Genomic DNA, 57,671 nt, shown 5'->3' with positions numbered 1-57,671 from the left:
CAACCAGGCCCTGCTCAACCGTCCGCCCAGCCATGGCACGGGCTTCGTCACCCTCGTCTACGGCTACCTCACCCCCCTCGACGACGGCGGCCTGGACGTCACCCTCGTCCGGGCCGGACACACCTTCCCCCTGCACCTCGCCGACGGGCGTGCCGCACGCACCGTGGACTGCGAGGGCTCGCTGCTCGGCATCACGCCGGACCCGCACCTGGCCACCCACCGCCTCCGGCTCCGCCCGGCCGAGAGCCTCGTGCTCTACACCGACGGCCTCACCGAGGCCCGCGACCCGGCCGGCGACCAGTTCGGCGAGGACCGCCTCGCCCACGCCCTGACGGCGCGGCACGGCGGACGGCCCCAGCGCGTCATCGACACGCTCATCCAGGCGGTGCACGCCTTCACGGGCGGCAAGGGCGTCGACGACGACCAGGCCGCCCTGGTCGTGACCGCGACCGCTCCGGACGACCCGGAGCGGGCACCGGCCGTGGACCTCGGGCGGGGCCCGCGCGAGGACGCGCCGCGCACCGCTCGGTGAACCGGACGGTGCGGGGAGCCTCTCGGCCGGGGGATACTGACGGGCGCCGGGGCCGAGGGGTATCCATCACATACCCCCCGGCCCCGGTGCCGGGCGTCAGCGCCAGGTGTCGTTGACGGTCAACGTGCCGGTGGGCGGGGTGACGACGGAGCGGTTCTCACCGTTCTCCCAGGTGAGGGAGCCGTCGGGGTTCTTCTTGAAGTACTTGTACTGCACGGCGGTGTTCGGCGGCAGCGGGTGGGCGCCGGTCCACAGCGGGTAGGTGCCGGAGCCGGTGGTCAGGGGCACGGCCCGGGCCGGGTCCCAGCTGCCGAGGTCGGGCAGGTTGCCGGTGACGTAGAGGTTCTGGCCCCAGCTGGTGGTGGCGGTGGCGCGGAAGGTCGCGGAGACCGGGACGACGTTCCAGCTGTCGTTGGTGCCCGAGGTGTCCGCGGAGACGGTCAGGGTGCGGTTGGAGCTGCTCTCCCACGTGATCGTGCCGGTGGGGGAGCGCTTGAGGTACTTGTACTCCACGGTGGCCCCGACGGGCAGCCGGACGCCGGCGGACCAGTTCGGGTAGGCACTCGCGGTGGTGCCCAGCGGGACCGCCTTGGCCGGGTCCCAGCCGCCCAGCTGCGGGACGCTGCCGGTGACCAGGAGGGTCTCGCCCTGCGTCGTGGCGTTCACCCGGAAGGTGACGGAGGTGTCCTGCGCCGTGGCCGCCCGGGCGTGGGGGGCCGTGCTGGCGAGCAGTCCGGCGAGGAGCACCGCGAGCATGAGCACCGGCCGCAGGGCGGCGGGCACTCGGTGACGTATCGAGAACATGACATCCCTTCACATGGAAGAGGCGGCGGATCCACGCCCGCCGACCGCGCTCATCCCAACACAGCTTGAAGTCGCATGGTGACGCCATGCGCTTACTGCGTTCATCCATGCACGTGATCCGGCCGTCTCGCCCGTCTCGTCTCGCGACTTCCTTAAAGTTCTGAACGAACCAGCGGTGGTCGGGCCGGAAAGTTGATCAAGCTGGTGGGCGAGGGAGGGGCGCCGAGGATGGCATGCCGGCGTCACCCGCCGGTCATCTCGCGTCGGGCGATCGAGCCCTGGCTAAAGACGATCCGGCCTTGCGCAAGATGACGCAAAATCTTTCAGACCACGGCCCCGGCGCTACGCCGACGGGCCGGAAGGCAGGCGGCCGTCGGCGAGGGCCCGGGTGAAGGCGGCGTAGTCCTCGCGAGTCTGCCGGGCGTAGGCGAGGGCGAAGGCGGCGACGGCGCGGTCGAACGAGTCGTCGTCGCCCAGGTACGCGGCGATGGCGGCGCGGTGGCCCGAGCGGGCGTGGCCGCGGGCCAGGGCGCGGCCGCAGAGCCCGGCGTACTGGCGCATCAGGCTCTCCGACATGTCCTGGACGGACGCGGACCCCTTCATGTCGAGGAGCTGACGCCAGTAGAACTGACGTCCGGTGGGCCCGGTCGACCAGCCGAGGAAGATGTCGCCGAAGGCCTGGAGCAGCCGCTGGCCCTCGACCACGCGCCGCCCCTCGTGGGACACGGGCACCCGCACGTACGGGGCGAGGACGGAGGGCTCCGCCTCCTTGGCCTGCAGCAGCAGGAGGTCACCCGCCACGCGTCCCTCCAGCAGGAGGAGGTAGCAGCGGGTGCCCACGCTGCCGATCCCGACGACCTTGCGCGCCGCGTCCACGAACCGGAACCGGTCCAGCAGCCTGGCCTGCGCCGGGGCCAGGGTGGCGCGGTAGTCCTCGAAGACGTGCTCCACCGTGGCACGGTCGTCCTCCGCGGCCGGCTCCACCAGGGGCGGGTCGGGGACGAACCGGGGCCGGCCGTCCGCCCCGGGTGCGGTGAGCTTGGCGATGGCCTTGCCGCTGTCCGTCTCCCGTGCCCGGTCCAGGGTGCGGTGGAGCCGGGCCCGCTGCAGCGAGTCGCCGACCTCCTGGAGCAGGTCGTCGGCCGCGATGTGCTCGTACCAGACGGTGAGTTCAGTGGCGGAGGCCAGTTCGGTCATGTGGGTGCGGTAGCCCCGCGCGGCCTCGGTCGCGGCGGCCGAGGCCGCCTGCGGGGACGCGCCGTTGTCGTCGGCGGCCACCGCGATGCTGGCCGCGAGCCGCTTGACGTCCCACTCGAAGGGGCCGGGCAGGGTCTCGTCGAAGTCGTCCAGGTCGAAGACCAGGCGGCGCTCCGGTGACGCGAACAGCCCGAAGTTGGACAGGTGAGCGTCCCCCGACAGCTGGACCGTCAGACCGGAGTCCGGCAGGGCGGCCAGGTCGGCGGCCATCACGGCGGGTGTGCCGCGGTAGAAGGCGGACAGGGACCCGGTCATCCGGCCGTAGCGGATCGGCATCAGCTCGGGGATCCGCGGCTCGGCCTCCTCCTGGAGGATCTCCACGAGGTCGCGCCGTCGGGGGGAGGCGGCCCACTCGCCGTGGTGGGCCGGCGGGAGGCGTTCGCGGGCCGCGCGTCCCGCCCCGGGGGAGTCGTCGGACGCCAGGGATCCTGCGGGGGGCTCGCCGGGGGCTGCGGAGGTCGTGGACACGGGTGGCTCCTGTGGGGGTGGGCCTCGGGCGGGGCGCGGTGCCGCGGCCGGCGCTCGCCCCCGTGCCGGGCCTCGGCGGCCAGGGGCCTGTCGCCGACCACGTGCCGGTGCACGGGCGTCGCCTCCAGCGTCCCACGCCTCGCCACAGCCGCCACTCCGAACGGCGCCGGGCGGCTGGGGCGGGTGCCGGGTCGCTCCGGCGGGCCGGTGCTAGGGGGTGTCTTGTCGGTCAGGCCGGATCAGGGAGCGGCGTCTGGTGCCGTGCATCGCAAGGCGGAGGAGGGAGTCGATGCGGAGCGGTGGGGGCCCCTCCCGCTCGAGCGGAGCCGAGAGCGGGGGAGAGTGACGACAACGCGGCGAGGTGCGGTGCCAGGCGCCGCGAGCCCGGCCTGATCGGCAAGACACCCCCTAGGAAGCGGGGTCACAATGGGACACGCCCGCTGTTCCCGACCGACGGTCCCGGGAGGCTGCCGTGAGCGATCTCGAATTCGAACAGAAGCGGACCCTGTCCCGCGCCGAAGCGGCTGACCAACTCGAGGCGCTGGCAGCCGCGGTCAGGCGAGGCGGCCAGGCCGAACTGGAACTCGGCCCCGGCCGGCTGACCGTGCGCATCCCGGACGAGCTGCACACCGAGATCGAGGTCGAGCTGGAGGACGGCAAGATCGACCTGGAGGTCGAATTGTCCTGGCGGACGCCCCAGGCGCAGGCGCAGGAGGAGGAAGAGGGCGACGACTGACGGCGGTCGGGCCGACGGAGGTGCGCGGTCGTGCCGGGAGGTCCCGGCCGGCCGCGCACGCCGTCCGCCGACCCGACCGCGCCGTCAGATGCCGCAGTTGGGGGCGGACCAGTACGGAGAGGGGTCGAGGGCGACGTGGGTGTGGTCGTTGTGGTCGGGGTAGCCCGGGCCGAGGATCTCCGAGAAGCCGTGCGTGCGGGCCTGCTGGGCGAGGCGGCAGAGGGACGGTGAGCCGGTCAGGTCGGCCGCGTCGCCGTACAGGTGACGGCTACCGGACGCACCGCCCACGGCGCTGTTGCAGGCGTAGGAGCGGAAGCCGCTGGAGATGGTGAGCGGGACGTCGCCGAGCGCGTGCCGCATCGCCTCCAGCTTCCACATGGTCTTCAGCGCGTTCGCCTTGGCGGTGGCCGCCGATACGGCGCCGCCCGACCAGTCGGAGTTGCAGCGGTTGAGCTCGGCGTAGGAGAAGTGGACGGGCGTGCAGTCCGCGTCCTGGAGGGCGTAGAGCTTGCTGAAGGTCGCCGGGCCCGCGATGCCGTCTGCGGTGAGCCCGTACGCCGACTGGAACTTGCGCACGGCGGCGGTCGTACGGGCGCCGTACTGGCCGTCGTAGGAGAGGCGCTCGCCGGACGTGACCCAGCCCGCGACGCGGATCTGCAACTGGGTGACGTCGTTGCCGGAGGCGCCCTGGGACAGGGTGCGGCTCCAGGTGTAGCACTCGTCGGCGTGTGCGGCGCCCGCCGTGGCGCCCACGCCGACCACCACGCCTGACGCGATCATGACAAATGTGGCGAGGAGGCGTGCGATCCGTCTGAACATCCAGACCTCCGGTCCGTCGGTGTGATCCCGCTCCCACGGCGGCGATCGGCCCCAGCTTGGGGCCCAGCGCTACGCGCGTCAACGGCGCGGCCGTGGCGGGGCGGTGAACGACCGCCGCCTCCCCCCGGCGCCCGGCGCCACCGTAGCGTCGACGGCGCCGGGGCGGGCGCGTGCAGGAGCCGCCCGGGGCAGGCGTCAGCCCACGGGCTCCAGCCCCGGGGACCCGGCCCGCGTGACGAAGGACGCCGCGGTCGTCACGGGGGCCCCCGGCCGGGTGACGTACGGGACGGTCCGGAAGTCGGCGCGGGCCTCGTGCTGCCCCAGCGTGACGTTCACGTAGCCGCGCCGGCCGTCGTAGAACTTCAGGTGCGGGTTGGCGGCGCGGTAGGTGGCCCAGTTGGCGGGCCGCTCCGCGCCGTCGCGTCCGCTCGTGACCGACGTGGTGACGATCTCCGTGCCCACGGTCCGGGAACCGGGGTCGGCGAAGTCGCGCTTGATGTCGAACGCGTAGTGCACGTGCACGTCGCCCGTGAGCACCATGAGGTTCTCCACGCCGGCCGCCTCGGCCCCCGCCAGGATCCGTTCGCGGGAGGCCGGGTAGCCGTCCCAGGAGTCCATGGAGACCTTGGACGGCGTCGCGGTGGTGTTGTACCGCCGGGAGAAGGTGACCTGCTGCGGTACGACGTTCCACAGTGCCCGCGAACGGCGCCAGCCGTCGATGAGCCACCGCTCCTGCGCGGCGCCGGTGAGGGTGCGTGCGGGGTCCTCGGACTCGGGGCCGGGGTACTGCCAGCCGTCGCCGTAGGCCTGGTCCGAGCGGTACTGACGGGTGTCCAGGATGTCGAACTGGGCGAGCCGGCCCCAGTGCAGGCGGCGGTAGAGCCGCATGTCGGAGCCGGTGGGCAGCTGGGGCCGGCGCAGCGGCTGGTTCTCCCAGTAGGCGCGGTAGGCCGAGGCGCGGCGCAGCAGGAACTCCTCGGAGGAGCCGTTGTCCTCGGGGACGTCGTCGGCGTAGTTGTTCTCCGTCTCGTGGTTGTCCCAGGTGACCACGAAGGGGTGCGCGGCGTGGGCGGCCATCAGGTCCGGGTCGGACTTGAACAGGGCGTAGCGCAGCCGGTAGTCCTCCAGCGTCACCGTCTCGCGGGCGAAGTGCGCCGGGAGCGTGCGGTCGGTGTACCGGCGGTGGTTGCCGGTGGCGTCGACCGCGTACTCGTACAGGTAGTCGCCCAGGTGGAAGACGACGTCCACGTCCTCCTCGGCGAGGTGGCGGTAGGCCGTGTAGTAGCCGTCGGTGTAGGCCTGGCAGGAGACGGCGCCCAGGGTGAGGGAGGCGGGGCGGGCGCCGGGCTGCGGGGCGGTGCGGGTGCGGCCGGTGGGGCTCAGCCAGGCACCGGCCCGGAAGCGGTAGAAGTAGACCCGGTCCGCCGGCAGGTGGGACACCTCGACGTGGACGGTGTGGCTGAACTCGGGGTGGGCGGGGGCGGTGCCGCGCCTGACGATCCGGCGGAAGGCCGCGTCGTGGGCCAGCTCCCAGTGCACGGTGACGCGCTGTGCGGGCAGGCCGCCGTCGGGCTGGTACGGCTCGGGGGCCAGCCGCGTCCACAGCAGGACCGAGTCGGGCAGCGGGTCGCCGGAGGCCACGCCCAGCGTGAAGGGGTCGTCGGAGATCTTCCGGGCGTCGTACTCGGCGGCGGCGGCCGTGCCGGCGGCGGGCAGGTCGACGGCGAACGCGAGCGCGGCGGCGGCGCCGGTGACCGTGAGGAAGCGGCGGCGGCCGAAGTGCCGGGCGGCGGCGCGCAGTTCGGGAGCTTGCTGGGACGGGCGTGCTGCGGGTGTCATCCGGTCTCCCCTGTCGTGGTGGACGCAGGGGCAGTTGACCGGGCCGCGGCTACCGCGGAGGGGCCTGAACTTGGCAGGGCCATGACTTTCCCGTGGCGGAATGATGTCCTCCGTCGGGGAACGGGCCGCCCGGACGCGGACGCGGACGCGGAGGCGGAGGCGGAGGCGCGGGTGCCTCCGCCGATGCCCGCCGGACCGGGCCCGCGGTCCCTCCGCCGCGTCCCTCCGCCGTGGGCCGCCACCGTTTGCGGACCCCCGGGGTCACTGCTCGAATGTCCGAGGAAGGGGAGCGGCAGGTCGCGTCCCGTGCCGGCCAGGTCCGAAGGAGCCCAGACGTGAGCACCGACCCGGCGGCACCACCCGGCAGCGGCGGCACCCCGCCGGGCCCGCAGCAACGCGACGACGGTGCCTGGGAGCGGTTCCGGAACTCACCCTTCTGGCCCGCGTGCGTCCTGGTGCTGATCCTGGCCGCGGCGGCCGGACTGTTCGCCGGCTCCTACACGTACGCCATGGCCAACCCGACGCCGCGCAACCTCCCGACGGCCGTGGTCGGGGGGTACGACCAGGCCCGCGGCAGGGCGTTCCTCGACGAGCTCGGCAGGAGCCTCGGCTCCTCGGTACGGGCGCGCACCTACCCCTCCCGCGCCGCCGCCCTGGACGCGGTCGAGAACCAGACCGTCTTCGCCGTCTTCGAACTGCGCGACGCGGGCCGGAACGTGGTCCTGGACGTGTCCTCCGCCTCCGGCGCGTCCGTGGCCGAGCTGCTGGAGCAGGCGGCACCGCAGGTGGGCGCCCAGGTCGGCGTGCGGGTGACGGTCCGCGACGTCAACCCGCTGCAGACCGGCGACCCCCGCGGCCTGGCCATCTTCTACATCTCGCTCGCCGCGGTCATCATCGGCTTCGTCGGCGCCATCCAGCTCAGCGTCCACGCGCGGTCCCTCACGCCCCTGGAGAGGATCGCCTTCACCCTCGCGTACGCCGTGCTCGGCGGCTTCGCCATCGCCGCGACCGTGGACTGGCTGCTGGGCGCGCTCGACCTGCCCTTCGCGGAGTCCTGGGCCATCCTGGCGCTCACCATGTTCGCCAGCGGCATGACCTTCACCATGTTCAACACCCTGGTCGGGCGGTGGGCCATGCTCCCGACCTGGGGGGTGATGGTCCTGCTGGGCAACCCCTCCTCCGGCGGCGCCGTCTCGTGGCCCCTGCTGCCGTCCGCGCTCGGGATCATCGGACGCTGGCTCCCGCCCGGCGCCTCCGTCAACGCCCAGCACACCGCGGTGTACTTCGCCGGGCACCAGCACGCCTTCCCCTTCCTCGTACTGGCCGGCTGGGCGCTGGTCTCGTGCGCGGTGTTCTGGACCTGGCGCCACCGCCACCCGGGAGGGCGGGACAAGGAGGAATCCCCTCAGGACGCGCCGGACACCGGCACGACGGCGGAAGCCTGAAGCGCGGCGGAAGCCGGAGCGGCGGCCGCAGTCGGAGCGGTGGCGGGGAGAGCCGGAGCGGTGGCGGGGAGAGCCGGAGCGAGGGTGTGCCCGGCCGGCCCGGACACGCCGCCAATGTCACCGCGTCAGTCGCGCCGTCCCGCGAGCACCCGGAACGCGTTGCCGTCGGGGTCGGCCAGCAGTACCGCGCCGTCCCGGCCGTGGGCGGCGTCCAGGCGCTTCGCCCCGAGGGTGAGCAGGCGCTCCACCTCCGCCTCCTGCCCGCCGTCCGGCGCGAGGTCGAGGTGCAGGTCCCGGCCCGGGTCCGGCATGAGCGGCGGACCACCCCAGGTGATCTTCGTGCCGCCGTCCGGTGACTGGACGGCGGTCTCCTCGTCCTGGTCCCAGACCAGCGGCCAGCCCAGCGCCTCGCTCCAGAAGTACCCCACGGCCTGCGAACCGTCGCAGGCGAGCGCCCCGAGGCGGCCGCAGCCCGCGAGGAACCCGTTGCCCGGCTCGATGACGCAGAACTCGTTGCCCTCGGGGTCGGCGAGCACCACGTGGGACGCGTCCGGCCCCTGACCGACGTCGCAGTGCCGCGCGCCGAGGCCGAGCGCCCTGGCCACCGTCTCCCGCTGGTCGTCCGCGGAGGAACTGGTGAGGTCGAAGTGCAGCCGGTTCTGGTCCGTCTTCCGCGCCGGGGAGGAACGGAAGCCCAGGCGGTAGCCGGCGTCGTTCCCGGACCGCAGGAGGACGCCGTCGTACGGCTCGTCGGCTCCCTCCAGGTCCAGCAGGCCCGCCCAGAACCGCGCCAGGCGCTCGGGCTCCCGCGCGTCGAAGGAGATGGCGAAGAGTCGGCTGCTCATGGCGTCTCGCATCCTGGTCCGTCGGGTGCCCGCGGTCGGCCGGGCGCCGGGCCGGCGCCGCGCACGGGAAGTGTCAGACAGACCCTAGGGGCGGGCCGGCCGTGGTCGCAGCCCAATATCGAGCGCCGTAAGGAACCCGTCAAAGCCGAGGTCGTCGCCGTAAGGGAGCCGTCAACGGACGGCCGGACCGGCTGCGGGACGAGGTTTGCTTCCCTCGTCCGAGCTTCACCGCAACCGATTCCAGGAGTTAGCGATGGCCGATCTGGCCTTCGTCGTCACCGTGCTCGCGGCGTTCGCGCTGGTGGCCCTCGTCGCCCGGGGGGTGACGAAGCTGTGACCGCCGAGAACCTTGTCGGCCTGGTCGTGGCCGTCGCCCTGCTGGGTTACCTCGTCCTCGCCCTGTTCTTCCCGGAGAGGTTCTGAGAACAGCCATGGGTCCCGTCACGGCCGGCGTGCTCCAACTGCTCGCCCTCGTGGGCGCGCTGGCGCTCGTCCACATCCCCCTCGGCTCCTGCATGGCCCGGGTCTACTCCTCGAAGCGGCACCTGCGCGTCGAGAAGTGGATCTACCGGGGCACAGGAGTCGACCCCGACACCGAGATGACCTGGACCGCCTACCTGCGTGGGGTCCTCGCCTTCTCCGCCGCGGGCGTCCTCTTCCTCTACTTGCTCCAGCGCCTGCAGGGCGTCCTGCCCGGCTCGCTGCACTTCGCCTCCGTCGGCCCGGCGCAGTCGTTCAACACGGCCGTCTCCTTCGTGACCAACACCAACTGGCAGTCGTACTACGGCGAACAGACCATGGGCCACGTCGTGCAGACAGCCGGGCTCGCCGTGCAGAACTTCGTCTCCGCGGCGGTCGGCATGGCCGTCGCGATCGCCCTGGTACGGGGATTCGCCTTCTCCCCCGCCCGGTTCGGTTCGCGCGGTGGCACCGCCGTGCGCACCGGTGAGCTCGGCAACTTCTGGTCCGACCTGGTGCGCGGCACCGTGCGGATCCTGCTGCCCCTCGCGGCCGTCGCGGCGGTCGTCCTGGTCGCCCGCGGCGCCCTGCAGAACTTCTCCGGCATCCACGGGGTCGGCCAGTTCACGGGCGGCTCCCAGCAGTTCAACGGCGGCGCGGTCGCCTCGCAGGAGGCCATCAAGGAACTGGGCACGAACGGCGGCGGCTACTTCAACGCCAACTCCGCCCACCCCTTCGAGAACCCCACCCCGTTCACCAACCTCCTCGAGATCTTCCTGATCCTCGTCATCCCGTTCTCCCTGACCCGCACCTTCGGCGTCATGGTCGGCTCGGTCCGGCAGGGCTACACCGTCCTCGCCACCATGGCCACCATCTGGCTCGGCTTCGTCGCCCTGATGATGTGGACCGAGTTCGCCCACCACGGCCCCGCGCTCCAGGCGGCCGGCGCCGCGATGGAGGGCAAGGAGGTCCGCTTCGGCGTCGGGGGCTCCTCGATCTTCGCGGTCAGCACCACCCTGACGTCGACCGGCGCGGTGGACTCCTTCCACTCCTCCTTCACCGGCCTGGGCGGGGGCATCACCCTGCTCGGCATGATGCTGGGCGAGATCGCGCCCGGCGGCGTCGGCTCCGGCCTGTACGGCATGCTCGTGATGGCCGTCATCGCCGTGTTCATCGCCGGCCTCATGGTCGGCCGGACGCCCGAGTACCTGGGCAAGAAGATCGGCGCCCGGGAGATGAAGCTGGCCGCCGCCTACCTCCTGGTCACCCCGGCGCTGGTCCTGGTGTTCACCGCGGCCTCGATGGCGCTGCCCACCCCCGGGCACTCGGTGCTCAACCCCGGCGCGCACGGGTTCTCCGAGGTGCTGTACGCCTTCACCTCGGCGTCCAACAACAACGGCTCCGCCTTCGCCGGCCTGAACGCGAACACCGACTGGTACAACACCACGACCGGGCTCGCCATGCTGCTCGGCCGCTTCCTGCCGATGGTGTTCGTGCTGGCCCTGGCCGGCTCGCTCGCCGTGCAGCGGCCGGTCCCGGTGTCCGCGGGCACCCTGCGCACCGAGAAGCCGCTGTTCACCGGTCTGCTGGTGGGCGCCGTCCTGATCATCACCGGTCTGACGTACTTCCCGGCCCTCGCGCTGGGCCCGCTGGCCGAAGGGCTGGCGTGATGACCACCCGCACACAGAAGCCAGAGGACTCCATGTCCACAGCCACTCCGACCCGGGCGCCCCGCAGCGACGTGGCCGCCCCGGCCGAGCCCGCCGAACGACGCGTCGGCGCGGGCCTGTTCGACCCCCGGCAACTGGTGCGGTCGCTGCCGGAGGCCTGCCGCAAGCTCGACCCGCGGGTGATGGTCACCTCGCCCGTGATGTTCGTGGTGTGGATCGGCTCCGTCCTGACCACCGTCTTCGCCGTCACGGACCCGGGGGACTGGTTCGGCTGGGCGATCAGCGCCTGGCTGTGGCTGACCGTCCTCTTCGCCAACCTGGCGGAAGCCGTCGCCGAGGGCCGCGGCAAGGCCCAGGCGGACACCCTGCGCCGCGCCAAGACCGACACCGTGGCACGCCGGCTGCGCGCGGACGGCACCCGCGAGGAACACGTGCCCGGCACCGAGCTGACGATCGGTGACCTGGTCGTCTGCGAGGCCGGCGACGTCATCCCCGGTGACGGCGACGTCGTCGAGGGGGTCGCCTCCGTCGACGAGTCGGCCATCACCGGCGAGTCCGCCCCCGTCATCCGCGAGTCCGGGGGCGACCGCAGCGCCGTCACGGGCGGCACCAAGGTGCTGTCCGACCGGATCGTCGTCAGGATCACCACCAAGCCGGGCGAGACCTTCATCGACCGGATGATCAGCCTGGTCGAGGGCGCGGCCCGGCAGAAGACACCCAACGAGATCGCGCTCAACATCCTGCTGGCCTCGCTGACGATCGTCTTCCTCCTGGCGTGCGCCACGCTCCCGCCGCTCGCGGACTACGCGGGCACCCACCTGACGATGGTCGTGCTGGTGGCCCTGCTGGTGTGCCTCATCCCGACGACGATCGGCGCGCTGCTCTCCGCGATCGGCATCGCGGGCATGGACCGGCTGGTCCAGCGCAACGTCCTCGCGATGTCCGGCCGTGCCGTCGAAGCCGCCGGAGACGTCTCCACCCTGCTGCTCGACAAGACCGGGACCATCACCCTGGGCAACCGCCAGGCGGCCGCGTTCCTGCCGGTCCAGGGCACTTCCGAGGCCGAGGTGGCCGACGCCGCGCACCTGTCGTCGCTGGCCGACGAGACGCCCGAGGGCCGCTCCGTGGTCGTCCTCGCCACGCAGCGCCACGGACTGCGGGAGCGCCACCCGGGCGAGTTGGCGCACGCCGAGTGGGTCCCCTTCACCGCGCAGAGCCGCATGTCGGGCGTGGACGTCGACGGGCGCAGCATTCGCAAGGGCGCGACCGGCGCGGTCGTCGCCTGGGTCGAGCAGGAGGGCGGCACCGTCACGGACGAGGCGCACACGCTCTCCGACGCCATCGCGCAGGCGGGCGGCACCCCGCTGCTGATCGCCGTCAAGGACGACCGGGGCGCCCGCGTGCTCGGGGTCATCCACCTCAAGGACATCGTCAAGGAGGGCATACGGGAGCGGTTCGCGGAGCTGCGCCGCATGGGCATCAGGACCGTCATGATCACGGGCGACAACCCGCTGACGGCCAAGGCGATCGCCGAGGAGGCCGGCGTCGACGACTTCCTCGCCGAGGCCACCCCCGAGGACAAGATGGCGCTGATCAAGCGGGAGCAGGCGGGCGGCAAGCTGGTCGCGATGACCGGCGACGGCACCAACGACGCCCCGGCCCTCGCCCAGGCGGACGTCGGCGTGGCCATGAACACCGGGACGTCGGCCGCCAAGGAGGCCGGCAACATGGTCGACCTCGACTCCGACCCCACCAAGCTGATCGAGATCGTCGAGATAGGCAAGCAACTGCTCATCACGCGCGGTGCGTTGACGACGTTCTCCATCGCCAACGACGTCGCCAAATACTTCGCGATCATTCCGGCGCTGTTCGCGGCCGTCCACCCGGGCCTGGACAAGCTCAACATCATGGGCCTGTCCTCACCGGACTCCGCGATCCTCTCCGCGGTGGTCTTCAACGCGCTGGTCATCGTCGCGCTGGTCCCGCTCTCCCTCAGGGGCGTGCGCTACAAGCCCCTGAGCGCCGACCGGCTGCTGCGGCGCAACCTCACCGTCTACGGCCTCGGCGGGCTGATCGCCCCCTTCATCGGCATCAAGATCATCGACCTGCTCCTCTCCCTCGTCCCCGGGATCGGCTGAACGCCATGAACAACTCCATGACCCACACCGCCCGGCTGCTCGGAGCGGGCCTGCGCGCCCTGCTCGTGCTGACCCTGGTGACCGGCGTCCTCTACCCGCTCGCCGTCACCGGCGTCGCCCAGGCGCTCTTCCCCGGCCGGGCCAACGGCTCCGAGATCAGGGCGGACGGCAGGGTCGTCGGCTCCTCGCTGATCGGCCAGCGGTACGACCTGCCGCCGGAGAAGGGACAGCAGGGCCCCCGCCCTGACCCGAAGTGGTTCCAGGGCCGCCCGGCCAACGGACTCGGCGTCAACAGCATCAACACCCGGTACACGCTGCTGCTGTCCGGCGCGACCAACCTCGCCGCCGACAACACGGTCCTCGTGCGGCAGGTGGAGGACGCCAAGGCGGCCGTCATCAAGGACAACTCGGTGCCCGGCTACCGGGTCCGGGCGTCCGAGGTCCCGGCCGACGCCGTCACCTCCTCCGGCTCCGGCCTGGACCCGGACATCTCCCCGCAGTACGCGAGGATCCAGGTCCACCGGGTCGCCGCCGAGAACGGCCTGCCGGTCACCCGGGTGGCGAAGCTGGTCGCGGACCACACCGAGGGCCGCACCCTCGGCTTCATGGGCGAGCCGCGGGTGAATGTGCTGGAGCTCAACATCGCCTTGAAGGCGCTGGTGGACCAACACTGACGACGGACGTGACACGATAGGTGCAGCGCGCGGTGTGCCCGCCCGCGGGCGGGCAGCGGGCCGACTCGACCTGGGCCATGTCCTCGGCGGTGGGTTCCTCCTTCGTCAGCGACGAGGCGGCCGGCCAGGCCAGCACCCAACTCATGCGTGAGTAACGGACCTTGATCGCTCACGCCTCGTCGAAGGCCGCTAGCAACCGCTCGTACGCCGGCTTCGGCCGCAGGGCCGCGTCCCACGGCAGGGAATCGGCCGTGCGTGGTGGATAGACCTCGGTGTCGGCGGTGGAGCCGTACCGGTCGGTGAATCCCCAGGTGGAGAACGACGTGCAGTTCGGCTCCTCCAGGCAGACCCGCAGCTTGCCCGCCATCTCCTCGGCCTGGGTCTGCCGCCCGTTCTCCTCGTCCTCACCCACGGGGACGTCCATCTCCGACACCCGCGCTTGAACGCCGAGCTCCGCCAGGTCCCGCACATGGCTGCGGAAGGTCTCCGGGTCGATGCGGTCGCCCGGTGCGTACTCATGGGTCTGGAAACCCACGCCGTCGATCGGTACGCCGCGTTCCTTGAGCCGCTCGACCAAGGCGTAGAGGGCGTCCCACCGCTCGCCGTCCTCCTCGACCCCGTACTCGTTGAGGAACAGCCGTGCCTTCGGATCGGCCCGGTGGGCGGCCCTGAACGCCTCGTCGATGTACTCCTCGCCCATGGCCTCGAACCACGGGCTCTGCTCGGAGCGCAGACTGAGGTCGCCGTTGTTGTAGCTCTCCTCGTCGTCGGACATGGGCTCGTTGACCACGTCCCACTCCGCGACCTGTCCCTTGAAGTGCCCGGCGACCGTGGCGACGTGCCGGAGCATGGTCCGCCGCACCTCCTCGGGGTCGTCGTCCTCCCGCATCCAGTGCGGCAGGGCCTCGTGCCAGACGAGGGTGTGCGCGTGCACCTTCATGCCGTTCGCGCGGGCGAAGCGTACGAGCAGGTCAGCGTCGCGGAAGTCGTAGACGTCGCGGCGTGGGTGGAGGAACTGTGGCTTGAAGGCGTTCTCCGGAGTGAGCATGGAGAACTGGCTCCCCGCGAGCGCCCGGTAGCGCGAGTCGGTGAGCAGCGGGTTCTCGGCCAGGGCGGTGCCGATGTCGAACGGCCGCCCCACGTCCGCGGCCCGCGTGCGCAGCGAGTCGTCGGACTGCTCCTGGCGCAGTCGCGGCGCCTTGATCACGCGGAGCGAGTCACCGCTCTCCGCCCGCGCGGTCAGCTGCGTCAGGCGCCATCCCTCGCGGCGCTCCTCCTCGCCCGGGTCCGCCTCCAGACCGAACCAGACCGTGCCCTCGGCGAACACCCCCGGGTCCCGCACGGTTCCCAGCCGCCGTCCGTCGGCTTCCACGCGGAAGGTGTCACCGATGCTCGACACGGCGAGCGTCACCGTCCCGGAGCAGTCGCAGTCGAACTCCTTGGACGTGGCGGGCTCGTCGCCCTCGCCGTCCCACACCTGTACCGTCGCGTGTCCGTCAGCGGTCACGCCGACGCGGAGCGAGGGCCGCTCCTGCCGCCACTCGTCGTAGATGACCGGTACCCGTCCGTACAGCCGCAGCCATGAGTCGCCGCCGTCGTCCCCCACACCGGACATGCGCGCGGTGACGGTGAAGTCGCCATCGGATGCGAGATGCGGACCGGCCAGGTTCAGCGGGGGGTTGGGCCGACCGCCGGAGGCGTCCTGCTCCACGATGCGCCGGTCCAGGGCGCTGACCCGCAGGACGTCGTTCCGCGCGGTGGTGCCCGGCATCTGCGTCCAGTCCTGGTTCCGCAGCAGGTCCTCGTCGTTCCCGCCGCCCGCGCCGTCGCCCTGCCCCGTACAGCCGGCCGCCACCGCCATGACGAGCGCCACGGCGGTCAGTCGCTGCCACGTCCCCCCACCGAGGTCCACGGTCTCTCCCACTCCCTCGTTCGAGACGAGGTCAACGTCTCGAAACCGGGCCACAGTTCATCACACATGCGGTACGGCGGCCTTGTCGCCGTGGGCCCGGAGGGGGCGGGGGCGGGCGCTTGCGGGCACCCGCCCCCGGACGGGTGGGGTCAGCTCGTGCCGAGCAGCTTGTTCATCCGCGTGATCTCGGCGGACTGCGTGGTGATGACGGCGTCGGCCAGGGCCCTGGCGTCGGGGGAGGCGCCCTCGGCCTTCTCCGTCCTGGCCATCGCCACCGCACCGGCGTGATGCTCGATCATCATCTCCATGAAGGCGGTGTCGAACGCCGTGCCGGAGGCCTTCTCCAGCTGGTCCATCTCCTGCATGGGCATCATGCCGCCGGACGCACCGCCGTGGAGGGAGTGGTCCATGGCTCCCGTCGCGGGCACGTCCTCGCCCCAGGAGGTCAGCCAGCCCGACAGCGTCTTGATCTCGGGGTCCTGGGCCTTCTTGATGGCGGCGGCGAGCGCCTTCACCTCGGCGGACCGGGCGCGCCCGGGGGCGAGTCCGGCCATCTCCACCGCCTGGCGGTGGTGGGGGATCATGCCCTGGGCGAAGGCGACGTCGGCTGCGTTGTGCTGTCCCGGGGACGCCGCCGCAGAGGCAGCGGGGGAAGCGGTGTCGCCGTGGTGGCCGCCGTGCCGGGCCGGGTCGTCGCCGTTGCCGCCGCAGGCGGCCAGGACGAGCGCTGCCGCACCTGCGGCGGCGAGGACGGCGGTACGGCGGAACGGGGAACGCGTGCGGATCATGGTGGTGCAGCTCCTTGGTGCGCGCCGCCGACGGCGCGCGGTGGATCGGATGCGGGGCGTACGGGAGCACGGCACCCGCGCCACGAAGCGCGAAGGGGTACCGGGCGGGCCGCTCTAGATCCGCAGGAGCTGCAGCTCGGACAGGTCGGGCGGGGCGCGTCCGTCGTGCGGCGAGCCGGGGAGGAACGTGGCGGAGGCAGTGGCGGCAGGTGCGTGCAGCACCGGACCGGCGGCCGGCGCCGGCGGTGTGTACGGCGAACCGATACCGCCCGCCGCGCACGTGGCGTCGGCGTGATCGAGGTGCCCGGATCCGCCGTCCGTGTGCCAGCATCCCCCGTCCGCGTGCGGTACGCCGTCGGCGTCGGGCATGACCATCGCATGGCCGGCGCCCGCGTGCGCCGCCACGGCACCGCCCGGCGCCAGGCCGTGCATGCCCAGCACCCCGGCCAGCACCGCGAGCACCAGCAGCACGAACAGCCGCCCGACGGGGCGGCTGTTGCTGCGGGTGCGCGTGGTCACGGAACGCATCGTACGGGGCAGCCCGCGCGGGGCGTGGCCCACCGGTCCGTTTGCCGCGCCCGTTCACCCCCGCCGAGCATCGACCGGGGCATCACTGCGGGGTCGGGTCGCCGTAGTCGTCGAGAAGAGGGCTGTGACGTTCACCCATCAGATCCTCGCTGCCGCAACCCGTGTCGACGCATCGGCGTCCCACTCCACGACGACGGCTGCCGACAACCCGGGAGAGCGCGTGACGCAGAAGGACCAGAGGACGGACGCGGCGAGCGAGAAGGACCGCGAGAAGTGGATGGCGCGTTTCCAGGTGCGGCTGGCCATGCAGCCGGGCGTGGACCGGGCAGTGGTGCTCCAGGCGGTCAAGGACGTCACGGTCCACTGCGCGGAGACGGGGGAGCACCCGCGGAGCGCCTTCGGCGACCCGGACGCCCACGCCGTACGCACCGCCGAGCGGCTGGTGCCGGCGGACCGGGCGGCGCGCGCGCGGCAACGCAACGCCGTGGCGGACGCGTTCGACTCCGTGTTCAAGAAGGCCGGGGACATCGCCGGTCTGTGACCGGGCCCGGCGCAGGACCTTGCTCAACAGCTAGCGCAAGCAGGCTAAGTGTGGCGGCGGGGCACCGAACCCGACGACCTCCGCAGCCGTGACGTGGGCCTCCAGGCGGAGCTGGTCGAGTCGCCGAAGCCTCCCGGCCCTCGCTGCATCCGCTCGCCCAGGTGCGGGGGAAGGGTGAGGTAGGGCTTCCGCTCCGAGACCCCCCGAGCCGGGGCGGGAGCCCGCCCGCGTGCGGCCGTCTCTGTCCCGACGGACCCACGCAGGGGGGCCGGGCTCCCGCCCCGGAGCCCGGCCCCATTTGTCCAAGCGGCGTGAGCCGCCTAGACGTCCGGGACCGGCGCCGGCCCGGTCAGGCCGCCGCAGCCGCCTCGTGCCGCCAGAAGCCCGAAAAGAAGATGCGCTCCTTCGGGAGGCCCAGCCGGCGCAGGTGCCGGCGGCCCCCCGTGGCCAGCGTCGACTCCCCGACGACGAAGGCGTAGCCGGTCTCGTCCACGGCGGTGTGGCGCAGCAGTTCCCCGAGCGCGCCGGTGCCGGGCACGGCGGTGCTGCCCTCGCGGACGACCCAGGTGACGGACATCCCGGGCGGGGCGTCCAGCGCGCGCCGGTCGCCGGCCGTGGGCACCTCCTGGATGAGGCGGCCGACGGTGGTGCGCGGCAGCGAGCGCAAGATGTTGGTGCTGGCGGGCAGCCCGGTCTCGTCCGCGACGACGAGCACCTCGGCGGCGTCCGCCGGGCAGTCGAACAGGACGCCCTGGTCCAGCAGGGCGAGCGCGTCGCCGGGCCGGGCGGCGCAGGCCCAGATGGCGGCCCGCCCCTCCAACCGGCCCGAGGGGCCACGGTGCACGACGAAGTCGATGTCCATCTCGGCCGCTTCGGGACGGAAGTCGGCCACCGTGTAGTTCGCGCAGTGCGGGCGCTCCCGCTCGGGGATGGCGAGGTAGGGCTGCCACCACCTCGTCCCGGTGACCTCGGGGAGCCGCAGGGCCTGCTGGTGCGGCAGTCGGAGGAAGAGCCGGAACCAGTGGTCGTAGCGCATCCACGGGAACCCGCCCAGGTCGTCGCCCGTGACGGTGACGCGGTGGAGGGAGGGGGAGACCCGCTCGGTGCGGACGACCTCCGCGCGGAACATCCGCGGATTCTGCGGCATCAGCCGATGGACCCTCGCCATGCAGGCACTTCCCCTCAGTGATTCGACCCCGGGAAACCGAGTTAGCAAGGTTAGGCTAACCTAAGCTCGTGAGTCCTGGTGAAGAGACGACCGAGCCCTGCCGTTCCCGTGGTCACGCGCTGACCGCCCGGAACGTGACCGTGTCCTACGACGGGACCGACGTCGTGCACGACGCGGCCCTCGCCCTACGGCCCGGCCAGGTGACCGCACTCGTCGGGCCCAACGGCAGCGGCAAGTCCTCGCTGCTGCGCACCCTGGCCCGGTTGCAGCGCGCCCGCACCGCCACCCTCACCCTCGGCGACGGGACGGCCGACACCGACGGACTCGCCCTGACGGCCCGGGCGTTCTCGCGCCGGGTGGCGCTGCTGACGCAGGGGCGCCCCACTCCGAGCGGTCTGACCGTACGGGACGTCGTCGAGTTCGGCCGCTTCCCCCACCGGGGGCGCTGGGGCCGCACCGACCCCGACGCCGCGGCGGCCGTACGGCGGGCCCTGGCCCTCACCGACCTCGAGGCCCTCGCCGACCGCGGGGCGGACCACCTCTCGGGCGGCCAGCTCCAGCGCGTGTGGCTCGCCGGCTGCCTCGCCCAGGACACCGGAGTGCTCCTCCTCGACGAACCCACCACCTACCTCGACCTCCGCTACCAGGTCGAACTGCTCGACCTGATCAGGGACTTGGCGGACGACCACGGCATCGCCGTCGGCGTCGTCCTGCACGACCTCGACCAGGCGGCCGCCGTCGCCGACCGGATCGCCCTGCTGCACGCGGGCCGCGTCGTCGCCGACGGACCCCCCGGGGACGTACTGACCGCCGAACGCCTCACCGCCACCTATGGCATCCGCATCGACGTCGACACCGACCCCCTCACCGGCCGGCTGCGCACCCGCGCGATCGGCCGCCACCACGCACGGACCGAAAGGCTCAGCACCACCTCATGAGACGTTCCCTGATCGCCCTGACCGCGACCGTGTCGGCCGCCCTCGCCCTGGCCGGCTGCGGTACGACCCAGCCCGCCGCCGACAACACCACGCCGAGCGCGCAGCGCATCACCCTCACCGACGCGAGCGGCGCTAAGGTCACGCTCGACGGGCCCGCCGAGAAGGTGGTCGGCACCGAATGGAACGTGGTGGGGAGCCTCCTGACCCTCGGCGTCGAACCGGTCGGCGTGGCCGACGTCAAGGGCTACCGGACCTGGGACACCGCCGCCCCGCTGACCGGCTCGCCCCAGGACATCGGCACCCGCGGCGAACCCAGCACGGACACCGTCGCCTCGCTCGCCCCGGACCTCGTCGTCGCCACCACCGACCTGCCGGCCGCCGCCGTCAAGCAGCTGCGGAGCATCGCCCCCGTCCTCCAGGTCCGCTCCGCCGACGCCTCCGACCAGATCGGGCAGATGCGCGAGAACCTCGACCTCATCGCCCGGGCCACCGGCACCACGGCCGAGGCGCAGAAGGCCGAGAAGGCCTTCGACGCCAAGGTCGCCGAGGGCAGGAAGGCGCTCGCCGACGCCGGGCTCGACGGCCGGAAGCTCGCCTTCGCCGACGGCTACGTCGCCTCCCACCAGGTCACCGTCCGCCCCTACACCAGCGGCTCGCTCGTCGGTGCCGTCAACGAGGCGATCGGACTGGAGAACGCCTGGACGGTCGAGGGCGACGCGAGCTACGGCCTCGCCACCACCGACGTCGAGGGCCTGTCCACCCTCGGCGACGTGCAGTTCGCCTACATCGACAACAACAGCCAGTCCGACCCCTTCGCCGAGGACCTCGCGAAGAACGCCGTCTGGAAGGGCCTGCCGTTCGTCGAGAAGGGCAACGTCCACCGACTGCCCGACGGCATCTGGATGTTCGGCGGCCACCGGTCGATGGAGGCGTACATCGACGCCGTCGTCGACGCCCTCACGAAGTAGCGTCATGGCCGTCACCGCACCCGCTCCCGCCACCCACTCGCCGGCCGTCACCACCAGGACGGGCGCGGCGGCGGTGACGGCCCTGCTCGTGCTCCTGGTCGCCGTCCTCGCGGTCGTCGACATCACCCAGGGCACCGCGGCCGTCGGCGCCACCGACGTCTGGCACGCCCTCACCGGCCGTGCCGCACCCGGCGACGCGTCGATCGTGATCGCCTCCCGCCTGCCCCGCATGACGGCCGGCCTGCTGGTCGGCGCCGCGCTCGGCGCGGCCGGCGCGGCCCTGCAGGCCGTCACCCGCAACCCGCTCGCCGCCCCCGACACCCTCGCCGTGAACGCCGGTTCCTACCTGGCGCTGGCCGTGCTCGGTGTCACGGGCGCCTCCCTGCCACTGCTCGCCTCCTCCGGCGTCGCCTTCGTCGGCGCGCTCACTGCCGCGGCGGTCGTGCTGTCCCTGTCCGGCCTGGGCACCGGCACCGTCCGTCTCGTCCTCGCGGGCAGCGCCCTCACGCTCGGACTGACCTCCCTCACCCAGGGGCTGCTCCTGCTGCACCCCGAGCGGACGAACGGGCTCTACCAGTGGAGCCAGGGCAGCATCAGCCAGAACGGCTTCGACGGCGACGTCCAGATGGCGCCCGTCGCCGCCGTCGCCGTCGTAGGACTGCTCCTGGTGGCCCGGCGCGTGGACGCCCTCGCCCTCGGGGACGACGCCGCGCGCGGACTCGGCGTCCCGGTCCGTACCACCCGCGTCACGGTCGTCGTGCTGGCCTCCCTGCTCGCCGCCACGGCGGTCACCCTCGCCGGCCCCCTCGGCTTCGTCGGGCTGTGCGCCCCGGCGCTGGTCCGTCTGCTCGCCCGCCGCGTCCGGCCCCTGGTGCGGATGAGGGCGAGCCTGCTCGTGACCGCGCTGGCCGGCGCCGGGCTGGTGCTCGGCGCGGACGTCCTGCTGCGGGCGACCGTCCCGCCCGAGTCGGCCGTCGCCGTGCCCACCGGTGTCGTGACCGGCATCGTCGGCGCGGTCTTCCTCGTGGCGATGGCCCTGCGGGTCCACGACTCGGCGGCGGCGAGCGCCCCGGAACGCCTGCGCATCCCGACCCGGACGGTGTACCTCGCGACGGTCGCCGTGCTCATCGGCGTCCTGATCGCGGTGCTCCTCGCCGGAGTCCTCCTCGGCGACACGAAACTGCTGCTGGGCGACGTCGTGAACTGGGCGCGCGGCACCGCCGTGCAACCCGTCTCCTACGTCCTCGACACCCGCGTCCCCCGGGTCCTCGCGGCACTCCTCGCGGGAGCCGCGCTCGCCCTGTCCGGCACCCTGGTCCAGGCCGTCACCCGCAACCCCCTCGCCGAACCGGGCGTCCTCGGCGTGTCCGGCGGAGGGGCCCTGGGCGCGGTCCTGCTCGTCACGACGGTCCCGTCCGCCGGTTCCTGGGGCGTGGCCGGTGCCGCCTTCGCGGGTGCTGCGCTCACCGCGCTGGTCGTGTTCGGCCTCGCCGCACGCGGCGGCTTCGGGCAGAACCGGCTCGTCCTGGTGGGCGTCGGCGTGTCCGCCGCGACGAGCGCCTTCATCGGCCTCTTCATCGTGCTGACCGACCCCTTCAACGCGACGAAGGCCCTCACCTGGCTCTCCGGTTCGACCTACGGCCGCACCCTGCCGGACACCGTCCCGGTCGCGGCCGCCCTCGTCCTGGGCATCGTGCTCGCACTGGTACGGCGCACCGAACTGGACCTGGTCTCCCTCGACGACGACACCCCCGCGCTGCTCGGCCTCCGTCTGGCGCCGGCCCGCCTGGGCTTCCTGGTCGCCGCCGTCCTGCTGAGCGCCACCGCGGTCGCCGCGGCGGGCACCATCGGCTTCGTCGGCCTGGTCGCCCCGCACGCGGCGCGCGCCCTGGTGGGCCGCCGCCACGTACGGGTGGTCCCGGTGACCTTGTTGCTGGGCGCGGCCCTGGTCGGCACCGCCGACATCCTCGGCCGCACGGTGATCGCCCCTGCCCAGCTGGGAGCGGGACTGATGACGGCGGTGATCGGCACGCCGTACTTCCTCTACTTGCTGATGAGGGCCCGCCGCTGAGTGCTCTCAAAACTCTTCCGGCTTCTCCTCCCTCGGTCCGGCGGCATGGGTCAGCGGGGGTGCGATGGCCTGGGCATCGGCTCCCTCGCCGACCCACAGCCCGATGAAGAGTGCCGCGGTCGCCTCCAGGAGTCCCGCTCGCTCGAGGGGGCCGCCGGCCAGGGGCTCGCAGCCGACCTGCCGCACCAACCGGTGGACGAGAGCGAGAGCCGTCCCGTCGTCCCCGCAGACCGGAACGGCCAGCCGGCGCCCGTCGAAGACGGGTGCCGGCATGCGCCACACGTCCTCGTGGCACAGGTTGAACGCCTTGACCACATGGGCTCCGGGTGCCGCCGCGGCCAATTGCTCAGCGGCGGAGGGGCCGTTGCGGGTCAGCAGCCGGAAGCCCGGCCCGACCGGATTGCAGCAGTCGATCAACACCTTGCCGTCCAGGACCGCTCGCAGTTCCCGCACCACGCCCGTACCCGCGCCGAAGGGCAGCGCGGCCAGCACCACCTGCCCGAACTCTGCCGCCGCACGCAGGGTGACGGGCTTGGTGCCGCCCCCGAGGCGCGTCGCGAGTCGCTCGGCCTTGGCCAGGTCCCGCCCTCCGACGGCCACCTCGTGCCCGGCCCGGACCCAGTGGGTGGCGAGCGCGTCCGCCATGTTGCCCGTGCCCAGTACGCCGATCCTCATCACGCATGTCCTCCCACGACCCGCTCGGACGATTCGCTACGACGCTAGAGGGCCCGTCGGGCACCATCTGGTACGTGACGACCGACGCCTTCCTCGCCGACTGCCGTGCCCGCCTGGCCTTCGACCTCCTGTCCCACACCTGGAACGCCGTGGTGCTCTGGGCCTTGCGCGACGGCCCCAGACGTCCGGTCGAACTGCGCGAGCGGATCGGGGGGATCAGCTCCAAGGTCCTCACCGAGACCCTGCGGCGCCTGCAGTCCAACGGACTGGTGGAGCGCCGGGCGCACCCCGGATCGCCACCCCGCGTCGATTACCGACTCACCCCTTTGGGGCGGACGTTGCTCGCGCCCATCGACGCGGTCGGGGCCTGGGCCTTCGAGCACGGCGATGAGGTCATGGAGGCCCGGGAAGCGGCCGAGTGCCCCTCGGAGTGAGCGCGGCCGTCGCCGGCGGACGACCTGGCGGGACGACCTAGCGGGAGGTCCTGAGGTCGGCATCAGGTCGCCGTCCTTGAACGGCCTGGAACGTACCTGCCGCGGTGAACGCGTCGGTGATCGGCGCGATGATCGAGGCGAAGCGGCGGGCACCGGCGGTGCCGATCGGCGCCCACAGCGCGGCGCAGTGCTCGTCCGTCTCCCCTTCGATGCGCTCGCGAGCCGCGGTGCCGGCGTCGGTGACCACGGCGTCGGAGTCGAGCCAGCCACGTGCGACCAGGCGTGCCGTGGCCGCGTTCCACTCCTCGTCGTCCCACTGGCGGGTCGCGCGCGCGAGTGCTGTGGGGAGGCGGCCGGTCGCGGTGTGCAGGACGAGGCAGTCGCACGGCCCGAGGCCGTTGTCCGCGAGTACGACGAGGTGGGCGTCGCCGCGCCACTCGCGCACCACCGTGATCTGCTGCCAGAGCGCGACGAGAGGATCAGGGGGGGAGTTCCAGCGAGGCGTTCGCGGCGGCCAGCACCTTGCCGGCGAAGTCGGCACCGGCGACGACCGGGTCGATCAGCGAGCGCGCCTCGGCCAAGTGGCCCTCGGTGAGCTGTACGTCGACGCGCCGCATCGCCCGTCCGGCGGCGAGGAAGCGGGCGGCCTGCCATCGCTCGGGCGGCGCGGCGTCCCAAACGCCCGCCATGGCCCGCACCGCCCGCGGGCTGAAGTTGTAGAAGGCCGCGAGCGTGACCTGCCAGGGGACGGCGCCCATCGCGGCGGACCGGAAGGCCAGATACGCCGGCCCGCGGTCGGTCACGCCGAGCCCGGCCGCCTCCTCGGCGGACTCGGGGACGAAGTAGATGAACTGGTGGGCGGCGCTGACGGCGCGGCTGACGTGGCGGACGGCGTCCAGGTCCACCGGGCCGTCGCCGCTGCGGGAGGAGCCGGAAAGAGCGTCGAGGTGCATGGCGGCGTCTCCAGGTGTGGGGCGGGGCTATCAGGCGGGTGTTTCGGCGGTGGCGGTCAGCACCGCGCGTCCGAGGGTGTGGCCGGCCATGGTGAAGCCGAGGACGGCCGGTGTGGCATCGGCCGGGACGCCGATCGACTCGACGTCGAGGGCGTGCACGACGACGAAGTAGCGGTGCGGGCCGTGCCCGGCCGGCGGTGCGGCACCGATGTATCGGGCCGCGCGGGCGTCGTTGGGCAGCTGATAGGCACCCTCGGGCAGGTGTGACCCGTCGTAGTCGCCGGCGCCCTCGGGGAGTCCCGTGACAGTGGCGGGGATGTCGGCGACCGCCCAGTGCCAGAACCCGGACCCGGTGGGGGCGTCGGGGTCGTAGACGGTGACGGCGTAGCTCCTGGTGCCGTGCGGCGCGCTGCTCCAGGACAGCTGTGGGGAGAGGTCCTTCCCGCCGGGCAGACCGGAGGAGTGCTGCGCGGGCGGCCAGGCGGCGCCGTCGGCGACGGTGGTGCTGGTGACGGTGAAGGAGGCCGCCTCGGGGAGGCGGGCGAAGGGGTCGTTGGCAGACACGGCGGTCATTCCTTTCCGGAGGCGGACGAGGAGACCCTCGGCTCAGAATCGACTGTAGCACCGATAATCGATTATCTTTGAGATCATCTAGAGTGGGGCCCATGACGCACACGGCGCACTCCTCGACCCCGCCGGGGAAGCAGATGCTCTCCGAGCAGGTCTACGCATACCTGCGGGACGCGATCATGCGCGGGGACCACGCCCCCGGCGCCCCCCTCAAACCGCAGGACCTCGCCAAGGAGCAGGGGGTGAGCCTGGCCGTCGTGCGCGAGGCGCTCGTGCGGGTGGTCGGCGAAGGGCTCGCCGACCGGCTGCCCAACCGCGGCTTCGCCGTCCCGTCCTTCTCCGACCGCCGCTGGCAGGAGATCACGGAAGCGCGCCGGACGATCGAACCCGTCGTGTTGCGCCTGTCCGTCGAGCGCGGCGACGTCGACTGGGAGGCCCGCGTCCGTGCCGCCCACCACCGGCTCGCCCGCACCCCGGCGTACGCGCCGGAAGAGGGCGAGTACTACACCGACGCGTGGGCCGAGGCCCACAGGGCCTTCCACCGCACGCTGTTGGAGGGGTGCGGCAACCGCGCTCTGCTGGAGACCTTCGATCGGTTGTGGACCGCGAGCGAGCTGGCCCGCCGCTGGTCGGCACACCGCAACCCCGACCGGGACGGCGCCGAGGAACACCGCAGGCTGGAGGAGGTGGTACTGGCCCGCGACGCCGACACCGCAGCCGCGGTCCTGGTCCAGCACCTCACCCTGACCGCGGCTGCTCTGACCGACGATTCAGGTCGGGCCACCTAGGGGGTGTCTTGGGGCACGGCCGCAGCTATCAGTCGTCGTCGTGAGCGTGCGGCGCGGGTGCCCGCAGCTGGGTCATGATCTGTTGCAGGGACCCGCGGACCTCGCCGTCGCGCGTCCGGTGGAGCTCGCGCTCCAGGGTGATGACGAGCTGGTGGGCGGCGCCCGGCACCCCTTCCTCGTCGAGCAGGCGCACGGTGTGCACGGCGCCTTCGGCGAATCCCGTCGCACGGACCGCGGTCAGGACCCGCCTGCAGACCGTGGCGACCACACGCGAGTCGCGGCTGTACCGGGCGATGTAGCGGGCGGCGAGGTACTGGCCGAAGGGGTCCCGCACCAGGGTCCAGCGGGGCTCGTCGCCGGAGGCGGTGGCCGGCGCCGGACGGACGGGGAAGTCCGACTCGGAGAACAGGCGCAGGAGTTCGTCGGTGAGCTCGAGACCGCGGGCCTCGGGGACGGTGAGGCGCAGGGCCCGGTCGAGAGCGGCGACGAACTCGTCACCGGTCATGCCGGGGGAGCCGCCGGGCCGGATGACGAACCGGTAGGCCAGGCGGCACACGACCTGACCGAGCTGTTCGGGCCCCACAGCGGATCGGGAGATGCCCCGGTACAGCTCACGGCCGCCGAAGAGCAGGGCGTACGTGCTGTCGTACAGGTCGACCAGCCCGTGCGGGAAGCGGCCGTGACGCCGGTAGACGGCGGCCAGTTGGGAGAGCAGCAGCGGGGTGGTGAGCCAGTCGGCCATCTCCGCCGAGGAGGCCACGTCGCTGAGCATCCGTTCGGCGTCCCACGGGGGCATCCGGGTCGTCCGGGCCCACCGGGTGAGGTAGGTCCGGACGTCGTCCGGTGTGAACGTGTCGATCACGTGCGGGACGAAGCCGTTCGCCAGCAGACCCGAGACGGACGCGCCGGGGCGGCTGAGGACGAGGACCTCGGTGCGCGGGTACCTCGCGCAGAAGCCGGCCACGTCGGCCTGGGCGCGCTCGCGGTCGCGCACGGACAGTTCGTCGAGGCCGTCGAAGACGACCAGCGTCCGGCGCTCGGTGAGGAGGAGTTCGAGCGTCTCGTACGACAACTCCAGGCCGTGGCGCAGCCCGACCGAGTCGGCGATCAGCCGCTCCAGGGCCCGCTGCCGGCCGGAGCGTTGGCGCAGGGGGACGGTGAGCGCGACGTCGAGCCGGCCGCCGTCGCGCCTGCGGGCGATGTCGTAGCAGATCCGGTCCGCCAGGACGGTCTTGCCGGTTCCGGCGCCGCCGAGGACGACGACCTTGCGGTGCTCGGCGGTGACGTCCTGCCAGCGGGCGGGACGGGAGCCCGGGCGGGTGCCCCCGGCGGGAGACAGGCGCTGGGGGATGTACAGCTCGTCGGGGTCGGAGAGCCGCCGTTCGCCGCCGGGACTGGTCACGGGGACCGCTCCGGACCACTGGCTGCCCAGCAGGCGGCCGCGGTAGCTCTCGAGGAAGTCGCTGGTGTAGACGTCGAGGAAACGCGCGACCTGCTCGCCCCCGGGGTCGTCTCCCGCCTTCTCGTGGTGCTCGCGCGCGAACAGCCTGAGCAGGTCGTGGTAGCGGTAGTGGCCGCCGTCGCCCGTCTCGACGAGCTGGGCGTCGACCAGGAGTTCCAGCAGCTCCTCCGCCCGCGCCTCCGACACCCGCAGGAAGACGCCGGCGTGCCGGGCCCGGAAGCGGCTGAGGGGGAGCCGGGAGAGGACGCGGAAGGCACGGGCCTCGGCCTCGGGCAGGCCGCGGTAACTGATCTCGAAGCTGCCGCGCACGTCGAGGGAGCCGTCGGCCAGCTTGGCGAGCCGGGTGCGTTCGTCGGTGAGCACGTCGGTGAGCTTGCCGACGCTCCAGTGGCGCTTCTTCTTGAGCAGGGCGCCCGCGATGCGCAGGGCCAGCGGGAGGCGGCCGCACTGCTGCACCAGCGTGCGGACCGCGTGCTCGTCGTCCGTGCCGGACCAGTGGCGCCCGGAGACGCCGGCGAGCAGGGCCTGCGCTTCGGCTTCGCTCATCAGGCCCACGGGGTGGAGCCGCACTCCGTCGACGGCCGTCAGGGGGACGCGGGAGGTGACGAGGACCAGACAGGAGGTCGTGGCGGGGATCAGGTCCGCGACCTGGTCCGCCGACTGGGCGTTGTCCAGGAGGATCAGGCTGCGGCGCCCGGCGAGCAGGGAGCGGTAGCGCTGGGGGAGGTCCTGGGCGCCGAGCGGAACGCTGAGCGTGGCGGGGTCGAGGTCGGCGACGAAGCGTTGCAGGACCTGGGCGGCGGTGGGCGGCTCACTGTTCTGCTCGCCCAGGTCGGCGTGCAGCTGGACCTCGTCGAACCGCCCGGCGAGCCGGTGCGCCAGGTGCACGGCCAGGGCGGACTTGCCGACGCCCGCGGTGCCGTACAGGTCGATGACGTGCGGTCCCGGGCGGCCGTCGCCGACCAGCGCCTCGACCGCGGCGATGTGGTCGAGGCGCCCGCTGAAGTCTCGCGTCCCCTGCGGGAGTTGGTGCAGGGAACGGCTGGGGGTGGGGCCGGTGGTGAAGTAGATGGGGGCGTAGTTGTCGCGCAGGACGTTGACCTGCCGGGCCTGGTCGGTGGCGAGCGCCACCGTGGTGGGCCGGCCCGGCCGGCGTCTAGGAAAACGAAATGGGCCCACTGTTGTTTCCGCTGATGTTGACCTGCCTGGCGTCCCCGCTCGCATGAGCGATCAACGTCTGTGTGGCGGGGTCGCGTTCGGCCGCGGTCACCAGCGCGCGGAGGGTGGCGGCGAACTCCGCGTCGTTCTCCAGCTCGTGCCGCAGATGGCCGGCGACGGCGGCGCGCGCCCCCTCGTCCCCGGGGTTCGTCTCCAGTTCGCCCAGGGCGGCGCTCTGCGTGTCGGAACGGGCGAACCGCTGCCGGAGGGCGTGCGCGACGTCCTGGACCTTCACCCACGCGGCCCTCCCGGCCTCGGACGCGGCACCCTCCCCGAACTTGCCCGCCACCAGCGCCACCGCCACGGCACTCAACGTAGCCGGATCCATGTCCGCCTCCCCCACGCGTCCCGACGCCACAGTCCTGCCCCAACGCTATCGGGGCGAAGCGGTCTTCGGCAGCGAAACGGGTCGGCGGGGGAGGGGCAACCCCGGGATGTCGCCGTGCGTCTGTGCACGTACGAGACGTTGGCGTACGCGTCGCTTTGCGTGTCAGATCGGGAGCGCCTCGGCACCTTCACAGAGGGAGAGTTGAGCTTGCAGGCCATGGTCGAGTGGGTGGACGCACGCGAGAGGCTTCCCCGTCCCGGTATCCCGGTGGCGGCCGCGACCCACGGCTTTTACCCTCCCGACGACCCTGACAGCGAGGGCCCCGGTGAGGAGTTCTGGCTGGTCCTCTCCATGTACTTCACCGACCGGCACTTCGCCGAGGACGGCAGCACGCACGACAACTGCTTCGTCGACTCCGACGGTGTCATCCGGTTCCCACCCGGAGGAGGCAGCGCCGAGGCCGTCACCCATTGGGCGGCCCTGCCCACGCTTCCGGGCAGCCCGCACACGGTGGTGACGGGTACGGACGTCCAGGCAGCACTGCGGCAAGCCTACGAAGGGGGCAGCTGACTGGGCTCCGCAAGTTCAGCCGTCCAGAACATCCGGTACCAGGCGCCGTGACACCGGGAGCTGGGCCCCGCTCCCGTACGTCTGATGGGCGTGCACCGGCAGCACGACTTGGGACAGCGGGGCGGTCAACTCGGCGCCGCATCCAGCGCACACGAACACGAACACGCGCCCTCAGGGGTGTCGGACGCATCGTCGCGCCTGCCCTCGCCGACATGCGAACGTGAGGCTGGAGAACCCGCTGGCGTACGGCGGCGCGTACGACCCGTCCGACTGCTCTGCGTCTTCGGGTGGGCCTACTTCGACTACCGCACGGAGCCGCGCGACGGGACCAGCGCTTGAGGGAGCCGGTCCCCGGTGGGGGAGCCCACGACTGCAGGCTCCTCCACCTGTGCCTTTTCTTTTCCTTCACGATTTGGACACCTGGCCCTCATGAAGTGCGGTCCCTTAGGTAGGCTCCCCACCGCTCCAACCGCACCGCACGAGGGGGGACTTCACCCATGCACATACGTCACGTCCTGCCGGTCGTCGCCGTCGCCGGCGCGCTCGCCGCCGTCACCGCCGCCCCGGCCCAGGCCACCGAGTACTCGTCCGCGCTGAAGGTCAAGGGCGTCCAGTACGACGCGCCGGGCCCGGACTCCAACCGCTGCTCGGGCGGCAACACCAAGGACGAGTACCTGACGATCAAGAACTACTCGCGCACGGCGACCGTCGACCTCAAGGGCTACGTCGTCAAGGACGCCACCGGCAACAAGTTCACCTTCACCGCCACCCACCGGCTCGAGCCCGGCGACTACGTGAAGCTCCGCGGCGGCCGCGGCACCAACTCCGACGCCGGCAACGTCGTCTACCGCCAGAACTGCAACTTCATCTGGAACAACGACAAGGACACCATCTACCTGCTCAAGCCCGGCGGCGCCCGCGCGGACGTGCACTCCTACACCAAGTCCGCCAACGACCGCGACGGCAACGGGTACATCACCTACCACGGCTGACCGCAGGTCCGGCCGGGCGGCACCCCGTGCCGCCCGGTCCCGACGGCGACGCGGAGGGTGCCCCTGTGCTCACGGGCCGGGCACGCTTCGTCCGGCGGCTGCCGCGTCACGCCGCCTGGGCGCACAGCCCGAAGGCCCGCGTCAGCTCCTGGGCGCACCGGTCCAGGTCCACCGCCTCGTTGCGCAGGTACTGGCACAGCACACCGTCGATCGCCCCCCGGAGGGCGAACGCCATGGTGCGGCAGTCGACCGCCCCGAACTCACCTGCCCGCACCCCGTGTTCCAGCAGCGCGGCCAGTCGCTCCACGCAGAGGATGTCCTGCTCGACCCGCTCCAGCCCCGTGCTGCCGCGGTCGCGGGCCATGGCGACGATCTCGGCCAGGGCGAGGGTGTGGGTGGGGTAGGTCGACGCGAACTCGAAGGTCGATCCGATGAACACCCCGAGCTTCCCGCGGTACGTGTCCACCTCCCGCAGGCGGGGCTCGAGCATCGTCTCGGCCTGGCTCATGATGGTGTGGGCGACCTCGGTGATGAGCTCGGGCTTCCCCGCGAAGTGGTAGGAGATCATGCCGGTGCTGCACAGGCGTGCCTGGCGGGAGATCCTGCTGAACGTCGTACGCGTGTAACCACTTTCGGCCAGCGTCTCGATCGCGGCCTGGACTATCTGCGCCCTCCGCGCCCGCTGCGTGAAGGTGAAGGTGCCGGTGGGGCCCGCGTCGGTCGTCGTGGCCCTGCGGTTGTCAGATCGCATGCGGAGGTGTCCAAGGGGTGTGGTGGCGGCCGGCGTCGTCCCCGCGGCGGGCGCGGGGCCGCCGCCCGCGTTCCGGGCGGGAGGGGCGGGGAGGAGACGCGGCTCAGCGCTCTCGCTCGACGAACTCGGGCAGGACGCGCGGTGGCCACTGCCCGACGGCGAGCAGGCCGAGGGAATGCGCGCGAGCGACCAGCGCGGCCCGGTTGGGCGCCTCCATCCGGCGCAGCATCAGCCGGATGTGGTACTCGACCCCCTGTCGGCTCAGGTACAGCCTGGCCGCCAGCTGGACCGTCGAGGCGCCGCTCGCGATGCCCTCCAGGATCTGTGCGTCGAGCGGGTCCAGGAGGATCCGCGACACGGCCGGGAGCGGGTCGCTGCCGAGGAGCGGCGGCTGCGCGTCGGGGCGGACCTGCACGACGATGCCGGCGAGCCGGCCGTCCAGGTTCTGCACCGCCACACCGGTCAACTCGCCCGAGAAGACGCGGCCGGACCTGCCCACGCCGACCATGCGCTCACTGAAGCGGTCGCAGCGGCCCCGTGAGAGCCGGGCGAACTGTCCGTGGAGCGTGGGCGGGCAGCTGGGGTGCAGCAGGTCGAAGAGGCTGCGACCGCAGGTGTCGGCCGATGTGCGGTCGAACTGGCGCGCGAAGTCCGGTTCGGCCGCGACGATGCACATGTCCGGGTCGACGTGCGCCGTGTAGGCGCCGTGGCCGTGGTGGGGGAGGGCCCGCCCCTCACCGGGGTGCCGGGGGAGGAGGCGGGCGGGTGACGTCGTCATCGGGTCTGCGTTGAGCGGACTGCCTGCTGTTCGCCTGGTCACTGCGACGTACCACTTTCTGGATTCAGACGTGGGGATGTGCGCCGAAGACGTGCGAGGGAGGAGAAGGGTGCCCAGCTGTGGCGTGGGTCCGGAACCGTACTCCGATCAATTGACTCGGAGCCTAGGAATCGCCTCCGGAGCGGGTCAAGCAAACTCTTGCTCGCCCGCGAAAGACTGTGGTGCGTTGGTTCGGTGGTGCGGGAACGCAAAGCGGTCCAGGCGTTCCGGTCCCGTCCCCACCGGCTCGCCGCACCAGGGCCGGGCGATCACTCGGCGGGCTCGGCGGGGACCCCCTCCAGGGCGTACGGCAGGTGGGTCTTCCCGGGGATGTCCAACTTCCGGTACGACTGGGTCAGGTGCCTCTCCACCATGCGCGAGGAGATGCCCAGCCGGAGTGAGATCGCGGAGTTGCTCAGCCCCGAGGCGGCCAGCCGGGCCACCCGTCGCTCGGACGGCGTGAGGGGGTCCGCGGACGAGGCCGCCGTCTCCGCCCGGGTGTCGTCCAGGCGCCGCCGGACGCGGTCGGCGAGCCAGGGCGCTCCGCAGTCGACGGCGAGCTCCAGAGCCCGTCGGCACAGGGCCAGGCGACGGGCCGGATCCTGCTCCGGCCGGCCGCCGAGCGCGTGGAGGGCGCGGCTCAACTCGTAGGGACTGGAGCCCTGTTCGAGGACGGCCACGGACTCCTCCAGCCGTTCGGTACCCGCTCGGCCCGCTGTGACCCGGCCGAGGACACCGAGCGCCCGGCCGAGGGGCAGGGGGGCACCGAACGCCCGCGCCCGTTCCACGTCCTGGCGGGCGGCGGTCACCGCCTCTGGGTCCTCGCCGAGGCGGTGGTGCATGAGCGCGGCGCAACCGGACCACGGCAGGATGACCGGATTGCGCCAGCCGATCTGCTCGAGGACGTGCCCGGCCGTCCGGAACCGGTGCAGCGCGGTGCGCGGGTCCCCGCCGCGCGCCGACAGAGCGCCCCGCGCCGCGTGCAGCAGCGCCGTCAGCCGCGGGTCCTCGGCGTGCAGCGGGTGCCGCGCGAGGAGCCGCTCCGCCCGCTCCGGCTCCTCGGTGTCCAGGGCGATCAGGGCGACGGCCGCCAGGCAGACCGGGGGAAGGTCCCCGTCCCCGCCCTCCGCCGCGGCCTCGAGCGCCTGGGCCTCACGGCGGGCCCGGCCCGGGCGACCCGCGGCGAGGGCGACCAGCGCCTGTGCGGCCCGGATGACGACGAGTTCCGCTTCGGCGCCCTGCCGCGCGGCGGCCGGTGCCGCGGCGCGCAGCCAGGCCGCGGCGTCACCGGGGTGCCCGGTGGCGGCCAGGACGTTCAGCGCGAGGGGCAGGACCGTGTGGATCCGGTCCGGCGCGGCGGGCTCCCGCTGCAGCAACCGGGAGGCGAGCGCGGCGAGTCGGGGGGCCGGCGCGGAGTTGGTCACCAGAGCGTGGTGGATGAGGGACGCGGCCATCTCGCGCTCGCCGGGTGTCCGCGTCGCCGGGTCCGGTGCGAGGCCCTGGAACGCGGACAGCATGGCGTGGGCGTCCCGGTCGTCGGTGGAGAGCGCGTACGCGCGGGCTCGCAGACGCAGCAGCAGGTCCCGGTCGACTTCCTCGGAGATCGTCGAGGGGCGCTCGGCCGGAGGACACCGCCGCAGGTCGTGTATCAGCCGCCGGAAGGTGGAGCGGATGCGGAAGGCCGCCGGATCGAGGTGCAGTGGGCCCAGCCGCGCCAGCGCGGCGGCGCGCTCGTGCGCGTGGCGCAACAGCGGCAGGGCTTCGACCACGTGGCGCAGCGAGGCCGCTGGGGCGAAGCTCCGCTCGGCGGTGGCGAGGTCGACCAGCAGGCGTGCCCGCTCGGGGTCGGCGGAGGGGACGTTCACCAGCGCCCGGCGCAGGTAGCGCGCCGCGCTCCGGGGCGAACCGCGGTGCAGGGCGCTGTCCGCGGCGGCGCGGAGCAGGGCGACGGTCCGCCCGCCGTGCAGCGCGGGTACGGCCATCAGGTGCTCGGCCACCGTCTCGGCGGGGTACCCCGCGCGGTACAACACGTCGGCGGCCGCACCGTGCAGCGCGGAACGCTGGTCGGCGGGCAAGGCTTCCACGAGCAGGTCCCGCAGGACGGAGCCGAAGACGCTCCCGTCGCCGCCGACCAGACCCGACCGGCGCAGGGACACGACGGCCCGGGCGCGTGCCGGGCCCGTCAGCCCCGCCAGGGCGTCGAGCAGGGGAGGATCCGCGGCGGTGCCCAGCACGGCCAGGGCGTGGGCGGCGCGGCGCACGTCCGCCGGCTGGGTGCCGAGGTAGGAGGCGAGACGCCGCCGTACGCGGTCCGGCCGGAGGGCGGCGATGGCCGGGGCGTGCGCGCCGGCCGGCTCCAGGCCGCGGTACACGGCTTCGTCCAGGAGGCCGTGCACCACCAGGGGACTGCCGCCGGATGCCGTGTGCAGGGCGCGGGCGAACGGCTCCTCGACCCGAGTGCCGTAAGCGGCTTCGGCGAGCGCGCGCACGCTCCGTGGTCCGAGGGGGGACAGATCGACGGTCGAGGTCGCCCGCGCGAGCACGGCACGAAGTCGCGGGCGGCCCACGCGCACGTGCCCGCTGAGCACCGAGACGACGAGGACCACCCCGCCCGGCACTCCGGGAGCGAGCACCGTGAGCAGCGATCGCAAGGACGCCGTGTCACACCAGTGCAGGTCGTCCACGGTGATCACGAGTGGTCGGCCCGGCGCGGCGACGTCCACGAGTGCGGCGAACGAGTCGGCGGGCCACCGGGCCCCGACGGGTGGGCAGGCGTCGGCCAACTGGCGGACGACGCCGTACTCGAAGCCCTCCTCGTTCGGCGACGCGTGCGCCGCCAGCACCGGGGCCCCGTGACGGTCGGACAGGGAGGTCAAGGAGTGCAGGAAGGCGGACTTGCCGGCGCCGAGCGCGCCTTCGACCAGGAGCAGGGAGCCCCCGCCGTGCGCAGCCCGTCGCAGGGCGGCTTCGGCAGCGGCCGTCGCGGTCTCACGCTCCCACAGCATGAGGTGCCCCCTCGTCGCCGGCCCGCAGGACGAACCGCAGCTCCCTCCGGCCGGCCACGTTCAACTTGCGGTAGACGGCGGTGAGATGGACCTCCACGGTGCGCCGGGTCACGCACAGGGTCCTCGCGATGACCGCGTTGGTGAGGCCGCTGTCGGCCAGTTTCGCGACCCGGCGTTCGCTGCGCGTCAGGGCGTCCACTCCGCTCGGCACCGGGCGGCGGGGCCGCGCACCGGTGGCGAGCAGGGCCGTGTGCGCCTCCGCGTGCAGAGCGGGGGCGCCCAGGGCGTACGTCTCCTCCCAGGCCTTGCGCAGCACCGCGCGTGCCGCCTGCTTGTCGCCGCACCGGTGCAGCGCCCGGCCGCGGGCCACGCGCACGCGGGCCAGCAGCAAGGCCGCGGAGGTGGTCGCCAGGACCGCCTCCGCCTCCTGCAGCAGCAGCGGCCGGTGCCGCGCCGCCTCCGTCGCCGCCCGGAGTTCCAGACCCTGGGCGAGGGCGCACGGAAGGTGGGCCGCGCGCGCCGACTCGATGGCGTCGTCGGCCAGTTGCCGGGCCGTCGCGCGGTCGCCCCGGGCGAGATGGGAGCGCCCGGCCCAGTACCACCAGGACGACACCGCCGGGCTCGTGCGGTGCCAGGCCCTCTGCCGGCGACCGCACTCGGTCAGGTCGTCCAGGGCGCCCTCGACGTCGTCGGAGGCCAGACGCAGCCGCCCGCGTGCGCACAGCACCTCGTTCCACTGCCACGCCTCGTCGTCCAGGGGGTCGGGCAGGTCCCGGACGAGTGCGGTGCCGGCCGCGAGGTCACCCTGGTCCAGCAGGGTGTGCAGCCGGACGGCCAGCGGCAGTGCCGCGAGCCGTGTGGCGGGGGCGGGGGTGACGCCTTCCAGGGCCGCGGTGGTGGTGCGCAGGGCTTCGCCGAGCGCGCCGAGACGCGCGTGGGCCTCCGCCGTCAGCGCCAGCAGCGTGGGGTAGGCCTCCTCCCGCGTCACGTGCGGCGCGTCGAGCAACTGCCGGAACGCCTCGGCCGATTCGCGCGGCCGGTCCGTGTAGAGGAGCACCGACGCGGCCGTACCGAGGGTGGACACCGCGTCGGTGACCGGAGTGCCGTGGGCGAGGACCGTGCGCGCCGCGTCGCGGGCCTCGGCGACGCGGTCCGCGCGAGCGGCACACACGACCGCGCGGGAGGCGAGGAGCGCGCGGCGGGCGGCCGTGTCGCCGGGGAGACCGAGGTCGAGGGAGGTGCTGGCGAGCAGTCGCGAGTAGGTCGCGCGGTGGCCGGTGGCGACGAGCAGGAGCTGCGCTTCGAGCAGTTGGGCGCTGCTCGCCGCGGCGGCGGAGTCCGTGCCGTACTCACGACAGCGGTCGATCAGCGCCGTCGCGCGGGACACCTCCCCGGACCGCATCAGCGCGCCGGCCAGGGCGCCCAAGGCCGTCAGACGCGCTTGCGAACAGGTGAGCCGGTCCAGTGCCACGGCCAGCCGGGCCGCGCCGGCCGAGGGGTCCACCCGGCTCTCGGCCAGCCCCAGGTCCAGCAGCAACTCCGGCGCACACGTGCCCTCGTGACCGGGCGGCACGCACGGGCGCAGCAGTTCGACGGCGCGGTCGGGGAAGCCCTGCAGCGTCATCTCCCGAGCGGCCTCCCGCAGCACGGCCCGCGCCCAGGGGCGGGTCGCCGACTCCGGCGACTGCCGCAGCTGCTCGGCGACCTCCGTGACGCCGGCACCGGACTCGTGCAGCAGCCGCGCGGCCAGACCGTGCAGCAGGGACTTCTCGTCGGACGACACGCCCGTGGCCGCGGCGGCACGCACCTGCGGATGGGCGAAGCACCACGTCCCGCCGTCGGCCTGCGCGTCGACGAGTCCCACAGCGCCGAGAGCCGCGAGACACCGCTCGAAGACGCCGGGATCGAGCGCGGCCAGCCGTGCGCAGGTCTCCCGCGGCATCCCGTCCCCCAGTACCGCCAGGGCACGGGCCGCACGCCGCACCGTCGTCGGCTGCCCGTCCAGCAGGCGGACGACACACGCACGGAAGCCCTCCAGGGCCTTTGCATCCAGTGCGGCGAGGGCGTCCGCCGTCGGAGGGAGCCGCGCGTCGCGCAGTGCGGTCAGCAGGTGCGTCACCAGCAGGGGACTGCCTCCGGTGGCGGCCCGGCACGCCGCGCCGAACCCGTCGTCCACGTCCCGGCCGGTCAGACGCCGTGCCAGGAGGCCGATGCCGCCCGGTGTGAGGGGGAGCGGCCGCAGGACGCGGCACATCGGGAGCGCCGCGATCTCGTCCAGCAGCGGCGATCCGCCGCCGCTGCGACGCGCCACGCACAGCAGGACCGGCAGGCCCGCCATCCGACGTGCGACGTGGGCCAGGAAGCGCAGCGAGGCGGGTTCCGCCGCGTGCGCGTCGTCGACCGCGATCAGCAGGGGGCGTTCACGGGCGGCCCGGCGCACCACCTGGTGGAGGGCGTCCAGCACGCCGTGCGGGACGTCACTGCCCCCGACGTCGGACCGGGGGAGCACGTCGTGCCTCGGGGGCTCCTCGCCGGGCTGTGCGGTGGGGTGCCGGGCGGACGGACGACGGCTGGCGCCGTCCGACAGGGGTTCGAGCAGGGCCCTTACGGTGCTCAGCGGCGCCGTGTGGCCCGCCGCCACTCCGTCTGCCCGGAGCACCCGCAGACCCGCTGCGTGCGCTTCGAACAGGAGCCCGTTCATCAACGTCGTCCTGCCCATGCCGTCCGGTGCGTCCAGGACGACCAGTCCGGGCCGGCCGGCCGCGGCGTCGCGGACGGCCGCGGACAGCAGGGCGAGTTCACCGTCACGGTCGACCGGTGGCCCGGCCGCCCTCCCGTGGTCGGCCCGGCCTAATTCCCCGCCTTCTGCGGCAGTGGTCATGAGCATCCTTCTCTCCGGGGAGACCGATGTCCTCCCCGACCCCCGTGGTCAGTGGAATGATGCCCACCCGGTCGTCGTCGGCACGCGTGCCGACGGCAACTGCCGGTCGGGGGGACCACCATGGCCCGCAACCGGTGGAACGATCACCTGGCCACGGCGAGTTCCCCGCCCCCCCTTCCAGGACGATCGGGGCACCCCGCGCGTTCCCCGGCACCAGTCCGACCCTCCGTGACACGGTTCGCCTTCTGCCCGCACCGACCGGCTGGCATGGTGGTGCGGTGTCCATCTCGTCGCACGTCGGGGCTGTGTTCTTCTCGGCCGGTGTCCTCATCGAGGAGTCGAACCCGTCCTGTCTCATGGAGCGCCGCCTCGGTCTGCGCACCGCCCCGGAGGAGGACGGGGGGACCCGCCTCGACGCCTCACGGTGGGCCGGGGTGCCGACCCGGGCCCTGTGCTCGGAGTTGGGGACGCTGCGCCCGCTGCCCGGTGTGCGCGAGACGGCGGCATGGTGCTGGGAGCACCGGCTCCTGCCGGTGATCGCCACGGCGGAATGGGCGCCCATCGGCGCCTACCTCGCCGAACTTCTGGGGTTCCACTCCTACACGGGGACGGCCCTGGAGGCACGAGGGGGACATTTCACCGGGCGCGGCACCGCTGCGGTGGGCGCCGCCGGTCACTGCGAGATGGCGGTGCGCCGGGCGGCCGACCTGGGGCTGCGGCCCGAGGACTGCGCGGTGGTGAGCGCCGACGGCACGGACGCCCCGCTGTTCGACGTCGTCGGGTGCGGTGTCGCCTTCAACGCGCCGCCGGAGGTGCGGTGCCGGTCGACGGCGACGGTCGACGACGAGGACCTGCGGGCGGTCATCCCCGCGCTGGAACGCATGGCTGCTTGACGGGCGTACCGGCGTTTGGTGCCGCGCCGGAGGTCAGCGCCCCGGAAGGGTTCTTCTCCTATCAGACGATGGGCAGTTGAGCGACCGTCAGGTGTCCAAGGTCACACGGGCAGCCCTCACCGGTATGTCGCAGATCACATTCGCTGGATTAGGATGGCCCCCGTCGGATTGTGAACCACCTCACAAGCTCACGATTCACCCCCACGGCCGCGGGCGCCGACGCCCCCCTCGTGCCTCCGGAGGCGCGGTGGTCCGGGACCGGACGACCAGAACTGCTGGAGGACAAGTCCATGGGACTGGAAGAGAGCCTGCCGAGCGGCTTCCTGCTGAGTACCGTCGAGCAGGCCGCGGGCTGGGTGCGCAAGGCGTCGGTGTTCCCGGCGACCTTCGGACTGGCCTGCTGCGCATTCGAGTTAATGGCGGCCGGCGCCGGGCGCTACGACCTGGCGCGGTTCGGTATGGAGGTCTTCCGCGGCTCACCCCGCCAGGCCGACCTCATGATCGTCGCCGGGCGGGTCAGTCAGAAGATGGCCCCGGTCCTGCGCCAGATCTACGACCAGATGCCCAACCCCAAGTGGGTCATCTCCATGGGGGTCTGCGCCTCCTCGGGCGGCATGTTCAACAACTACGCGATCGTGCAGGGCGTCGACCACATCGTCCCGGTCGACATCTACCTGCCCGGCTGTCCGCCCCGCCCCGAGATGCTGATGGACGCGATCCTGAAGCTGCACGAGAAGATCCGCACCTCCAAGCTGGGCGTGAACGCCGAGGAGGCCGCCCGCGAGGCGGAGGAGGCGGCCCGCACGGCGCTGCCGACCATCGAGATGAAGGGGCTCCTGCGATGAGCGGGCGAGGCACGCTCCGGACCATGTCCCCCCGGGCGAAGGGCAGCCGGTCATGACGACGACGCCCACGCCCACCTCGCCCCGTGCCGGCCGGGAGACGACGGAAGGCACCGTCTACACGGTCACCGGCGGCGACTGGGACGAGATCGTCAGCTCGGCGGCCCGCGCCAACGACGAACGCATCGTCGTCAACATGGGTCCCCAGCACCCTTCCACCCACGGGGTGCTCCGGCTGATCCTGGAGATCGACGGCGAGACGGTCACCGAGGCCCGCTGCGGCATCGGCTACCTCCACACCGGCATCGAGAAGCAGACCGAGTACCGCACATGGACCCAGGGCACCACCCTGGTCACCCGCATGGACTACCTCACGTCGTTCTTCAACGAGACGGCGTACTGCCTGGCCGTCGAGAAGCTGCTGGGCATCGAGGACCAGGTCCCCGACCGGGCCACCGTCGTGCGCGTCCTGCTGATGGAGCTCAACCGCATCTCCTCGCACCTGGTGGCCATCGCCACGGGCGGCATGGAGCTCGGTGCCTCCACGGTCATGATCTACGGCTTCCGCGACCGCGAACTGATCCTGGACGCCTACGAGCTGATCACCGGCCTGCGGATGAACCACGCGTTCATCCGGCCCGGCGGACTCGCCCAGGACCTGCCGGCCGGGGCCGTCGACCAGCTGCGCGAACTGGTAGGGACGCTGCGCAAGAACCTGCCCGAGTACGACAAGCTCGCCTCCGGCAACCCGGTCTTCAAGGCGCGCATGCAGGACGTCGCCCACCTCGACCTGACCGGGTGCATGGCCCTCGGTGTCACCGGCCCGATCCTGCGCTCCACCGGCCTGCCGCACGACCTGCGCAAGGCGCAGCCGTACTGCGGCTACGAGACGTACGACTTCGACGTCCCGACCACCGACACCTGCGACGCCTACGGCCGCTTCCTCATCCGGCTCGAGGAGATGCGCCAGTCGCTGCGGATCGTCGACCAGTGCCTGGACCGGCTCCAGCCCGGCCCGGTGATGGTCGCCGACAAGAAGATCGCCTGGCCCGCCCAGCTGGCTCTCGGACCGGACGGCCTGGGCAACTCGCCCGACCACATCAAGCAGATCATGGGCACCTCCATGGAGTCCCTGATCCACCACTTCAAGCTGGTCACCGAGGGCTTCCGGGTCCCGCCGGGGCAGATCTACGTGTCCGTGGAGTCGCCCAAGGGCGAACTCGGCGTCCACGTCGTCTCGGACGGGGGCACGCGCCCCTTCCGGGTCCACTTCCGCGACCCGTCGTTCACCAACCTGCAGGCCATGGCGGCTATGGCCGAGGGCGGCCAGGTCGCCGACGTCATCGTCGTCATCGCCTCCATCGACCCCGTCCTGGGCGGCGTCGACCGGTGACCACGGCGCCCCCGGAGCGGTCCGGGGGCGCCCCGCTGGTCGTCGGACCGGTGCGTCGGGGACCTCCCGCCAGCACCGGTCCGTCTCACCAGCCGGGCACATGTCTAAGGGAATTGCTAGCAAGCGGCCCCGACCGCGGCCTCCTGGCCGACATCGCTTGACCCGCTGCGCGGACATGGCGTGAACTGCAGTTCGACTGCCCTCGGTGCGTCACCGTCCTAAGGAGCGTCCATGTCGCTGGAGCAGCCCGCCGTTCCGACGTTACGCAGCGCCGCCGAGGTGGGCGGGGAGCAACTGCCCGCCGTGCTCGGCGGTTTCGACCTCAGCGACCAGGACCGTTTCACCGACGGCTTCCCGCACGAGGTGTTCGCCCGGCTGCGCAAGGAGGCACCCGTCCTGCGCCACCCGCCCGGACGGACCCGTGACGGCGAGGACTTCTGGGTCCTCTCCCGCTACGACGACGTCGTCGAGGCGGCGGAACACCCCCTCCTGTCCTCCCAGGGCGGCGGCGACCGCGAGGGCGGCGGCACCCACCTCGACGACCTGCCCGCCGGCACCTACTCCGGCGCGATGCTCAACATGATGGACGACCCGCGCCACCGCCTGCTGCGCGACCTGGTCAGTCCGTCCGTGACGGGGCCCGTGCTCGAGGCGCTCGGCCCGCTCATCACCGAGCGGGCCGAGGCGATCGTCTCCGAGGTCGTCGAGCGCGGCTCCTGCGACTTCCAGAACGACGTCGCCGGCCGCTTCTCCGTCGAGGTCATGGCCGCGTTGATGGGCGTACCACGCGCCGACTGGCCGCAGTTCGTCGACTGGACCGAAGTGGTGATGGGGTACGAGGACCGTGCCTCCGGCGAGTCGTCCTCGCGCAGCCAGGCCGCCCTCCTCGCGATGTACCAGTACGGGGTGCAGCTGCTCGCCCGGAAGAGGGCCGAGCCGGCGCAGGACTTCCTGTCCGTCATCGCCGCGGGTGAACTCCCCGAGGGCCACGGCGAGTCGCCGTTGCGCCCCTACGAGCGGGAGGTGTTCGTCAACCTGCTGACCCTGGCCGGGAGCGAGCCGACCCGCAACGTCATCGCCGTCGGTCTGCTCGCCCTGGCCGAGCACCCCGAGCAGTGGCAGGCCCTGCGCGCGGACCGCTCCCTGCTGGACGGCGCCGTCGAGGAGATGATGCGCTGGTCCACGCCGACGCCGTACAACCGGCGCACGGCCACCGAGGACTTCACGTTCCGGGACGTGCGGTTCCGGCGCGGCGACAAGGTGACCCTGTGGTGGTCGTCGGCCAACCGGGACGAGAGCGTCTTCCCCGACGCCATGTCCTTCGACGTGCGCCGCAACCCCAACCCGCACCTCGCCTTCGGCCGCGGCCCCCACGTCTGCCTCGCCGTGGACCTCGCCCGGCTCGAACTGCGCACCCTGTTCACCGCGCTCCTCGACCGGGTCGCCGAGGTGCGCCTGAGCGGGCCGGTGCCGTGGGCCGCCAACAGCAAGCACACGGTGGCGCTGGAGGTCCCCGTGGAGTTCGTCCGGGCCTGATCCGCCGCCCGCCCGCCCGCCCACCCTCCCGGCCCCCGACGACGTCTCCACGCCGTGAGGGACTCCGGCCGGCGCGGCGCACCCGCCCCCGACGGCGGGCCGCGCCGCCCCCCCACACACACAAAGCCGCCCCCCACACACAAACACGACTCCGATCAGCGCGTCGCCACCCCGTCGACGCACTCCGCTGTGCCACGTGACCGGCGCCCCGTGCGCGCCGCTTCCGCCAGTGACCGTCCGTACCGTCCGCCCGGTGTGTCCGCCGGGTGGGTCCGACATGCCCGCGTCGCGCCAACCGACGGGGCGGAGGGGAAGTCCCGGATGGGTGACCGCATGGACACCGCCCCCGCGCAGGTGCCCGTGGCCGTCGTCGGCCTGGCCTGCCGGCTGCCGGGGGCGGCCGACCCGGCCGCGTTCTGGGCACTGCTGCGCGAGGGGCGCGACGCCCTGGGCGAACCCGGCCCCCGGCGCACCCACCCGGACGGGCCCGCCGCCCCCGTGCTCCCGTCCGGCGAACCGGTGCGCGCCGGCTTCCTCGACCAGGTCGACTCCTTCGACGCGCAGTTCTTCGGCATCTCCCCGGGCGAGGCGGCCGTCATGGACCCCCAGCAGCGCCTGGTGCTGGAGCTGGCCTGGGAGGCGTTCGAGGACGCCGGCATCGTCCCCGGTGACGGGGGCGGCACCGACGGCGGCACCGGCGTGTACGTCGGCGCCACGTACGACGACTACGCCACCCTGCGCGGCGACCGGCTCAGCCCGCACTCGGCCACGGGCCGCAACCGGGCGATGATCGCCAACCGGGTGTCCTACGCGCTCCGCCTGAGCGGGCCGAGCATGGTGGTGGACAGCGCCCAGTCCTCCGCCCTGGTGGCCGTGCACGTGGCGTGCCGGGCCCTGGCGGCGGGCGAGTGCTCCGTGGCCGTCGTCGGCGGCGTCAACCTGAACATCGTCCAGGACGGGTACGACGTCACCCGTGCGCTCGGAGCCCTCTCCCCGGACGGGCGCTGCCACACCTTCGACGCACGGGCCAACGGGTTCGTCCGCGGTGAGGGCGGCGCGGTGCTGCTGCTCAAGCCGCTGGCGGCGGCACTGGCCGACGGGGACACCGTGCACGCGGTGATCCTCGGCAGCGCCGCCAACAACGACGGCGGCGGCGACTCACTGACCGCCCCCCGCCAGGAGGCCCAGCAGGACGTGCTGCGCGCCGCCTGCGCCTCGGCGGGGGTGGCACCCCAGGACGTGGACTACGTCGAACTGCACGGCACCGGCACGCCCCTCGGCGACCCGGTGGAGGCGTCGGCGCTGGGCGCGGTGGCCCATCGTGAACGGCCCCTGCACGTCGGCTCGGTGAAGACGAACATCGGACACCTGGAGGGCGCGGCCGGGATCGCGGGCCTGCTCAAGACGATCCTGTGCCTGTCCCACCGCGAGCTGGTGCCCAGCCTCAACTTCCGTACCCCCAACCCCCGCATCCCGCTCGACGACCTCGGGCTGCGCGTGGTCACCGAGGCGGAGCCGTGGCCCGACACCGGGGGGACGCCGCTCGCCGGGGTCAGCTCGTTCGGCATGGGCGGCGCCAACTGCCACGTCGTGCTGTCCGCGGCGCCCGCCGCCGGTCCCGCCGGCCGGCAGGAGGCGCCGCGCTACGACGGTCCCGTCCTCGTCCCCGTGTCGGCGCGCACGCCGGCCGCGCTGACCGCGCTGGCCGACCGCCTGACCACGACCGACGCACCGTCCCCGCTGGACCTGGCGTACTCACTGGCCACCACCCGCAGCCCGCTGCCGCAGCGCGCGGTCCTCGTCGCCGACACCCCCGGCGACGTGCCCGGCCTGCTGCGGGCCCTGGCCGCGGGAGAACCCCAGGCCCGCGTGGTCCGCGGCACGGCCGCGCCCGGACGGACGGTGTTCCTCTTCGCCGGCCAGGGCAACCAGCGACCGGGCATGGGCCACGAGATCCACCTCCGCCACCCCGTGTACGCCGCGGCCGTGGAGGAGATCGCCGAAGAGATGCGCGCGCACCTGCAACGGCCGCTGCTGGAGGTGATGTTCGCCGAGGAGGGCTCGCGGGACGCGGCGCTGCTCGACGAACCGGAGTACACCCAGCCCGCGTTGTTCGCCGTCCAGGTCGCGCTGTTCCGCCTCGTGGAGAGCTGGGGCGTGCGCCCCGACGCGGTGCTCGGCCACTCCTTCGGTGAACTGGCCGCGCTGCACGTGGCCGGGGCGATGTCCCTGCCCGACGCCTGCGCCCTCGTGGCCACCCGGGGCCGGCTGATGCAGCACGTGCCGCCCGGCGGTGCCTCGGTCCTGGTGGAGGCGTCCGAGGCCGAACTGACCCCGGACGTGCGGGCGTCCGGCGGCGCGGTGTCGATCGCGGCGCTCAACACCCCCACCGCCACCGTCCTGGCGGGCGACGAGGAAGCCACCCTGGAGATCGCGCGGAAGTGGGAGCGGTCAGGACGGCGCACCCGCCGCCTCCGGATCCGGTTCGCCAGCCACTCGGCGCACATGGACCCCATCCTCGACGGAATGCGGCAGGCCGCGTCCCGGGTCCGCTGGCAGCGGCCCCGGCTGCGGGTCATCTCCTCGTTCACCGGCACCGAGCTCGACCCGACCGGGCTCGACTGGCCGGAGTTCTGGGCGCGGCACACCCGTGACACCGTGCGGTTCGCCGACGCCGTCGGGACGGCCTGCGCGGGTGGTGCGCGGACGTTCCTCGAACTCGGCCCCGACGGCACCCTGTGCGCCATGGGACCGGCCAACGCGCCGGACGACGTGGCCTTCGCCGCCGCGATGACCGGCGGTGACCGCCCCGACCTGAGGTCGCTGCTCACCGCGGTCGCCCGGGTGCACGCCCGTGGCGTCCCGGTCGACTGGACGCGCTTCCACGCCGGGACCGGCGCCCGCCGTGTGCCCCTGCCGACGTACCCCTTCCAGCGGCGCAGGCACTGGATCACCGGCGGAACCACCCCCGTCACGGCCGGGACGCCGCGGGCCGAGGCGCCGGCCTCGCCCCTGGCCGCGCTGCCCGCTGCCCAACGGACCCAGGCGGTCCGCACGTTGGTGCGCACGGAGGTGGCCGCGGCACTGGAACTGGAGTCCGCCGAGCAGCTGGACCTGCGCCGGCCGTTCAAGGAGCTGGGCTTCAGCTCGCTGATGACCGTCGAGCTGGGACACCGGCTCGCCGAGGCCACCGGGCTGCGGGTGCCCCCGACCGCGGTGCTGACCCACGCCACTCCCGCGCGGATGATCGAGCACCTCGACGCCGAACTCGCCGCCGTCCCGTCGTACGCGCCGGACCCGGCGCCCGGACCAGGCGGGGGGACGGGTGCCCCCGCATCCGTCGCGGACCCGGGGGCCGGGGCGGGGAGGGGGGCCGGGGCGAGGACGGGGGCGTCCGTCGCCGAACCGATCGCCATCGTCGGGATGGCCTGCCGCTACCCCGGCGGGATCGCCTCCCCGGACGACCTGTGGGACCTCGTCGCCGCGGGCGGTGACGCGATCGGCGCGTTCCCCACCGACCGGGGCTGGGACCTGGACCGCCTGTTCGACTCCGACCCGGACCGGCCCGGACGCACCTACGCCCGTTCCGGTGGCTTCCTGTACGACGCGGCGCGCTTCGACGCGGGGCTGTTCGGGATCTCGCCCCGCGAGGCGCTCGCGATGGACCCGCAGCAGCGGCTGCTGCTGGAGACCTCCTGGGAGGCCCTGGAACGGGCCGGAGTGGACCCGTTGTCCCTGCGGGACTCGGACACCGGCGTGTTCGCCGGGGTCATGGCCCAGGACTACGGCCCCCGGATGCACGAGGGCGCCGCGGGCGCCGACGGCTACGTCCTCACCGGCACCACGGCGAGCGTGGCCTCCGGCCGCATCGCCTACACCCTGGGCCTGCGGGGCCCCGCGGTCACGGTGGACACCGCCTGCTCGTCCTCCCTGGTGGCGCTGCACATGGCGGCGCAGGCCCTGCGCGCAGGGGAGTGCTCCCTGGCCCTCGCGGGCGGCGCGACGGTGATGGCCACCCCCGGCATCTTCGTGGAGTTCTCCCGGCAGCGCGGGCTGTCCCCGGACGGGCGCTGCAAGTCGTTCGCGGCGGCGGCCGACGGCACGGGCTGGGCGGAAGGCGTGGGCCTGCTGGTGCTGCAGCGCCTCTCCGACGCCCGGCGCGCCGGGCACCGTGTCCTCGGCGTGCTGCGGGGATCGGCGGTCAACCAGGACGGGGCGTCCAACGGCCTGACCGCGCCCAGCGGACTCGCCCAGGAGCAGGTGATCCGTGCGGCGCTGGGCGCGGCCGGGCTGTCCGCGGCGGACGTCGACCTGGTCGAGGCGCACGGCACCGGTACGGCGCTCGGCGACCCGATCGAGGCGCAGGCCCTGCTGGCCACCTACGGCTCCCGCCGCGCCGAGTCCCCCGTGTGGCTGGGCTCGCTGAAGTCGAACATCGGGCACACCCAGGCGGCGGCCGGCGTGGCCGGAGTGATCAAGGCCGTGCAGGCGATGCGGCGCGGTGTGTTGCCGCGCACCCTGCACGTGGACGAGCCGTCCCCGCACGTGGACTGGGAGTCGGGCGCGGTGCGGCTGCTCACCGAGGACCGGCCCTGGCCGGACACCGGACGGCCGCGCCGGGCCGCCGTCTCCTCCTTCGGGATCAGCGGCACCAACGCCCACGTCGTCATCGAACAGGCCCCGGCCTCCGTCGAGGAGGCCGAAGGAGAGGCGCAGCTGCGCCCCGGCCCCGTGCCCGTGGTGCTGTCCGGGCACACCGGAGCCGCCCTGCGCGCCCAGGCGGAGCGGCTCGCCACCCATGTGGAGACCCACCCCGGCACCACCGTCCCGCAGGTCGCACGCGTGGCCGCCGGCCGCGCCGCCCTGACCCACCGGGCCGTGGTCACCGCCGATAACCCCACCGACCTGGTGCGCCGGCTGCGCGCGCTGGCGACCGACCAGGACGACCCCGGCCTCGTGCACGGACAGGCCGACGTCGACCCCCGCACGGTGTTCGTGTTCCCGGGTCAGGGGGCGCAGTGGGCGGGGATGGCGGTGGAGCTGCTGGGCGCGTCGCCGGTGTTCGCGGCGCGGATGGCGGAGTGTGCGGCGGCGTTGGGGGAGTTCACGGACTGGTCGTTGCTGGACGTGGTGCGGGGGGAGGGGGGTGCCGCGTCGCTGGAGCGGGTGGACGTGGTGCAGCCGGTGTCGTTCGCGGTGATGGTGTCGTTGGCCGCGTTGTGGCGGTCGTTCGGGGTGGAGCCGGACGCGGTGGTGGGGCATTCGCAGGGGGAGATCGCGGCCGCGTGCGTGGCGGGCGCGCTGTCCCTGCGCGACGCCGCCAAGGTGAGCGCCCTGCGCAGCGCCGCCCTGCGTGACCTGGCGGGCACCGGCGGCATGATGTCCGTGGCGCTCCCCGCCGCCGAGGTGGAACGGCGTCTCGCGGACCGGGACGGCCGGGTGTCCGTGGCGGCCGTCAACGGACCCGCCGCGGTGGTCCTGGCGGGCGAACCCGCCGCCCTGGAGGACCTGGCCGCCGAGCTGACCGCCGACGGCGTGTGGGCCCGGCTCGTCGCGGTCGACTACGCCTCCCACTCCCCGCAGGTGGAACGGATCCGCGCCACCCTCCTGGAGCGCCTCGCCGGCCTCGAACCGCGCACCGCCGACATCCCCTTCTACTCCACCGTGACGGGCGAACCGATCGACACGGCCGCACTGGACGCGGAGTACTGGTACAGCAACCTGCGCCACACCGTCCGCTTCGAGGAGGCCGTCCGCGCCCTGGACGACGCCGGGCACCGGGCCTACGTCGAGGTCAGCCCGCACCCCCTGCTCACCGCCGCGGTGCAGGACACCGTGGAATCGACGGGCAGCTCCGCCGTGGTCGTCGGCACGCTGCGCCGCGACCAGGGCGGCCCCGACCGCTTCCTGCGGTCCCTTGCCGAGGCGTACGTACGCGGCGTACCCGTCGAGTGGACCCCCGCGACCGGTGCCGGCGGACCACGGCCCGACCTCCCCGTCTACGCCTTCCAGCGTCAGCACTTCTGGCTGCCCGCCCCGGCCGGCGCGGCCGACCCGGCGGTGCTCGGCATGGACGCCGCCACGCATCCGCTGCTGGGCGCCGCCGCCACCGTGGCCACCACCGGAGAGGTGCTCCTGACCGGGGAGCTGTCCCGGCAGCGCCAGCCCTGGCTGGCCGACCACGGCGTGCACGGCACGGTGGTCCTGCCGGGTGCCGCGTTCGTCGAACTCGCCGTGCACGCCGGGGACGAGACGGGCTGCACGGAACTGGAGGAGCTGACCGTCCAGCGACCCCTGCCGCTGCCCGAACGCGGCGGCGTGCGGGTGCAGACCGTCGTGGGCGCCCCCGACGACGACGGCGGCCGCACCGTGGACGTGTACGCGCGCACCACCGACCGGCCGGACTGGACGCACCACGCCACCGGCCGGCTCGGCACGGCGCGGACGCCGGCGCCGGACACCGTCGGCGGGCCGCCGGCCGGAACCGCGTCGGCCGAACCGGCCGCCCGCTACCTGGAGTTGGCGGGGCTCGGCTACGAGTACGGCCCGGCCTTCCAGGGCCTGCGCCGGTGGTGGCGCAGTGGTGAGGACGTGTGGGCCGAGGCCGAGCTGCCGGAACCGGCGGCCGTCGACGCCGGGGCGTTCGGACTGCACCCGGCGCTGCTGGACGCCGCGCTGCACGCGGCCCTCCCCTCCGGGGAAGCGGCCGGCCCGGACGCGGCGACCGTGCTGCCGTTCTCGTTCAGCGGGGTCCGCCTGTACCGGTCCGGCGCCGACGCCGTCCGGGTGCGCCTGCGGCCCGCGGCCGGCGGCGCGGTGTCCGTGACCCTCACCGACGCCGCCGACCGGACCGTCCTGGTCATCGACGCGCTGACCCTGCGCCCGGTACCGGCCGGACAGCTCACGGCGGACCGCCCCGACCACCTGTACCGCACCGCGTGGACCCCCCTCGAGACGCCCGCCCCCGAAGCGGCCTGGTCCCTGCACGCCGACCTGGACGAGCTGGGCGACCACGTGCCCGCCGCGGTCGGCGTGCCGGTGACCTCGGCGACCGGGGCCCTGACCCTCGCGCAACGCTGGCTGGCCGACGAACGGTTCACCGCGTCCCAGCTCGTCCTCCTCACCCGTGGTGCCGTCGGCACGGCCGCGGACGCCCCGCCGCCGGACCCCGCCACGGCGGCGGTCTGGGGTCTGGTCCGCACCGCGCAGACGGAGCACCCGGACCGGTTCGTGCTGGTGGACACCGACGACCGCCCCGCCTCGGCCGCCCTGTTGCCGGGTCTGGCCGGCACCGGCGAGCCCCAACTCGCCCTGCGCGACGGCCGCGTCCTGGTGCCGCGGCTGACCCCGGTGACCGACGACGCGGGAGAGAGCCCCTGGACGGCCACCGGCACCGTGCTGATCACCGGCGCGACCGGCACCCTGGGACGCCTGGTGGCACGGCACCTGGTCGACCGCCACGGGGTGAGGGACCTGGTGCTGGCCTCCCGCAGCGGCCAGGACGCGCCCGGCACCGCCGCCTTCACGGACGGCCTGCGGGCGCTGGGTGCCCGGGTGACGGTCGTCGCCTGTGACGTGGCGGAGCGGGACGAGGTGGCCGCGCTGCTGGCCGCCCACCCCGTGACGGCCGTCGTCCATGCCGCGGGCGTCCTCGACGACGCCGTCCTGACCGCCCTCACCCCCGAGCGCGTGACCGACGTGTGCCGCGCCAAGGTCGACGGCGCACGCCACCTCGACGAACTGACCGGCCCCGGCCTGACCGCCTTCGTGCTGTTCTCGTCCGTGGCCGGGACGCTCGGCAACGCCGGGCAGGCCGCCTACGCCGCCGCCAACGCCGCACTGGACGCGCTGGCCGAGCGCCGCCGGGCCGCCGGTCTCCCGGCCACCTCCATCGCCTGGGGGCTGTGGGCCGAGAGCAGCCGCATGACCGGCCACATGGACGACACCGACCGGGCCAGGCTCGCGCGGGCGGGCGTGCTGCCCCTGGACACCGACACGGGCCTGGCCGCCTTCGACGCGGCCACCGCGCGCGACGTCCCGGCCGTGCTCGCCGCCCCCCTCGACCGGGAGGCGCTCCGGACCCGGGCGTCCGAGGGCACCCTCCCCCCGCTGCTGTCCTCCCTGGTGCCGGTGGTGCGCCGGGCGGCCGCCGCGGACGGCCCGGCGGACGCCGCCGACGCCCTGCGCCGCAGGCTCGCCGAGCAGGACCCCCTCCGCGTCCTGCAGGACGTCGTCCTGACCCAGGCGGCCGTGGTCCTCGGCCACCCCGACCCCGCCGCCCTCGGCCCGGACCGGCCGTTCAAGGAGATCGGCTTCGACTCGCTGACCTCCGTGGAACTGCGCAACCGGCTCAGCCGGATCACCGGCACCCGGCTGCCCGCCACCGTCGTGTTCGACCACCCGACCCCGGCCGGGCTCGCCGCCCACCTGCGCGGCGAACTGGCCGGCGACACCCCCGCGGCCGCCGTCGTACCGGCCGCCACGGCCGCCGCCGAAGAACCGGTCGCGATCGTCGGCATGGCGTGCCGCTTCCCGGGCGGCGTGGCCTCGCCGGAGGACCTGTGGCACCTCGTGTCCACGGGCGGCGACGCCATCGGCGGCTTCCCCACCGACCGGGGCTGGGACGTCGCCGGCCTGTACGACCCCGACCCGGACCGGGCCGGCCACTCGACCACGCGGTACGGCGGATTCCTGTACGACGCCGGGCAGTTCGACGCGTCCCTGTTCGGCATCTCCCCGCGCGAGGCACTGGCGATGGACCCCCAGCAGAGGCTGCTCCTGGAGACGGCCTGGGAGACCCTGGAACGGGCGGGCCTGGACCCGGCCTCCCTGCGCGGCAGCCGGACCGGCGTGTTCACCGGCGTGATGTACCACGACTACGCCTCCGCGCTCGCCGACGTCCCCGAAGAGGTCGAGGGGCACCTGCTCACCGGCACCGCCGCTAGCGTCGCCTCCGGCCGCGTCTCCTACGCCCTCGGGCTGGAGGGCCCGGCGGTCACCGTGGACACCGCCTGCTCCTCCTCCCTGGTCGCCGTCCACCTGGCGGCGCAGGCCCTGCGCGCGGGGGAGTGCACGCTGGCCCTGGCCGGCGGGGTGACGGTCATGGCCCGGCCCACCACCTTCACCGCCTTCTCCCGGCAGCGCGGACTGTCACCGGACGGACGGTGCAAGGCGTACGCCGGGGCCGCCGACGGCACCGGCTGGTCCGAGGGCGTCGGCCTGCTCCTGCTCGAACCGCTGTCCGCCGCCCGCCGCAACGGCCACCGCGTCCTCGCCGTCGTCCGAGGCTCCGCCGTCAACCAGGACGGAGCCTCCCACGGCCTCACCGCGCCCAACGGCCCCTCCCAGGAACGCGTCATCCGCGCCGCGCTCGCCGCCGCCGGACTGTCCCCGCACGAGGTCGACGCGGTCGAGGGCCACGGCACCGGCACCCCCCTGGGCGACCCCATCGAGGCACAGGCCCTCCTCGCCACCTACGGCCAGGAACGGGCCGGCGACCCCCTGTGGCTCGGCTCCGTCAAGTCCAACATCGGGCACGCGCAAGCCGCCTCGGGCGTCGCCGGACTGATCAAGACGGTCCAGGCCATGCGGCACGGCGTACTGCCCCGCACCCTGCACGTCGACGAGCCGTCCCCGCACGTGGACTGGGAGTCCGGCGCGGTGCGGCTGCTCACCGAGGACCGGCCCTGGCCGGACACCGGCCGGCCCCGGCGGGCAGGCGTGTCCTCCTTCGGCATCAGCGGCACCAACGCGCACATCGTCGTGGAGCAAGTCGACGGCAGCGAAGCGGCTGAACCGGAACCGGACCACGTCCAGCCGCTGCGGCCCGTTCCGGTGGCCCTGTCCGGACACACCGAGGACGCCCTGCGCGCGCAGGCCGCACGGCTCGTCGCGCACCTGACCACGCACCCCGACACCCCGCTGCGCGACATCGCCTACACCGCCGCGTCCGGCCGGGCCGCCCTCGACCACCGCGCCGTCGTCCTCGCCGACGACCCGGAGCAGCTCGGCGAACGGCTGACCGCGCTGGCCGAGGGCCGCGACGTGCCCGACGTCGTCCGGGGCACCGCGGTCCCGAACGCGCGGCGGGTGGCGTTCGTCTTCCCCGGCCAGGGCTCCCAGTGGGCCGGGATGGCGCTGGAACTGCTCGACGCGGCCCCGGTGTTCGCCGCCCGGCTGGCCGAGTGCGCCGCGGCCGTCGAGGCCCACGTGGACTGGTCGGTGCTGGACGTGCTGCGACAGGTCCCCGGCGCACCGGGACTGGACCGGGTGGACGTCGTCCAGCCCGTCACCTTCGCCGTCACCGTGTCGCTGGCGGCGCTGTGGCAGGCCCACGGCGTACGACCCGACGCGGTGATCGGCCATTCGCAGGGGGAGATCGCCGCCGCCTGCGTGGCCGGTGCCCTGTCCCTGGCCGACGCCGCCGCGGTGGTGTGCCTGCGCAGCCGCGCGCTGACCCGGCTGTCCGGCAAGGGCGGGATGATGTCCGTGGCGCTGCCCGCCCCCGAGGTGCGCGAGCTCTTCACCGACGACCGGCTGCACGTGGCCGCGATCAACGGCCCCGCCTCCACCGTGGTCTCCGGCGACCCGTCCGCCCTGGAGGACCTGCGCGCCCGGTGCGACGCGCGCGGCGTCCGCGCCCGGCTGATCGCCGTCGACTACGCCTCCCACTCACCGCACGTCACCACCGTCAAGGACGAACTCGACGGCCTGCTCGCCGGCATCGCCCCGCGGGCCGTACCCGTCGAGCTCTACTCCACCGTCACCGGACAGCGCCTGGACCCGCGCGAACTCACCGGCGCGTACTGGTACACCAACCTGCGGCAGACCGTCCGGTTCGCCGACGCCGTGGGCGCCGCCCTCGACGCCGGGATAGGCACCTTCCTGGAGGTGAGCCCCCACCCGGTGGTGGCACCGGGCGTGCAGGAGACGGTGGACGCCGCCGGAGCACGTGCCGTCGTCCTGTCCACCCTCCGCCGTGACGACGGCGGCCGGCCCCGGTTCACCCGGTCGCTGGCCGAGGCCCACGTGCGCGGGGTCGGCGTCCACCTGCCCGAGGTGTTCGCCGGCACCGGGGCACGGACCGTCGACCTGCCGACCTACGCCTTCCAGCACCAGTGGTACTGGCTCGCCGACCAGGCCGCCTCCCGGTCCCTCGGGTGGCGCTACCGCGTCGAGTGGCGCCCCGCCCGCCCGAACGGGCGTACGGAGCCGGACGCCACATGGCTGGCCCTGGTGCCCGCCGGCTGCGACCAGGAGTGGCTGGAGCGGCTCACCGAAACCCTGCCGGTCCGTGTCCTGCCCGTGGACGCCGAGCATGCCGACCGCGCCGCGCTGGGCGAAAACCTGCGCCGCGCACTGGCCGAGCACACCCCGCGGGGCCTGCTGTCCCTGCTGAGCGCCGACCGCCGGCCGCACCCCCGGCACCCGGCCGTGCCCGCGGGCGTGGCCGCCACCCTCGCCCTGGTGCAGGCGCTCGGCGACCTGGCGGCGACCCAACCCCTGTGGCTGGTCACCGCCGGCGCGGTGGGCACCGGGGACACCGACCCGCCCCACGACCCGGACGCCGCACAGGTCTGGGGCCTCGGCCGGGTCGCCATGCTGGAGTACCCCACCTTCTGGGGCGGCCTCGTCGACCTCCCCGCCCGCCCCGACGCGGACGAGCTGGAACAGCTGCGCACGATCATGGCCGGCGGCTTCGGCGACGAGGATCAACTCGCCGTACGGGCGACCGGCACCCTCCTGCGACGCCTGGTCCGCGCCCCCTTGGACGGCACCCCGGCCGTCGGCTGGCAGGCCCGCGACACCGCCGTCGTGACCGGCGGCACCGGGGCGCTCGGCCCGGAAGCCGCCCGCTGGCTGGCCGGACTCGGCGCCGCGCACGTGGTCCTGGTCAGCCGCAGCGGTCCCCAGGCCGAAGGGGTCGCCGAGCTGGCGAGCGAACTCGACGCCCGCGGCGTACGGCTGACCGCCCACGCCTGCGACGTCGCCGACCGCGCTGCCGTGTCAGCCCTCCTGACCGGACTGCGTGAACAGGGCGAGAAGGTACGCACCGTGCTGCACGCCGCCGCCCTGATGCGGCTGGCCGCACTGCCCGACACCGACCTCGCCGAGTACGCCGCCGTGCTCGACGCCAAGGTCCAGGGCGCCCGCCACCTCGTCGACCTCCTCGACCGGGACGAACTGGACGCCCTCGTCTTCTACTCCTCGATCGCCGGGGTCTGGGGCAGCGGGGACCACGGCGCCTACGCCGCGGCCAACGCCACCCTGGACGCGCTGGCCGAACAGGCCCGAGCGGACGGCCTGCCCGTCACCTCGGTGGCCTGGGGCGTGTGGGACGGGGCCCGCTTCCCCGAGGGCGTCGACGCCGGACAACTACGGCGCCAAGGACTGCCGTTGATCCACCCGGAATCCGCCCTCGAAGGACTGCGCGTCGTCCTGGAACGCGGCGAGAGCGGCCTGTCGATGGCCGACGTCGACTGGGCGGCGTTCATGCCGCTGTTCGCCTCGGCGCGCAGCCGGCCCCTGTTCGCCGAGATCCCGGAGGCCCGGCGCGCACTGGAGGGCGACGAGCCCACCGGGGCGCCGCCCTCCGGCATCACCTGGGCGCAACGCCTGGCCGCCCTGCCGGATGCCGAACGCCGCGCCGCCCTGCTCACCCTGGTCCGCGAACAGGCCGCCGTGGTCCTCGGCCTGTCCGACCCCGCGCAGATCGGCGACGAACGGCCCTTCCGCGACCTGGGCTACGACTCGCTGACCGGCATCGAACTGCGCAACCGGCTCGGCACCGTCACCGGGCTCACCCTGCCCGCCACGCTGGTGTTCGACCACCCCACCCCGGCCGCGGTCGCCGACCGCCTCGACACCTCGCTGGCCCCTGCCGAACCACCGCTCCTCGCCGAGCTGGACCGGCTCGCCGAACGGCTGGGCCGCACCGACGGCGAGGACGAACGCACCACCGTCGCGCAGCGGCTGCGCGCCATGTTGTCGCTGGTCGACGGCGACCTGGACGAGGACGACGACTTCGACCCGGTGTCGAACGAGGAGATGTACGACCTCATCGACCGAGAGCTCGGGGCGAGCTGAACAGGGGGCTGGAGATGTCCGAGGAAGAGAAGCTCAGGGGTTACCTGAAGCGGGTCATGAACGACCTGCGCAAGGCCAACCGCCGCCTGGAGAAGGCGGAACGGGCCCGCACCGAGCCCATCGCGATCGTCGGCATGGCCTGCCGCCTCCCCGGCGGCGTGCGCTCACCGGAGGACCTGTGGCAGGTGCTCGCCGAGGGCCGTGACGTCACGGGCGACCTGCCCACCGACCGCGGCTGGGACGTCGACGCCCTCTACGACCCCGACCCCGAGCGCTCCGGCCACCTCTACGTGCGGCGCGGCGGCTTCCTCGACGACCCGGCCGCCTTCGACGCCGCCTTCTTCGGGATCTCACCCCGCGAGGCGCTGGCCATGGACCCGCAGCAGCGGCTGCTGCTGGAGACCTCGTGGGAGGCGCTGGAGCGGGCCGGGATCGATCCGCTGTCGCTGCGCGGCAGCCGCACCGGCGTGTTCGTCGGCCAGAACCATCAGGAGTACGGGACCAGGCTCGCGCACGCCCCCACCAGCGTCGAGGGCCACCTCGTCACCGGCGTGGTACCCAGCGTGCTGTCGGGCCGCATCTCCTACACCCTCGGCCTCGAGGGCCCCGCCGTCACCGTGGACACGGCCTGCTCCACCTCCCTGGTCACCCTGCACCTGGCCGTGCAGTCCCTGCGCAGCGGCGAGTCCTCGCTCGCGGTGACGGGCGGCGTCACCGTCCTGGCCAACCCCGGCCCGCTGGTGGAGTTCAGCAGGCAGCGCGTGCTGGCCGCGGACGGCCGGTGCAAGGCGTTCTCCGCCACCGCGGACGGCATGGGCATGGCCGAGGGCGTCGGCGTACTGGTCCTGGAGCGGCTGTCGGACGCCCGGCGCAAGGGGCACCGCGTGCTGGCCGTCGTCCGGGGTTCGGCGGTGAACCAGGACGGCGCCTCCAACGGCCTGACCGCACCCAACGGCCCCTCCCAGCAACGCGTCATCCGGGCCGCGCTGACGAACGCGGGGCTCGCCCCGGCGGACATCGACGTCGTGGAGGCGCACGGCACCGGCACCTCACTCGGCGACCCGATCGAGGCCCAGGCCCTGCTGGCCACCTACGGTGTCCACCGCGAACGGCCGCTGCACCTGGGCACGGTGAAGTCCAACATCGGCCACACCCTCGCCGCGGCCGGAGTCGCCGGCGTCATCAAGTCCGTCCTCGCCCTGCGCCACGGCACCGTGCCGAAGACGCTCCACGCGGAGACCCCTTCCCCGCACATCGACTGGTCCTCCGGCGCCCTCCTGCTCGCGACGGAGGCGACCCCCTGGCCGAGCGGCGAACGGCCGCGCCGCGCCGCGGTCTCCTCCTTCGGTATCAGCGGCACGAATGCGCACGTGGTGTTGGAGGAGGCGCCGGTGGGGGAGGAGGTCCCGGGCGCCGAGGCGGTGGTTGACCTGGTGGTGGCGGTGCCGGTGCCGGTGGTGGTGTCGGGGCGGGATGAGGTGGGGCTGGGGGTTGCGGCGGGTCGGTTGGGCGCGTTCGTTTCGGGTGATGTGGGTGTGTCGGTGGTGGGGGTGGCGCGTGCTGCGGGGGTGGGGCGGGCTGCGTTGGAGTGCCGGGGTGCGGTGGTGGCTGCGGATCGCGGTGAATTGCTCGCGGGGTTGCAGGAGTTGGCGGCCGGGGACGGGATCCGGGGTCTGGCCGGCCGTGGCGGGTCGACGGGGTTTCTCTTTTCAGGTCAGGGGTCGCAGTGGTCGGGGATGGGGGGTGAGTTGGCGCAGGCGTTCCCGCTGTTCGGTGAGGTGTTCGGTGACGTGTGTGGTCGGTTGGAGGAACGCCTGGGTTTCGGGCTGCGTGAGGTGGTGCTGAACGGCGGTGACGCCGTGGACGGGACGGTGGTC

At 73.7% G+C, this 57,671-nt stretch carries 40 protein-coding genes and 1 pseudogene (1 of these 41 running past the window's edge); 22 read left to right on the top strand and 19 right to left on the bottom strand.

Going from position 1 to position 57,671, the window contains the following annotated elements; genetic code table 11:
• Positions 1-532, top strand: partial view of a GAF domain-containing SpoIIE family protein phosphatase gene (locus AQJ30_RS38220; RefSeq protein WP_107119764.1) — the 3' end only. It extends 1,757 nt beyond the left edge of the window; only the last 532 of its 2,289 coding nucleotides appear in the window; its start codon lies beyond the left edge, outside the window; its stop codon occupies positions 530-532.
• A gap of 96 nt (positions 533-628) precedes the next feature.
• Here the strand turns inward: AQJ30_RS38220 and AQJ30_RS33550 are convergent, their stop codons facing one another.
• Together AQJ30_RS33550 and AQJ30_RS33545 are read right to left on the bottom strand one after the other, a co-directional pair.
• Positions 629-1,336 carry a CBM20 domain-containing protein gene (locus tag AQJ30_RS33550; protein WP_079084473.1) on the bottom strand — a complete coding sequence of 236 codons (708 nt, stop codon included), beginning with the start codon at positions 1,334-1,336 and terminating at the stop codon, positions 629-631.
• 342 nt (positions 1,337-1,678) lie between these two features.
• The gene (locus AQJ30_RS33545; protein WP_342671646.1) at positions 1,679-3,061 is read right to left on the bottom strand and encodes a DUF2252 domain-containing protein; all 1,383 of its coding nucleotides are present in this window, start codon (positions 3,059-3,061) and stop codon (positions 1,679-1,681) included.
• 472 nt (positions 3,062-3,533) lie between these two features.
• Here AQJ30_RS33545 and AQJ30_RS33540 point away from each other — a divergent pair, with 472 nt between their 5' ends.
• Positions 3,534-3,797, top strand: a complete 264-nt coding sequence (locus AQJ30_RS33540) for an amphi-Trp domain-containing protein (protein WP_067241412.1) — start codon at positions 3,534-3,536, stop codon at positions 3,795-3,797.
• An 84-nt stretch (positions 3,798-3,881) separates the two neighbouring features.
• Here the strand turns inward: AQJ30_RS33540 and AQJ30_RS33535 are convergent, their stop codons facing one another.
• Positions 3,882-4,616, bottom strand: coding sequence for a D-Ala-D-Ala carboxypeptidase family metallohydrolase (locus tag AQJ30_RS33535; protein ID WP_067241411.1), 735 nt, complete (start codon positions 4,614-4,616; stop codon positions 3,882-3,884).
• Between the two features lie 195 nt (positions 4,617-4,811).
• A complete protein-coding gene (locus AQJ30_RS33530; RefSeq protein WP_067241410.1) occupies positions 4,812-6,455 on the bottom strand; it encodes an alkaline phosphatase D family protein in 1,644 nt (547 codons plus the stop codon).
• 272 nt (positions 6,456-6,727) lie between these two features.
• Between AQJ30_RS33530 and AQJ30_RS33525 the strand changes: the two genes are divergently transcribed.
• A complete protein-coding gene (locus AQJ30_RS33525) occupies positions 6,728-7,900 on the top strand; it encodes an ABC transporter permease (RefSeq protein WP_425424177.1) in 1,173 nt (390 codons plus the stop codon).
• 125 nt (positions 7,901-8,025) lie between these two features.
• On the opposite strand, the gene AQJ30_RS33520 is transcribed toward AQJ30_RS33525, so the two are convergent.
• Positions 8,026-8,745: a VOC family protein gene (locus AQJ30_RS33520; RefSeq protein ID WP_067241408.1), complete on the bottom strand. Its 720-nt coding sequence runs from the start codon at positions 8,743-8,745 to the stop codon at positions 8,026-8,028.
• Positions 8,746-8,950: 205 nt separating this feature from the next.
• Here AQJ30_RS33520 and AQJ30_RS39890 point away from each other — a divergent pair, with 205 nt between their 5' ends.
• Genes AQJ30_RS39890 through AQJ30_RS33495 form a run of 5 tightly spaced genes read left to right on the top strand, consistent with a single transcriptional unit; the run spans position 8,951 to position 13,686 of the window.
• Complete coding sequence (locus tag AQJ30_RS39890; protein ID WP_281200982.1) at positions 8,951-9,082, top strand: hypothetical protein; 132 nt, start codon at positions 8,951-8,953, stop codon at positions 9,080-9,082.
• Entirely contained in the window at positions 9,079-9,168 is a 90-nt protein-coding gene (gene kdpF, locus AQJ30_RS33510; protein ID WP_067241407.1) for a K(+)-transporting ATPase subunit F, read from the top strand. The genes AQJ30_RS39890 and kdpF overlap by 4 nt, the downstream gene beginning before the upstream one ends.
• A gap of 8 nt (positions 9,169-9,176) precedes the next feature.
• The gene (gene kdpA / locus AQJ30_RS33505) at positions 9,177-10,874 is read left to right on the top strand and encodes a potassium-transporting ATPase subunit KdpA (protein WP_067241406.1); all 1,698 of its coding nucleotides are present in this window, start codon (positions 9,177-9,179) and stop codon (positions 10,872-10,874) included.
• A gap of 32 nt (positions 10,875-10,906) precedes the next feature.
• Positions 10,907-13,012 carry a potassium-transporting ATPase subunit KdpB gene (kdpB, locus tag AQJ30_RS33500; RefSeq protein ID WP_067241404.1) on the top strand — a complete coding sequence of 702 codons (2,106 nt, stop codon included), beginning with the start codon at positions 10,907-10,909 and terminating at the stop codon, positions 13,010-13,012.
• Between the two features lie 5 nt (positions 13,013-13,017).
• Positions 13,018-13,686 carry a potassium-transporting ATPase subunit C gene (locus tag AQJ30_RS33495; protein WP_067241402.1) on the top strand — a complete coding sequence of 223 codons (669 nt, stop codon included), beginning with the start codon at positions 13,018-13,020 and terminating at the stop codon, positions 13,684-13,686.
• Here AQJ30_RS33495 and AQJ30_RS39670 read toward each other — a convergent pair.
• The 4 genes from AQJ30_RS39670 to AQJ30_RS33480 form a co-directional block, all read right to left on the bottom strand.
• Positions 13,649-13,831: a DUF5707 domain-containing protein gene (locus AQJ30_RS39670; RefSeq protein ID WP_342671645.1), complete on the bottom strand. Its 183-nt coding sequence runs from the start codon at positions 13,829-13,831 to the stop codon at positions 13,649-13,651. The two genes, AQJ30_RS33495 and AQJ30_RS39670, sit on opposite strands and share 38 nt — an antisense overlap.
• 24 nt (positions 13,832-13,855) lie before the next feature.
• Positions 13,856-15,598, bottom strand: a complete 1,743-nt coding sequence (locus AQJ30_RS33490) for an endo-1,4-beta-xylanase (RefSeq protein ID WP_067241527.1) — start codon at positions 15,596-15,598, stop codon at positions 13,856-13,858.
• A gap of 149 nt (positions 15,599-15,747) precedes the next feature.
• Positions 15,748-16,386 (bottom strand): DUF305 domain-containing protein, encoded by a 639-nt coding sequence (locus tag AQJ30_RS33485; protein ID WP_067241401.1) that lies wholly within the window; start codon positions 16,384-16,386, stop codon positions 15,748-15,750.
• A 114-nt stretch (positions 16,387-16,500) separates the two neighbouring features.
• The gene (locus AQJ30_RS33480) at positions 16,501-16,905 is read right to left on the bottom strand and encodes a DUF6153 family protein (RefSeq protein ID WP_067241526.1); all 405 of its coding nucleotides are present in this window, start codon (positions 16,903-16,905) and stop codon (positions 16,501-16,503) included.
• Positions 16,906-17,134: 229 nt separating this feature from the next.
• On the opposite strand from AQJ30_RS33480, the gene AQJ30_RS33475 reads away from it, so the two are divergent.
• On the top strand, positions 17,135-17,455 hold the full coding sequence (locus tag AQJ30_RS33475) for a hypothetical protein (protein WP_067241400.1): 321 nt from the start codon (positions 17,135-17,137) through the stop codon (positions 17,453-17,455).
• A gap of 349 nt (positions 17,456-17,804) precedes the next feature.
• Here AQJ30_RS33475 and AQJ30_RS33470 read toward each other — a convergent pair whose 3' ends face one another.
• Positions 17,805-18,623, bottom strand: coding sequence for a siderophore-interacting protein (locus AQJ30_RS33470; RefSeq protein ID WP_067241398.1), 819 nt, complete (start codon positions 18,621-18,623; stop codon positions 17,805-17,807).
• Positions 18,624-18,691: 68 nt separating this feature from the next.
• Here AQJ30_RS33470 and AQJ30_RS33465 point away from each other — a divergent pair, with 68 nt between their 5' ends.
• From AQJ30_RS33465 to AQJ30_RS33455, 3 genes are read left to right on the top strand one after another with little or no spacing between them, the layout of a single operon-like run.
• Positions 18,692-19,561 carry an ABC transporter ATP-binding protein gene (locus AQJ30_RS33465; RefSeq protein WP_067241396.1) on the top strand — a complete coding sequence of 290 codons (870 nt, stop codon included), beginning with the start codon at positions 18,692-18,694 and terminating at the stop codon, positions 19,559-19,561.
• Positions 19,558-20,529 (top strand): ABC transporter substrate-binding protein, encoded by a 972-nt coding sequence (locus AQJ30_RS33460; RefSeq protein ID WP_067241394.1) that lies wholly within the window; start codon positions 19,558-19,560, stop codon positions 20,527-20,529. Before AQJ30_RS33465 ends, AQJ30_RS33460 begins: the two co-directional genes overlap by 4 nt.
• 4 nt (positions 20,530-20,533) lie before the next feature.
• A complete protein-coding gene (locus tag AQJ30_RS33455; protein WP_067241392.1) occupies positions 20,534-22,600 on the top strand; it encodes an iron ABC transporter permease in 2,067 nt (688 codons plus the stop codon).
• Between the two features lie 6 nt (positions 22,601-22,606).
• Here AQJ30_RS33455 and AQJ30_RS33450 read toward each other — a convergent pair whose 3' ends face one another.
• Complete coding sequence (locus AQJ30_RS33450; RefSeq protein ID WP_067241390.1) at positions 22,607-23,275, bottom strand: NADPH-dependent F420 reductase; 669 nt, start codon at positions 23,273-23,275, stop codon at positions 22,607-22,609.
• A gap of 74 nt (positions 23,276-23,349) precedes the next feature.
• Between AQJ30_RS33450 and AQJ30_RS33445 the strand changes: the two genes are divergently transcribed.
• Positions 23,350-23,709: a winged helix-turn-helix transcriptional regulator gene (locus AQJ30_RS33445; protein ID WP_067241525.1), complete on the top strand. Its 360-nt coding sequence runs from the start codon at positions 23,350-23,352 to the stop codon at positions 23,707-23,709.
• A gap of 37 nt (positions 23,710-23,746) precedes the next feature.
• On the opposite strand, the pseudogene AQJ30_RS33440 reads toward AQJ30_RS33445, so the two are convergent.
• Positions 23,747-24,662: pseudogene (locus AQJ30_RS33440) on the bottom strand (SCO6745 family protein).
• Positions 24,663-24,692: 30 nt separating this feature from the next.
• On the bottom strand, positions 24,693-25,226 hold the full coding sequence (locus AQJ30_RS33435; RefSeq protein ID WP_067241524.1) for a YbhB/YbcL family Raf kinase inhibitor-like protein: 534 nt from the start codon (positions 25,224-25,226) through the stop codon (positions 24,693-24,695).
• Positions 25,227-25,327: 101 nt separating this feature from the next.
• Between AQJ30_RS33435 and AQJ30_RS33430 the strand changes: the two genes are divergently transcribed.
• A complete protein-coding gene (locus AQJ30_RS33430) occupies positions 25,328-26,020 on the top strand; it encodes a GntR family transcriptional regulator (protein ID WP_067241388.1) in 693 nt (230 codons plus the stop codon).
• A 28-nt stretch (positions 26,021-26,048) separates the two neighbouring features.
• Here AQJ30_RS33430 and AQJ30_RS33425 read toward each other — a convergent pair whose 3' ends face one another.
• Positions 26,049-28,613, bottom strand: coding sequence for an NACHT domain-containing protein (locus AQJ30_RS33425; RefSeq protein WP_067241386.1), 2,565 nt, complete (start codon positions 28,611-28,613; stop codon positions 26,049-26,051).
• Positions 28,614-28,638: 25 nt separating this feature from the next.
• A complete protein-coding gene (locus AQJ30_RS33420; RefSeq protein ID WP_159052414.1) occupies positions 28,639-29,004 on the bottom strand; it encodes a hypothetical protein in 366 nt (121 codons plus the stop codon).
• Between the two features lie 225 nt (positions 29,005-29,229).
• Here AQJ30_RS33420 and AQJ30_RS33415 point away from each other — a divergent pair, with 225 nt between their 5' ends.
• Both AQJ30_RS33415 and AQJ30_RS33410 read left to right on the top strand, forming a co-directional pair.
• Positions 29,230-29,598 (top strand): AQJ64_40280 family protein, encoded by a 369-nt coding sequence (locus AQJ30_RS33415; RefSeq protein WP_245727244.1) that lies wholly within the window; start codon positions 29,230-29,232, stop codon positions 29,596-29,598.
• A gap of 497 nt (positions 29,599-30,095) precedes the next feature.
• The gene (locus AQJ30_RS33410; protein ID WP_067241383.1) at positions 30,096-30,590 is read left to right on the top strand and encodes a lamin tail domain-containing protein; all 495 of its coding nucleotides are present in this window, start codon (positions 30,096-30,098) and stop codon (positions 30,588-30,590) included.
• 106 nt (positions 30,591-30,696) lie between these two features.
• Here the strand turns inward: AQJ30_RS33410 and AQJ30_RS33405 are convergent, their stop codons facing one another.
• The 4 genes from AQJ30_RS33405 to AQJ30_RS33390 form a co-directional block, all read right to left on the bottom strand.
• Positions 30,697-31,341, bottom strand: coding sequence for a TetR/AcrR family transcriptional regulator (locus AQJ30_RS33405; RefSeq protein ID WP_067241381.1), 645 nt, complete (start codon positions 31,339-31,341; stop codon positions 30,697-30,699).
• A 103-nt stretch (positions 31,342-31,444) separates the two neighbouring features.
• Positions 31,445-32,119 carry a helix-turn-helix transcriptional regulator gene (locus tag AQJ30_RS33400; RefSeq protein ID WP_079084471.1) on the bottom strand — a complete coding sequence of 225 codons (675 nt, stop codon included), beginning with the start codon at positions 32,117-32,119 and terminating at the stop codon, positions 31,445-31,447.
• Positions 32,120-32,427: 308 nt separating this feature from the next.
• Complete coding sequence (locus tag AQJ30_RS33395; protein WP_067241380.1) at positions 32,428-35,163, bottom strand: helix-turn-helix transcriptional regulator; 2,736 nt, start codon at positions 35,161-35,163, stop codon at positions 32,428-32,430.
• Positions 35,147-38,044, bottom strand: a complete 2,898-nt coding sequence (locus AQJ30_RS33390; protein ID WP_159052412.1) for an ATP-binding protein — start codon at positions 38,042-38,044, stop codon at positions 35,147-35,149. Before AQJ30_RS33390 ends, AQJ30_RS33395 begins: the two co-directional genes overlap by 17 nt.
• Before the next feature lie 278 nt (positions 38,045-38,322).
• Here AQJ30_RS33390 and AQJ30_RS38215 point away from each other — a divergent pair, with 278 nt between their 5' ends.
• From AQJ30_RS38215 to AQJ30_RS33355, 6 genes are all read left to right on the top strand, one after another.
• Positions 38,323-38,937, top strand: a complete 615-nt coding sequence (locus tag AQJ30_RS38215) for an HAD family hydrolase (protein WP_067241375.1) — start codon at positions 38,323-38,325, stop codon at positions 38,935-38,937.
• Between the two features lie 290 nt (positions 38,938-39,227).
• Positions 39,228-39,782: a NuoB/complex I 20 kDa subunit family protein gene (locus AQJ30_RS33375; protein ID WP_067241373.1), complete on the top strand. Its 555-nt coding sequence runs from the start codon at positions 39,228-39,230 to the stop codon at positions 39,780-39,782.
• 52 nt (positions 39,783-39,834) lie between these two features.
• On the top strand, positions 39,835-41,172 hold the full coding sequence (locus tag AQJ30_RS33370; protein WP_067241371.1) for an NADH-quinone oxidoreductase subunit D: 1,338 nt from the start codon (positions 39,835-39,837) through the stop codon (positions 41,170-41,172).
• A gap of 231 nt (positions 41,173-41,403) precedes the next feature.
• Positions 41,404-42,708 carry a cytochrome P450 gene (locus AQJ30_RS33365; RefSeq protein ID WP_067241370.1) on the top strand — a complete coding sequence of 435 codons (1,305 nt, stop codon included), beginning with the start codon at positions 41,404-41,406 and terminating at the stop codon, positions 42,706-42,708.
• A gap of 321 nt (positions 42,709-43,029) precedes the next feature.
• Complete coding sequence (locus AQJ30_RS33360) at positions 43,030-55,794, top strand: type I polyketide synthase (protein ID WP_067241367.1); 12,765 nt, start codon at positions 43,030-43,032, stop codon at positions 55,792-55,794.
• A 14-nt stretch (positions 55,795-55,808) separates the two neighbouring features.
• A partial coding sequence (locus tag AQJ30_RS33355) for a type I polyketide synthase (protein WP_211279152.1) occupies positions 55,809-57,671 on the top strand: 1,863 nt, incomplete at its 3' end.

Origin of the sequence: Streptomyces longwoodensis (assembly GCF_001514125.1) — a bacterium.
In the GTDB taxonomy this organism is placed as follows: domain Bacteria; phylum Actinomycetota; class Actinomycetes; order Streptomycetales; family Streptomycetaceae; genus Streptomyces; species Streptomyces longwoodensis.
This window is presented reverse-complemented; position numbering and strand designations above follow the sequence as displayed.

Excerpts from the sequence above, each read along its gene's own strand:
- AQJ30_RS33460 (WP_067241394.1), top strand. The coding sequence starts at position 19,558 with ATGAGACGTTCCCTGATCGCCCTGACCGCGACCGTGTCGGCCGCCCTC.
- AQJ30_RS33550 (WP_079084473.1), bottom strand. The coding sequence starts at position 1,336 with ATGTTCTCGATACGTCACCGAGTGCCCGCCGCCCTGCGGCCGGTGCTC.
- AQJ30_RS33485 (WP_067241401.1), bottom strand. The coding sequence starts at position 16,386 with ATGATCCGCACGCGTTCCCCGTTCCGCCGTACCGCCGTCCTCGCCGCC.
- AQJ30_RS33470 (WP_067241398.1), bottom strand. The coding sequence starts at position 18,623 with ATGGCGAGGGTCCATCGGCTGATGCCGCAGAATCCGCGGATGTTCCGC.
- AQJ30_RS33365 (WP_067241370.1), top strand. The coding sequence starts at position 41,404 with ATGTCGCTGGAGCAGCCCGCCGTTCCGACGTTACGCAGCGCCGCCGAG.
- AQJ30_RS33370 (WP_067241371.1), top strand. The coding sequence starts at position 39,835 with ATGACGACGACGCCCACGCCCACCTCGCCCCGTGCCGGCCGGGAGACG.
- AQJ30_RS33400 (WP_079084471.1), bottom strand. The coding sequence starts at position 32,119 with ATGACGACGTCACCCGCCCGCCTCCTCCCCCGGCACCCCGGTGAGGGG.
- AQJ30_RS33390 (WP_159052412.1), bottom strand. The coding sequence starts at position 38,044 with ATGACCACTGCCGCAGAAGGCGGGGAATTAGGCCGGGCCGACCACGGG.
- AQJ30_RS39670 (WP_342671645.1), bottom strand. The coding sequence starts at position 13,831 with ATGAGTTGGGTGCTGGCCTGGCCGGCCGCCTCGTCGCTGACGAAGGAG.
- AQJ30_RS33525 (WP_425424177.1), top strand. The coding sequence starts at position 6,728 with ATGTCCGAGGAAGGGGAGCGGCAGGTCGCGTCCCGTGCCGGCCAGGTC.
- kdpB (WP_067241404.1), top strand. The coding sequence starts at position 10,907 with ATGTCCACAGCCACTCCGACCCGGGCGCCCCGCAGCGACGTGGCCGCC.
- AQJ30_RS33430 (WP_067241388.1), top strand. The coding sequence starts at position 25,328 with ATGACGCACACGGCGCACTCCTCGACCCCGCCGGGGAAGCAGATGCTC.
- AQJ30_RS33375 (WP_067241373.1), top strand. The coding sequence starts at position 39,228 with ATGGGACTGGAAGAGAGCCTGCCGAGCGGCTTCCTGCTGAGTACCGTC.
- AQJ30_RS33360 (WP_067241367.1), top strand. The coding sequence starts at position 43,030 with ATGGGTGACCGCATGGACACCGCCCCCGCGCAGGTGCCCGTGGCCGTC.
- AQJ30_RS33450 (WP_067241390.1), bottom strand. The coding sequence starts at position 23,275 with ATGAGGATCGGCGTACTGGGCACGGGCAACATGGCGGACGCGCTCGCC.
- AQJ30_RS33405 (WP_067241381.1), bottom strand. The coding sequence starts at position 31,341 with ATGCGATCTGACAACCGCAGGGCCACGACGACCGACGCGGGCCCCACC.
- AQJ30_RS33495 (WP_067241402.1), top strand. The coding sequence starts at position 13,018 with ATGAACAACTCCATGACCCACACCGCCCGGCTGCTCGGAGCGGGCCTG.
- AQJ30_RS33395 (WP_067241380.1), bottom strand. The coding sequence starts at position 35,163 with ATGCTGTGGGAGCGTGAGACCGCGACGGCCGCTGCCGAAGCCGCCCTG.
- AQJ30_RS33410 (WP_067241383.1), top strand. The coding sequence starts at position 30,096 with ATGCACATACGTCACGTCCTGCCGGTCGTCGCCGTCGCCGGCGCGCTC.
- AQJ30_RS33535 (WP_067241411.1), bottom strand. The coding sequence starts at position 4,616 with ATGTTCAGACGGATCGCACGCCTCCTCGCCACATTTGTCATGATCGCG.
- AQJ30_RS33455 (WP_067241392.1), top strand. The coding sequence starts at position 20,534 with ATGGCCGTCACCGCACCCGCTCCCGCCACCCACTCGCCGGCCGTCACC.
- AQJ30_RS33520 (WP_067241408.1), bottom strand. The coding sequence starts at position 8,745 with ATGAGCAGCCGACTCTTCGCCATCTCCTTCGACGCGCGGGAGCCCGAG.
- AQJ30_RS33530 (WP_067241410.1), bottom strand. The coding sequence starts at position 6,455 with ATGACACCCGCAGCACGCCCGTCCCAGCAAGCTCCCGAACTGCGCGCC.
- kdpA (WP_067241406.1), top strand. The coding sequence starts at position 9,177 with ATGGGTCCCGTCACGGCCGGCGTGCTCCAACTGCTCGCCCTCGTGGGC.